A 57,359-nucleotide genomic window follows, 5' to 3' on the forward strand; every position below is an offset into this window, starting at 1 on the left:
ACCCCAACCATTGAAACTCATTACTGACTTTCTTTGGGTGGGACGCTTGCATTGCTTGGACAGGTCAGCAACCCGCCAGCGCAAGGCGTCCACACAATTCACCTGTGCACACTGTCAAAGATCTCTTCACCGCGGATCTTTCCGCCAGGGGACATTTCGTCCCGGTGAGCCGCCCATTCTACATCGTCTTTCCGGTCCGTCAACAGTCGCAGAGGAAAATTTTCTGCGTCGCCTGGCTCGAAACCTTCGAAGCGGGGTGGCTCGTCGAAGGGGCGAGAATCATAGCGCCGCGCCGCGCGACTGGGAAGGGGCAGCACGCAGTTTTTTTGACGAAGCCACCCGCATGCGGCGCTCTACACTGCCCCGACCACAGCTCATTCGAGGCATCGCGTCATGCTGAGATTCCTGCTCACCGCCAGCTTGCTGGCATTCTGCGGCAACGTCTGCGCGCATCCGGCCGACGGCGCCCCCGTCACCGTGACCCTGCGCGGGCACCACTATTCGGTGGAACTCGCCACCAATGAAGCCGCACGCGAACGTGGCCTGATGATGCGAAGCTCGCTGGCGCCAGACCATGGCATGCTCTTCGTGTTTCCCGACTTGGCTCCGCGCGGCTTCTGGATGAAGAACACGCTGATCCCGCTCGACATCCTGTACTTCGATTCCGGGCGCAGGCTGGTATCGGCGCAGGTGGACGTGCCTCCGTGCAAGGCCGATCCTTGCCCGATCTACCCCAGCGCAGGGCCTGCGCGTTACGTGCTCGAGCTGTCGGCAGGCATGGTCAGACGGATCGGCGTGCGCGACGGTGACGTGCTTGCCATCGACGGCAAGCTGGGCTCCGTCGACTGAGCTTCGCCGGCCGGCGAAGCGAGCGCCAGGCCGACGCGGTAGGGGATCAACGCTTCCGGATGGATCGCGTCGAGCATGTCCCAGTCGTCCTCGAAGGGAATGAACTGCTGCATGGTGATGCTTCCACGTGACGCGCATGGCTCGCGCGTGGAAGCATCACACCGGATCGGCGGGCCCGTTCGCAGGCGGAAACATGGCGAAAACGGACCGGGCGCGGGCAGGTATCGGCGGTCAGTCGACCTCGATCATCTCGAAGTCGCTCTTGGTGGCGCCGCAATCCGGGCAGGTCCAGGTCTCCGGCACGTCGTCCCAGCGCGTGCCCGGGTCGATACCCTCCTCCGGCACGCCCAGCGCCTCGTCATAAATGTAACCGCAGACCACGCACATCCATTTGCGCAGCGCGGTGGTTTCGGTGGAACTCTGGCTCATCGTCGGGCTTCTTCGTGCGAGGGCGAATAGTGCATTCTCGCAACTCGCCTGCCGTTGCGAAAGCACGCGGCGCCGACCATCGCCCCCTGCGCGCGCACCGAGACCACGCACCATGACCCATACCCGATTCCCGGCACGCGGCCTGTACGCGATCACCGACGGCCCGCGTGACGATCTTTCGGCGGTTGTCGCACAGGCGCTGGCCGGCGGCGCGCGGGTAATGCAGTACCGCGACAAGACCACCGATGCCGGGCGGCGACGTGCCGACGCCGCCGCGCTCAGGCAACTGTGCGACCTGCACGCCGTGCCGCTGATCATCAACGACGACGTCGCGCTGGCCGTCGCGGTGGGCGCCGCCGGCGTGCATCTGGGTCGCGACGATGACGACGTGGCTGCCGCCCGCGCCGCGCTGGGGGCCGGCGCGATCGTGGGGGTGTCGTGTTACGACTCGCTCCAGCGCGCCCGCGACGCAGCGGCGGCCGGCGCCGACTACGTGGCGTTCGGCGCATTCTTCCCCTCGCCGACCAAGCCACATGCGGCGCGGGCATCGCTCGACCTGCTGCGGCAGAGCGCCACGCTTGGCCCGCCGCGGGTGGCGATCGGCGGCATCACGCCGGACAATGCCCTTTCCCTGGTCGAAGCCGGGGCGGATTTCCTCGCCGTGATCTCCGCGGTGTTCGGCGCGCCCGACGTGCGCGCCGCCGCGCAGCGCTTCGCCCGCCTCTACCCCGCCGATTGAGAAAGCATCGATGAGCACCAACCACGAATTGTTCCAGCGCGCCAGGCGACTCCTTCCCGGCGGTGTGAACTCGCCAGTGCGCGCCTTCAAGTCGGTGGGCGGCGAACCGTTCTTCACCGCACGCGCGGATGGCGCCTGCCTGTGGGACGTGGAAGGCAGGCGCTACATCGACTACGTGGGTTCGTGGGGGCCGATGATCGTGGGTCACAACCATCCCGCCGTGCGCGAAGCGGTGGTGCGCGCGGTGCAGGACGGCCTCTCCTTCGGCACACCCTGCCCGGCCGAAGTGACCATGGCCGAGACCATCGCGAAACTGGTGCCGTCGGTGGAGATGGTGCGCATGGTGAACTCCGGCACCGAGGCCACCATGTCGGCAATCCGCCTCGCCCGCGGCGCCACCGGCCGCGCGAAGATCGTGAAGTTCGAAGGCTGCTACCACGGCCACGGCGACAGCTTCCTGGTGAAGGCCGGCTCCGGCGCGCTCACCTTCGGCGTACCCACCTCGCCGGGCGTACCCAAGGCGAGCGCCGACCTCACCCTCACCCTCCCCTACAACGACCTCGATGCCGCCAAGGCGCTGTTCGCCGAACAAGGCGGCGAGATCGCCTGCCTGATCATCGAGCCGGTCGCCGGCAACATGAACTGCATCCCGCCGGTGGACGGTTATCTGCAGGGTCTGCGCGAACTGTGCACGCGGCACGGCGCGCTGCTGGTCTTCGACGAGGTGATGACCGGCTTCCGCGTGGCACTGGGCGGCGCGCAGGCGTACTACGGGGTGACTCCCGACCTCAGCACCTTCGGCAAGATCATCGGCGGCGGCATGCCGGTGGGCGCGTATGGCGGCCGCCGCGACCTGATGGAGCAGGTCGCCCCGGCCGGCCCGATCTACCAGGCCGGCACGCTCAGCGGCAATCCGGTGGCGATGGCGGCGGGCCTGGCGATGCTGGAGCTGATCCAGGCGCCGGGTTTCCACGAGACGCTCGCCGCACGCACGCGCCTGCTCTGCGACGGCCTGCAATCGGTGGCTGACGGGGCCGGCGTACCGTTCAGCACCAACCGGGTGGGCGGCATGTTCGGCCTGTTCTTCACCGCCGAAAAGGTGGAGCGCCACGCACAGGCCACAGCGGCGGATACCGCGCTGTTCAACCGCTTCTTCCACGGCATGCTGAAGCGCGGCGTGTACCTCGCACCCAGTGCGTTCGAGGCAGGCTTCCTGTCCAGTGCGCATTCGGACCAGGACATCGCCGATACCTTGCAGGCCGCGCGCGAGGCACTGCAGGCGGCGAAGGCCTGAGACAAGCGCCGCCCACCCATGGGCGGCGCAGCACGATTCACCACACGCCAGTGTTCGGCATCGAGACCCACGGCTCGGCCGGCGGCAGGTGGCCGTCCTGCAGCAGTTCCACCGAGACCAGGTCGGGCGAACGCACGAAGGCCATGTGGCCGTCGCGTGGCGGACGGTTGATGGTGTAGCCCATGTCCATGAGGCGCTGGCAGGTGGCGTAGATGTCCTCCACGCGGAACGCGAGGTGGCCGAAGTTGCGCGCGCTGCCGTAGTCTTCGGTCGAGCCCCAGTTGTACGTCAGCTCGACCTCGGCTTCGGGGCTGTCCGGCGCGGCAAGGAAGACCAGGGTGAACTTGCCCTGTTCATTCTCCATGCGGCGCATTTCCTTCAGGCCCAGGCCTTCGCAATAGAAGCGCAGCGAGGCGTCGATGTCGCGCACGCGCACCATGGTGTGCAGGTATTTCATGGGGTTCACCCGAAGTTGGTCGATGGGGAACGACCGATGATAACAACCGTGGCGCAACCCGGCCGCGCCGATGCGCCCACTCAGGGTGGGCGACCGGCGCCGCTCACGTCGCGACGAAGGCGAGCAAGGCGGCGCGCAGCCGCTCGAGGCCTGCGGCCAGCTCCTCGGCGGTGATCGTCAACGGCGGCAGGAAGCGCAGCACGTCGGGGCCGGCCTGCAGCAGCAGCAAGCCGTGGGCGGCAGCATGGTCGAGGATCGCGCCGGCCTTGCCCCGATGCGCCTCGGCCAGCACTGCGCCGATCATCAGGCCGCGACCGCGCACCTCGTCGAACAGGTGCAGCTCCGCATCGATCGCCGCCAGCCCTTCGCGCAACGCCTGCGCCTGCGCCGCCACGTTCGCCAGCAGTTCGGGCGAGCCCAGCTTGCGCAATGCCGTACGCGCCACCGCGGCGGCCATCGGGTTGCCGCCGAAGGTGGTGCCGTGGGCTCCGTATTGCATCACCTCGGCGACTTCAGGTCCGGCCAGCATCGCGCCAATCGGGAAACCGCAGCCCAGCGCCTTGGCGAGCGTCACGATGTCGGGCCGCACGCCATCCTGCACATGGGCGAACAAGGTGCCGGTACGGCCCATGCCGCACTGGATCTCGTCCAGCACCAGCAAGGCGCCATGCGCGTCGCACAGCTCGCGTACGCGCTTGAGGAATCCTGGCGCGGCCGGCAGCACGCCGCCCTCGCCCTGCACCGGCTCCAGCATGACCGCGGCAATGTCGCCGGCGCCCAACGCCACTTCCAGAGCCGCGGCATCGTTGAATTCGAGGTACCGAAAGCCTTCCGGCAGCGGCTCGTAGCCGGCCTGGTATTTCGGCTGCGCGGTGGCGGTGACGGTGGCGAGGGTACGGCCGTGGAACGAGCCCTTGAAGGTGGCGATGACGCGCCGTTCCGGCGGGCGCCCCTGCGCGGCGGCCCACTTGCGCACCAGCTTGATCGCCGCCTCGTTCGCCTCGGCGCCGGAGTTGCACAGGAACACGCGCTCGGCGAAGCCGCTGGCGTTCACCAACTCCTCGGCGAGGCGCAGCGGTGGCTCGGTGTAGAACACGTTGCTGGCGTGCCACAGCTTGTGCGCCTGCGCGGTGAGCGCGGCGAGCAGGTCGGGATCCTGGTGGCCCAGCGCGTTCACTGCGATGCCGGCGCCGAAATCCACGTAGTCGCGTCCCTCGGTGTCCCACACCCGCGCGCCCTTGCCACGGTCCAGCACCAGGTCGCGCGGCTTGTAGACCGGCAACCAGTAGCGCTGGCCGAGACCGAGCAGGGTTGAAGACAGGTTCGCGTCGTGTTGCGGCATGGGGCACTCCAGGTTGCGCCCCGGCCCTGTTCCCTTGTCCGCCCGGAGCGTCGCGAAACGTCCGCGATCGCAGGATCCGGCCCGATGATGCGCGTGAGGCCACGATTATCCCACGGACAGTCGCCGAATCCGTAGCCGACCGCGCACCGGATTTGCCGGAGACACACGGCAGCGCCCTATGGCGTGCGCAGTTCCAGCCGGTGCTTCTTGCACAGGCGGTATACGGTGACCCGGGATATCTGCAGGCGCCGTGCGCACTCGCTGATGTTGAACCGGCATTCTCGCAGGCAGGCGGCGATGGTCTCGCGCTCGGCCGAGGCGCGGGAGACACCGAGGCTGGCGGCAGCCGGCTCGCCCAGTTCAGTCGCACCGGCCGGCAGGGCAAGGTCGGCGGCGCTGATCAGCGCGCCTTCCGCCAGCACCGCGGCGCGCTGCACCCGGTTGCGCAGTTCGCGCACGTTGCCCGGCCATGCATACTGGTGCATCGCCTTCAAGGCCGCGCCGTCGAAATCGCGGGCGGCGCAGGCCTGCCTCTCGCGGAAGCGTTCGAGGTAATGCCGCGCCAGCAGGTCCACGTCGTCGCCGCGCTCGCGCAGCGGCGGTACCTGCAGCCGCAGCACGTTGAGCCGGTAGTACAAGTCCTCGCGAAAGCGCCCCGCCGCCACGGCGTGCTCCAGATCCAGATGAGTGGCGGCCATCACGCGCACGTCGACTTTGATCGGCCGGCTGCTGCCCAGGCGCTGCAGCACGCCTTCCTGCAGGAAGCGCAGCAGGTTGGTCTGCGCATCCAGCGGCAGGTCGCCGACCTCGTCCAGCAGGATGGTGCCACCCGCCGCACTCTCGATGTGTCCGATCCGCCGCGTGGTGGCGTCGGTGAACGCGCCGCGCTCATGGCCGAACAGTTCGGATTGCACCAAGTTGAGTGGCAGCGCGCCGCAATTGATTGCTACGAACGGCTGCATGGCACGGGGAGAGAGCCGATGCAGCACGCGGGCGGCCACTTCCTTGCCGACGCCGGTCTCGCCGGTGATCAGCACCGGCAAGTCGATCGGCGCGTATTTGCGCAGGCTGGCCGTGACCGTCGCCAGCGCGGTGCTGCGCCCCACCAGCTCGGGGATTTCCCCTGCCGCCTCGGTCGTATGCGGCGGCTCCGCGCCGGCACGCGCCAACGCCACGAGCAGGCGCGGCAGATCAAGCGGCGCGCTGAAGAAATCGCGGCAACCCTGCAGGATGCGTTTGACCTGCGGATGCCGCGCCTGCGTGTCGAACGAGATCAGGGCGATCCATGGTAGCGCGGGGTGCGCCGTCATCAGGCGCCGCATCGCATGCAGGGCGCGCGCGTCGCATTGGCGCAAGTCCGCCAGCGCCACCACGTTGCCGCCTTCGCGCACTCCGGCGCCAGCGTCCACCCCGGCCACCCGAAGATGCCATCCGGCCCCGGCCAGTCCCTTGCGCTCGCGGTCATCCGGCTGGCCGAACCAGATCACGCACCCCTGCGGCTTCGCGCCCGTGGCGTCCATACTCCCTCCCCCGGATCTGGTCGCCACGTGCCGCTCCCCCTGTGGCGACACCCGTGTAGCGGATCCATGCCGGCATGTGATTCGGCGCGAATTGTAATCCCGCCCGGACGGCGCGGATATGACAGCGACGCGCGTATCCGTCCTCGTTGTCGACGGGCATGGGTCTTCCGCGCGGCGCATCGAAAGATCTTTCGATAACGCCCATCGGCATGCGCCCGTCCCCGCCCGGCTGCGCGCGCGGAAGGCGTCAGGCCTTCTGGAAACGCGGCAGGATGTCGCGCAACTCGGCCAGGCGCTGCAGCGGATCGGTCAGCTCCAGCAGGCGCTGGCGTTCGTCGCCGCCCAGCGGCAGCAGTTCGGCGAGACGAAAGCCCAGCCAGCGCGCGTCGTCGTAGCGCTCGCGCGGCGCCTGCCTCCACTGCGGCGCCATCACTTCGACCAGGCGCTCGGCGATCGTCTGCAACAAGGCAAGCTCGACCGGCACCGGTGCATACGCCTCCTCCGGCCACCACTCCACCTCGCCGCGCAACTGGCCGTCCGCACGCACCCGCGTGCGCCGCACCCGGAAACGTTGGCCGCCCTCGGCCACGATGCCGAGAAGTCCGTCGGCGCCGTAGTGGAAATCCACGATGCGCGCCAGCGTGCCCACCGCCGCCGGCAGGGCCGGCTCGCCGGTCTCGCGTCCCTCCAGGATCAGGCAGACGCCGAAGCCGCGGCCGTCACGCGTGCACTCGCGCACCAGATCCAGGTAGCGCGGCTCGAAAATGCGAAGTTCCAGCCGCCCGCCCGGGTACAGCACGGTGGACAGCGGAAACAGCGGCAGCTCGGCGCGGGAAGAACGTCCAGCCATGCGGGCAGTGTAACGGTCGGTTGCCGCAGCCCATCGGATACTGCTCGGCCTCGGCCAGCACTTCCCTAGATCCCGCTTCGCCGGGGGCGGCATGCCGGGGTCAACCGGAGCCCCCGCGCAGCCTGGTGCTGTTCGGCGCGGGGCTGGCGCGCGCCTGCGGTGGCCGCTTGGTGCCGCGGCATGGCTGGGCAATGCGGACGGCAAGCACCCGGTGCGCGGCACCCCGCGCCACTGCGCACTACGCGGATGACCGACGACCCGCGCCGCGGGGTGGCCGACCGCGACTGCCGCGTGCACGACATGACCGACCTCCACATCGCCGGAGGCCCGGCGCCCCAACCTATGGCAGGGCTTTCCCCACCTTCACCATCGTGTCGCCGGGCCTGTGCCAAGTCGACCAGCTGCGGGCGCTCTGCGCACGTTGACGCCGGACCAGTCGAGGAGGATCAGCCGAGGAGGGTCAGTCGAGGAACAGGTCGGGCAGCAGCGGCTGGCCCGGCTGCACCGCGTAGCGGTCGAAATCGTGCTCGCCGGCCTCGCGCAGCACATCCTCGTCGATCGCGAAACGGCCGCTGCATTCCCGCGCCGGGCGCAGCAGCATGGCGTGCGCCGCATCGGCCACGATCTCCGGCCGGCGACACTGCTCGGCACGCACGCCGGCGATCATGCCAATCGCCGCGGTGGCGATCACCGTGCGCGGCCACAGCGCGTTCACCGCGATGCCCAGCGGCGCGAACTCCGCGCTCATGCCCAGCACGCACAGGCTCATGCCCATCTTCGCGATGGTGTAGGCGGTGTGCGGCGCAAACCATTTCGGATCGAGGCTGGGTGGCGGCGCCAGCATGAGCACGTGCGGATTCGCCGCCTGCTTCAGGTACGGCATGCAGCTCTGGGTCACGAGAAAGGTGCCGCGCGTGTTGACCTGGTGCATCAGGTCGTAGCGCTTCATCGGCGTGCCCTCCACCCCGGCCAGCCAGATCGCGCTGGCGTTGTTGACCACGACGTCGATGCCACCGAAATGTCCGGCGGCCTCAGCCGCGGCAGCGCGCACCTGCTCCTCGTCGCGGATGTCGCACTGCAACGCCAGCGCCTTGCCACCGGCCTGCTCGACCGCGGCGGCGGCCGTGTGGATGGTGCCGGGCAGCTTCGGATTCGGCACGCCGCTCTTCGCGACGATGGCGACGTTGGCACCGTCGCGCGCGGCACGCAGCGCAATCGCGAGGCCGATGCCGCGCGAGGCGCCGGTGATGAACAAGGTCTTGCCGCGGAGGGTGGTCATGGGCTGGCGCCGGGAAGCGGGGGGAGCCAGAGTCAGTTTTCCGCGGCGGATGGTCAAGCCGGAAGATCAGGAAAGCCGCCCGTGGCCACCGCTGCGGGGGGCACGTGGCCGAAGGCGGAGCCGTGCCCCGTGCCGGCCACGCCACGCTCCGCCCTGCGTGTGGGGCACGGCGTGGCGCGAATACCTGCACCGGCCGCGCGGCCTCCACGCGGTGCTCCGATGCCCTTGGGGACCCGATGGCGTGAAAGCCCTGCATGGCGCGACGTGGGCCTTGCCGTGGCCCGTCACCGATCCGAGGCGGCGTGGGTAGGAGCCCGGCAGGCCCGGCCGCTACACTCCACCTGCACCCACACCCGGCCCTTCCCTCCCTCTTCATTTCCGATGGGACAAGGGCACCGAGACCCCGCATGTCCCTGATGAGCTACCTCGCCCTCGGCGATTCCTACACCATCGGCGAAGACGTGCCGGCGGAGGGCCGCTGGCCCGTGCAACTGGCCACCATGCTGCGTCGCGAAGGCATGCCGCTGGCTGCACCGACCATCCTGGCCACCACCGGCTGGACCACCGACGAACTGTCCGCCGCGATGGATGCGGCCGGCTTCGTGCCGCCCTGGGACCTGGTCAGTCTGCTGATCGGCGTCAACAACCAGTACCGCGGTCGCGACGTGACGGAATACCGCGGCGAATTCCGCCGCCTGCTGCAGCGCGCGATCGCGCTGGCCGGCGCGCGCGCGGAACGCGTGCTGGTGCTGTCGATCCCGGACTGGGGCGTCACCCCGTTCGCGCGCGGCAGCGGCCGCGACGTCGCGCACATTGCCGGCGCGCTGGACGCCTACAACGCCACCGCCCGCGAGGAAACCCGGGAGCTGGGTGCGCGCTGGGTGGACATCACGCCGATCTCGCGCCGCCACCCCGAACTGCTCGCCGACGACGGCCTGCACCCCTCGGCCGCGCAGTACGCACTGTGGACCGAAGCCGCGCTGCCCACCGTCCGCGCCATGCTCGCCGCACCGCCCGCGGCTTGAAGCCGGCCGGCGGTGCCGGCATATCGGCAGTATCATTGCGTGTCCCCTCCGGAGTTCTCCATGTCCCTCGACGCCACCACCCGCGAACGCATCGAATCCCTACTCAAGAGCCATCGCGTGGTGCTGTTCATGAAGGGCCACCGCTTCCAGCCCGCCTGCGGCTTCTCCGCCGCCGCCACCAACACGCTCAACGAACTGCTGCCGGACTACCACACGGTGAACGTGCTGGAGGACCCGGAAATCCGCGAAGGCATCAAGGCCTATGGCGACTGGCCCACCATCCCGCAGCTCTACGTAGAAGGCGAGCTGGTCGGCGGCGCCGACATCATCCGGCAGATGTACGGCAGCGGCGAACTGCACGCGCTGTTCGGCCTGGCCGCACCGGACCGCACCCCGCCGGAGATCACCATCACCGACGCCGCCGCCAAGGCCATCCGTGAGGGCACCGCGAACGCGCAGGGCCTGGCGCTGCACCTGGAGATCGGCCCCGACCACAGCGCCGGCTTCCAGCTCGCCCCGGCCGGCGAGCACGACATCGTCGCCCGCGCCAACGGCCTCGACGTGCACTTCGACCCGGCCAGCGCGCAGCGCGCCAAGGGCATCGTGATCGACTGGGTCTCCACCGTGCAGGGCGAGGGCCTGAGCCTGAAATTCCCAGGCGCGCAGGAAGTGAAGTCGATGGACGTGCAGGAGCTGCAGCAGCGCCTTGCCGCCGGCAGCATCACCCTGGTCGACGTGCGTCCCGCCGCCGCCCGCGCCCAGCTGCCCGCACTGCCGCAGGCGCGCATCCTCGAGGACGAAGGCTACGAGGCGCTCGCCGCCCTGCCCAGGGACACCGAACTCGCCTTCATCTGCCAGCGCGGCATCTCCAGCCAGGGCGTCGCCGAACGCTTCGCCGCGCACGGCTTCACCAACGTGCACAACGTCGAAGGCGGCATGCAGGCGTGGACCGCCGCTGGCGTTGCCTGACCGCATCCCGCCAGCAGAGATCCCTGCACCATGTCCAGCAACCGACCTTCGCCGACCCCAGGCAACGTGGCCGCCCTGTCGCCGACCGCCACGCGCCTGCTGGCCGAAGCCAGTCGTGCCTTGGGGGAGAACCGGCCCGACGATGCCGAGCGGGCACTGACCAGCGTACTGGCACTGGCTCCCGGCCACGCCGAGGCCTACCGCATGCTGGGCATCGCCTCCCAGATGAGCGGGGAGCCCGCCAAGGCGGTCGACTACCTACGCGAAGCGCTCGCGCGCGAGCCCGACAGCGCCGTGCTGCACACCAACCTGGGCACCGCCTTGTACGAATGCGGCCAGTTTGACGCCGCGCTGGCGGCGCTGCAGCGGGCCTGCGAGCTGGCGCCGCGAATGGCGACCTCCTGGTACAACCTGGGCAAGGCGCTGAAGCTGCAATTCCGCGCTGCGGACGCTTGCCAGGTGTTGCAACTGGCACTGCGCCTCGACCCCGCGCACACCCGGTCGCGCATTACCCTGGCAGACGCTCAGGCGATCCTGGGCGACATCCCCGCCGCCGTGGCGAATTACCGCGAAGTGCTGCGCCGCGAACCGGCGGAGCCCAATGTATGGTTCGCCCTTGCCAATCTGAAGACGCTGTCGTTCGACGATCGGGATCTCGCCCAGTTGCAACGGGCGTTCCACCAGCCGGGGGCGACGGCGGACGCACGGGTGCGGATCGGCTTCGCCCTGGCCAAGGCCTGCGAAGACCATCGCGATTACGCAGCGGCCTATGCGGTCCTGGTCGAAGCCAATGCGCTGAAGCGCCGTGAGGTGGACTGGAATGCCCAGGCTGAGCGCAACCGGGTCGAACAGATCATGCAGGCGTTCACCGGCCCCACGACCGCTCCACTCGACGCGAGCCTGGGCCAGGAGGCGATCTTCATCGTCAGCCTGCCGCGCACCGGCTCCACCCTGGTCGAGCAGATCCTCGCCTCGCATCCGCAAGTGGAAGGCGCCAACGAAATCACCGATCTGCCCCAGGTCATCGAAGGCGAGTCGAAGCGGCGCGGCAAGCCGTTTCCGTACTGGGTCGCCGAGGCCACCGCCGCGGACTGGGCACGGCTGGGGCGCGACTACCTGGCCCGCACCGCCCGCTGGCGACAGACACGTCCACGCTTCACCGACAAGAACCTGGTCAGCTGGCAGTACCTCGGCGCGATCCGCGCCATGCTGCCTGGCGCACGCATCGTCCACTGCCATCGCGATCCGCTCGAAACCTGCTTCGCCTGCTACCGCCAGCTGTTCGGTAACGGCGCCCACTTCAGCTATGACCTCGACGACATGGTGATGCACCATCAGGACTACCAGCGCCTGATGAACCACTGGCAGGCCCGCTACCCGCAACACCTGCTGGACTTCCCGCACGAGGCCTTGCTGGCCGATCCGGAGGCGCGCATCCGCCGCCTGCTGGACTTCTGTGGCCTCGACTTCGACCCTGACTGCCTGCATCCGCACCAGACCGCCCGTGCCGTGCACAGCACCGCCAGTGCGGCCCAGGTGCGTCAGCCGCTCAAGGCCGGCCCCGGCTACCGCGAACGCTACGGCGAACTGCTGCGTCCGCTGCACGAGCGCCTGGCAAGCGGCCCCGGCGGCTGAAGCAACCTCCGAGCATCCAGCCTATGCAAAAGGCCGCCGGTTTCCCGGCGGCCTTTCTTGTTGCTGTTGCCTTGTTCGTTCGCCCGCCTGCGCCGGGATGTGCTCCGGCGCAGGCAGCGATCAAGCCTTACCAGTCGTAGGTGACGCCCAGGGTCATGTAGCGCGGCGTCTCCGAGGCGTAGATCGTGTTGTAGGTCGAACGCGGGTTGGTCGTGCTGCCGTAGTTCGCCCGGTACTGCGTGGCCTTCTGCTCGTTGAACACGTTGTGCACCTGCAGCTGGAAGGCCAGCTTCTTGTCCGCCCATTCCGGACGGTACTCGACGCTGAGGTCCAGCGGGTGGATCCACGGCGTGTAGCCCGTGCTGCCGCCCGGTGCCGGCTGACCGCCGCACCAGTGGGTGTAGTCGCCGTAGCCCAGACCCGGGTTGGTCTGGTTCGGGCCGAAGAAGCCCAGGCAGTCCTTTGGCGTACCCGAGGCCACGGTGAGGATGCCGCTGGCGGTCCATTCCGGTGCGATCTGGTAGGTGCCGTAGGCCTTCAGCACGTGCTTGCGCGAGTTCGCCTGCACGCCGTTGGCGTACTGCATCAGCTGGCCGTAGTCCCACTGCGTGGTGGCCGACACCGAGTTGCCGCCCTGGCCGATGTTCGACTGCACCGGGCCATCCGTCGAGCCGTAGCTCTTGGAGAACACGTAGTCGATCTTGCCCTGCCACTTGCCGTCCCACGGATGCTCGAGGTAAGCCTCCAGTGCGTAGTACTTGCGCTTGGCCGCCGGGAAGCCGAACTGCGCCGGCGATACCGTGTAGTAGTTGTAGCCGCCGTTGTCGTTCTTCACCTGGAAACGGTTGGTGGAACCCGGGTTGATCAGCACGCTGGCCTGGATGTTGCCGCAATCCACGCCCGGCACGCCCGGGTTCTGCGCCAGCAGCTGCTCGCACTGGGTGGTGGTGTCGCCCACGTCGTCGACGATGCGGCCCAGCTTGCGTACGGTGCCCTGCACGCCGTACACCCACGCCGGGGTGATCTGCTGCTGCATGCCCAGCACGAACTCGTCCTGGTACTCGGCCTTGAGGTTGGTCGAGCGCACGGTGTTCGGGTCGAGCGGCTGGCCGTACTCGTTGTTGGCCGACACCGGCTGACCTGCGCTGGTGACATTGCCCTGGCCGGTACCGACGATCGGGGTCAGGTTCTGCGGGATGCCGTTCGCATCGATTCCGGAGTAGGTGTAGTAGGTGCGCGTGTACAGGGAGCCGGAGGCCTCACGAATCGCCACGCCGGAGGGCAGCGCCAGGTAGTAGCGGCCGGCGTTGCCGTAGACCTTGAGCGTGGAGTCGCCGAAGACGTCCCAGCTGAAGCCCAGGCGCGGCGCCCACTGCGGCTTGGTCAGGCGCACGTAGGGGACGCCGTCGGGGTTGTAGTTGGTGAACTGGTCATTGCGCAGGCCAAGGTTCAGCAGCAGGTTGGGCAGCACCTGCCAGTTGTCCTGGACGTACTGCGCACGCTGGCTCACCTTCACCGTGCTGTTGGTGACGAAGCGGTACTGGTCGACGTAGTAGCCCGACGCGCCATTCGGGTAGTTGGCGGTGGCGTCCACGAACGGCGCCGTGCCGACGACCGTGCCTGCGATCGGGGCGGTCGGGCTGGGAGCCTGGCCGTATTCCCACGCATAGCCCGGGCCGCTCATCGCACTGCCGGCGCCGATGTCCATGGTGGTCATGTTGTCGATACCGAACTTGACATCGTGCTGGCCCAGCTTCCAGTCCAGGTCGAGCCGCAGGTTGGTGGTGCTCGATTTGTGGCCGGGGTTGGGGATGTTGGTGTTGGTGTTGCTGTTGGTGATGCCGCCCGGGCTGCCGGCGGTGTAGGCAGGGTTCTGCGAGGACGCACCGAGGATGTTCGGCAGGCTAGGATCGAAGCCGGGGTAGGGAATGACCTCGGTGTAGTAGGTGCCCGTCATCTTGCCGTACATCGCCTCGAGCGTGAGGTTGTCGGTGATGTACGAGGTGTACTTGGCGATCCAGATGCCGAAGGCGTTCTTGGTGTGCTGGTCGTAGCTGCTGAAGCTACCCACCGAGTTGTGGGCGTAGTCGTTGCCCGGCGCGTTGTTGTAGTTGTAGATGGAGGCGGAGTAGGACTCCTGGTTCCTCACGCCGGTCAGCGACAAGGTGTTGTTGTCGTTGATGTTCCAATCCAGCTTGGCGTAGAACTTCGGCATGCTGTACTGGCGGTAGTACACATTGCTTGCGCCGACCGACTGGACCGAGGTGGTCTGCTGCTTGTCGGACTCCGCCGAAATGAAGAAGAACAACTTGTCCTTGATCAGCGGGCCGCTGACGTAGGCGTCGTAGATGTTTTCCCAGCTGGTGTTGCGATTGCGGAAGTCGTAGATGCTGCCCGGCGTGCGACCCGGCGTGGTCACCAGCGGGTTGTTGTAGTGGTAATTGATGTAGTTGCTGCGCAGAGCCATCGGCGCAAACTGCGCCTGGGCGCCGAAGTGCCAGTCGTTGGTGCCGCTCTTGCCGATCTGGCTGATCACGCCGCCGGCCGAACGGCCGTATTCCGCGCCGTAGCCGCTGGTCAGGGTTTCCTGCTGGGCGATCGAGCCGTACGGCAAGGTGATGCCGCCCGAGTTGCCCAGCGGGTCGGAGGTATTGAAGCCGTTGATGTAGTAGGCGTTCTCGGCCACCGAGGAGCCACCGAAGGACACCAGCGGTTCACCCGTGGGGCCACCGCCCAGTTCGGACGCGCCCGACACCGTACCCGGGGCCAGCAAGGCGATCGCCTCGCCGCTGCGCGCCAGCGGCAGGTGCTTGAGCTGCTCGGCAGTGATCACCGAGGCTTCGCGGGTCGAGGTCACGTCGATCGCCGGCAGGGCATTGCCCGTGACGGTCACGGTGGACAGGTTCTGCGCGTTCTTCGCGCTGGCACCGGCCTCGGTGAAGTTGACCGCCTGCGCACCCGACACCTTCGGCGTGATGTTGGCCTGCGACTGCACCACGTTGCCGTTCTGCAGCAGGTTCACGGTATAGGTGCCCACCGGCACCGTCACCGAGTAGTGGCCCGAGCTATCCACCGGCACCGTGCGGTTGAAACCGGCGCCGCCGATGACCTGCACGGTCTCGCCGGCCGCAACCGGCGCGGTGCCGAAGATCGTGCTGGTAGTGGCCTGCGCCAGTACCTGCCCGGACAGGCCGACACCGGCTGCAATGGCTACCGCCAGCGCGGTGCGACGCACCGTGGAACGACGCGCCTCATTGTTGACTTTGATGGCATTCATGAGATTGGAGAGCTCCCCAGCGAAAAAAGAGTTTTCAAATACAACCAGGCATGGCGATGACACGGCGCTTGTCTGACGACCACCATGCCGTAGGGCGCGGTAGTTGGAACAAGGAAACATGGAAAGTCAGGCAATGAGCCGAGCACATCTTCGGGAATTACCACCCCGCAACATCGCGGGGCAGTCCCTAGATTTGCCCTCGAGCAATTGGGCGAACACCGACATTAAACATCTCGCTAACGCAAAGTCAACAATTAGGAATTTGCGAGACAGTCTTTAGCATTCAATAGTTTGCGCAAGAAAAAACGATTATTGAGTAATCGCAATTCCTTGCATGCGCGCGGTCGGGCTGATTCACCCTTTTCCATGGGCGTGCACGTTATTGAGGGGTATGGAGGCCAGGCATGTTCATCCGCCATCCGGCGGATCGCGACATGCGCCGCAGCAATATTTTGCGAATCAGCGCTTCGCGATCCGGATGACCGTTTCGCTGAGGGTTTTGCCGGCCACGCCCCAGGCGCGCAAGCGGTACTCGCCCGGACGCAGGAACAGCTCGCTGGGCGCCGCTGACGAAGAGAGGAAGGTGTAGCGATCGGCGGGGATCGCATCGTCCGGTTCGTTGCGGTAGTGCGCCTCTACCACGCATGGCGTGACGCCACGGCAGAGCCCTGTATCGACCGGCCATGGCTGGCGCTCTCCGCCGAGTGACAGCCAGTCGGGTCGCGGCAGCCCGCTCATGGGCGGGAGTACCACACTGACGTCATAACGCCCCGGGTCTGAGCTCCAGATGCGACTGCCCCCTGGGAGCTGCAGTACGGAAGGCCCGCCGATGTCCAGCACATCGATGATCTGGTGATACGGACCCGTCCCCCGCGATGGCTCGACCTCGCGAAACTGAGTCTGGTCGACCGACAACGGATCGAGGCCGGTCAGCTTTCGCAGGCGCATGGCCATCGGCTCGATGCCCCCGAGGTGACCCTTGGCCTTGTCGATGTGCGCATAGCCGGCCGTGACGAATAGTCGGGCGTGCGGATCGCGGGCAAACACTTCGCGATCAAGGTTCTCGGCCTGCGCATCGTCGCGATCCGGCACCTGGCTGGCTGGATCGTAGGCCACGATGGTGTAACCGAGCCGGATGGCTTCCCGCAGAATGTCTCCATAGAGCGGTTCCCGGAGGTATTCAGTGCCGCTGCCCTCGACGGGGTAGCCCCGTCGCATGAGCTCATTCCCGTTTTCGGTCAGGGCTTCCGCGGCGAAATAGTTGTAACCGAGTGCCCGCAGACGAGGCAGCAAGGCAAGTATCAGCACGCGCGTGTGCGGATCGTCGTGCGCCTCGTTGACCAGAACGATGCGCCGTTTGACAGCCAGCTTGGCAACCGCATCCGCCGCATTGACCGCGATGACATTGCCGGCGCCATGCACCTCGGAAATGATGCCGTAGGCGGAGTTGTCGAGCGCTTGGCTGACCCACGGCAGGGGGCGACGCAACGCGATCCGGTCATCGAAAGGGAAATCGCGTATCGCCAGGTTGTACAACCCCAGGTCACAGTCCACGGTGGACAGCAGCTGGCGGGCAAAGGACTGGCTGGACGCAGACAGATCTGGCATGCGGGCGAGCAGGTACTGGCGTCGTGCCAAGTCATTGGCTTGCGCGCGGAACCGACTGAGCAGCTCATCCTCCGTCTGTGCATGGGCACAGGGGAGGTACCCCAGGGACATGATGCAGAAAAGAGCAAAAGCGACGATACGCGCTGCCATGGAGGGACTCACCTCTACTGCGTGGCTGGCAGCTTGACAGCCGGCGACTCGTCGGCACAAGCGCCAATTGTCTCGATTTGCCATCTTCCAAATACTCCCCATCGGCTTGCTTTCGACCACCGCGGCGACGCGCTTCCCGCCTTCGCCGGATCGGAGTTCCGGCAATCCGTGATCAGTACTGCGCGTGAACCTCTCCATCGATGACGACCCGCATCCATCGGCCGCGCTGCCTACCGTCCGCGCCATGCTCGCCGCACCGCCCGCAGCTTGAAGCCGGCCGGCGGTGCCGGCATATCGGCAGTATCATTGCGTGTCCCCTCCGGAGTTCTCCATGTCCCTCGACGCCACCACCCGCGAACGCATCGAATCCCTGCTCAAGAGCCATCGCGTGGTGCTGTTCATGAAGGGCCACCGCTTCCAGCCCGCCTGCGGCTTCTCCGCCGCCGCCACCAACACGCTCAACGAACTGCTGCCGGACTACCACACGGTGAACGTGCTGGAGGACCCGGAAATCCGCGAAGGCATCAAGGCCTATGGCGACTGGCCCACCATCCCGCAGCTCTACGTAGAAGGCGAGCTGGTCGGCGGCGCCGACATCATCCGGCAGATGTACGGCAGCGGCGAACTGCACGCGCTGTTCGGCCTGGCCGCACCGGACCGCACCCCGCCGGAGATCACCATCACCGACGCCGCCGCCAAGGCCATCCGTGAGGGCACCGCGAACGCGCAGGGCCTGGCGCTGCACCTGGAGATCGGCCCCGACCACAGCGCCGGCTTCCAGCTCGCCCCGGCCGGCGAGCACGACATCGTCGCCCGCGCCAACGGCCTCGACGTGCACTTCGACCCGGCCAGCGCGCAGCGCGCCAAGGGCATCGTGATCGACTGGGTCTCCACCGTGCAGGGCGAGGGCCTGAGCCTGAAATTCCCAGGCGCGCAGGAAGTGAAGTCGATGGACGTGCAGGAGCTGCAGCAGCGCCTTGCCGCCGGCAGCATCACCCTGGTCGACGTGCGTCCCGCCGCCGCCCGCGCCCAGCTGCCCGCACTGCCGCAGGCGCGCATCCTCGAGGACGAAGGCTACGAGGCGCTCGCCGCCCTGCCCAGGGACACCGAACTCGCCTTCATCTGCCAGCGCGGCATCTCCAGCCAGGGCGTCGCCGAACGCTTCGCCGCGCACGGCTTCACCAACGTGCACAACGTCGAAGGCGGCATGCAGGCGTGGCACTCAGCCTGACCCATGTCTCCGCCTCCCACATCCGCCCCTATCGGCCAGTTGATGGCTGAAGCTGGCAGGGCGCTCGGCCAGGGCAGGCTTGATCATGCCGAGCGTGCGCTGACGCAGGTGCTGGCTGCACAGCCCGCGTTGGCCGACGCGCAATACCTGTATGGCGTTGCCTGCCTGATGGGTGGCCGCGCCGGCCAGGCTGCCGACTGGCTGCGCAGGGCTGTAGCGCAGCGGCCCGACGACGCCAACATGCGGACTTACCTGGGCTGCGCCCTGCACGATGCCGGCGCCCTGGACGAAGCGCTGGTCCACCTGCGTCGCGCCTGCGAACTGGCGCCGGGGCAGGCGTCGAACTGGTACAACCTCGGCAAGGCGCTGAAGCAGCGGGGCCAATTGCGCGATGCCGACGAGGCCTTTCGCCACACGCTGATGCTGGACCCGCGACACGCGCTGGCACGCATCGGCGTGGCCGACATCGCCACCATGCAAGGCGACATCCCGCGCGCCGTGGCCGAATACAGGCATGTGCTGCGCTTGCAGCCCGAACGCGCCGAGGCGTGGCACGGGCTGGCCAACCTCAAGACCGAGCCATTGAGCCCGACCGATGTCGGACAACTCCGCGACGCCCTGCGCCTGCCGGGCATCCAGCCCGAGGTGCGGGTGATGCTTGGTTTCAGCTTGTACCGGGCACTGGAGGACCAGCACGATCACGCCGGCGCCTTCGAGGCGCTGCACCAGGCAAATGCGGACAAGCGCCGCCTGGTGGAATGGGATGCCGCTGCGGAACACACGAAGATCGACCGCATCATGGACGCGTTCCGCGGGCCTTTGCCGGCACCGATGGATCCGGCGCTGGGCCACGAAGTCATCTTCATCGCCAGCATGCCGCGCTCGGGTTCCACGCTGGTCGAGCACATCCTCGCCACGCACCCCGACGTCGAGGGCGCCAACGAAATCCCCGACCTGCCCCAGGTCATCGAGGACGAGTCGCGCCGCCGTGGCCAGCCCTTCCCGCAGTGGGTGGCCGCAGCCACCGCCGCCGACTGGCACCGGCTGGGTAAGGACTACCTCGCCCGCACCGAACGCTGGCGCAAGCAGCGCCCCCGCTTCACCGACAAGAACGTCGCCAACTGGCCGCTGCTGGGTGCCGTGCGCCTCATGCTGCCCGGTGCGAAGATCATCCATTGCCACCGCGACCCGGTGGAAACCTGCTTCTCCTGCTATCGCCACCTGTTCCGGCATGGCGTGCACTACAGCTACGACCTAGCCGAGATGGCCAGGCACTATCGCGACTACGCGCGACTCAGCGCATTCTGGCTGGTACGCCATCCACGGCACGTGCTCGATTTACCGTACGAAACCCTGGTGCAGGAACCCGAGGCGCAGATCCGCCGTCTGCTCGCCTTCTGCGAACTGCCTTTCGATGCAGCCTGCCTCACTCCCCACCGGACCCCGCGGGAAGTGCTCAGCACGGCCAGCGCAGCGCAGGTGCGCAAACCCATCCGCGCCGATACGGCGCACAGCGCACCGTATCGGCAGTGGTTGCAGCCGCTCCGCGATGGATTGACGCATTGAAACGGACAAGGCCGCCGGTTGCCCGGCGGCCTTGTTGGTATCTCTGCATCTCGGCAAGCAATGCCACCGACTTGCGGTGGCATTGCGTGGAGGTTGTTGCTTACCAGTCGTACTTGACGCTGAACTCCGCGTAGCGCGGGGGTTCCACGGCGTAGCCGGCCACCCCGCCGAATGGCAGCTTGTAGGCGGTGTCTGGCGCACCACCCACGCCGTCGTGGGTAACGACGTAGGCCGTGTCGTTCTGCTCGTTGAACACGTTCTGGACCTGCACCTGCAGCGTCAGGTGCTTGCCGGCCCACTCCGGGATGTAGCTGACCGAAAGGTCGAGCTTGTGGGTCCAGGGCGTACGGCCTGCGTCACCCGGCCGCGACGGCATGCCGTTGCACCAGTGGTAGGCCTCGCCGTAACCGTCTACATCGTTCTGGCCCGGTCCCCAGGCGCCAAGGCAGGTGATGGGCGCGCCCGACTGGACGATGTACAAGGCGCTGACCAGCCACTCGGGGGTGATCGCGTAGGTGCCATAAGCCTTCAGCGTGTGGCGATGCGAATTCGGCAGCTCGCCGTTCGAATACTGCATCAGCGCGGGGAAGTCCCAGGCCTCGCTGATCGAGCCGGACTGGCCACCACCCGCGGCGGCAGACGCGTTGCTGGTCTGGCCGAGCGGCGAGTAGGTCGGGCCTTCCGTGGTGCCGTAGCTCTTGGCGAACACGTAGTCGATCTTGCCCATCCACTTGCCGTCCCACGGATGCTCGAGGGCTTCTTCCAGGCTGTAGTACTTGCGGAACGCCTTGGGGAAGCCGGTGACAAACCCGTCGGACGCCGTGTGCGGGTTCCAGATGTAGGTCTTGTAGGTGCCGTCGTTCGCCAGGTAGCGAATGGTGTTGCTGCGCCCGGGGTTGACCAGGATGTCCGTCTGGTACGCGGTCGGATTCGCGTCGGCAGGCGCATTGGGGACCGTGCCGGTGTCGTCGATGATGTTGTTCATCTTCGAGTAAGTGGCCTGCGAGGTCCACACCAGCGACTGGCCAAACGCGTTGAGCGTCTTCTGGAAGCCCAGCACGTACTCGTCCTGGTACATCGGCTTCAGGTCCGCGGCGGCGATCGTCTTCGGGTCCTTCGGCGTGCCGTACTCACCGTCGGGCGAGAACGGCGTCGCGCTTGTGGCAACCTGGGTCAGACCCTGCGGAATGCCGTTCGCATCGACGGACGAGTAGGTGTAGTACTGGTTGATGTACGCATTGGCGCCGGCCATGCGCACGCCGAGGCCCGTGGGCAAGGCAAGGTAGTAACGCCCCACGTTGCCGTACAGCTTGGCGCTGCTGTCGCCGAAGATGTCCCAGCTGAAGCCCAGGCGCGGCTGCCACTGCGGCTTGGTTTCCCGGATATAAGGCTGATTGCCGGCGCTGTAGTTGGTGAACTGGTCGTTGCGCAGGCCGAGGTTCAGCAGCAGGTTCGGCGTGACCTGCCAGTTGTCTTCGACGTATTGCGCCTTCTGCTCCACCGTGAACGATGCCACACCGCCATACGTCCGCTTGACGACGTAGTAGCTGTTGCCGCCCACCGGGGCGCCATTGGGGTAGTTGACTGGGTTGCTGACGCACTGGTTCAGTGCGTTGCACAGCAGGGTAGGCGAAGAGAAGTTCGCCGAGCCTTCCTTGCTGTAGATCCAGAAATACCCCGGACCAGCGCTCTTGCTGCCGTCGCTGATGTCCGTGCTGCGCATGTTGTCGATGCCGAACTTCACGTCATGATCGCCCAGCTTCCAGTCCAGGTCCAGACGGAAGTTGTTTTCGCTGGACTTGTGGCCCGGGGAAGGGATGGTGGTCGAATTGTTGTTGAAGTTACCGGTGCCCGGAACGGTCGGGTTCTCGTTTGAAACGCCCCTCACGCCCGCCAGCGCCGGGTCGAAACCCGGGTAGGCCAACTGCTGGCTGAAGTACGTGCTCTTCATCTTGCCGGCCAGCACGCTCAGCGTGAGGTTGTCGGTGATGTACGAGGTGTACTTGAGGATGCCGATGTCGAACTTGCTCGAGTACAGCGGGTTGTTGATGCCGTGGAAGCCACCCACGGTGTTCGTGCTGTAGTCGTAGTTGTAGGCGTTGTTCGAGAGGTCTTCGAGCTTGCTCGAGGCGTAGGTGCCTTCAAGGACGTTGCTGTCGTTGATGTTCCAGTCCAGCTTGCCGTAGAACTTTGGCAAGGTGGTGCTGCGCGAGTTGTACAGCGGCGAATCGACCGAGCCGGTGGTCTTGCGGCTGTCGTGCTGGGCCTCGGCCGTGATGTAGAAGAACAGCTTGTCCTTGATCAGCGGGCCCGAAACGTAGGCGTCGTAGACCGTGCTCCAGTCCTCGTTCCGGTGGCGATTGACGAATATGTCGCCGGGCATCTGCCCCGCCGTGGTCGACGCCGGATTCACATAGTAGATATTGTCGTAGGTGCTCTGCGCCCAAGACGGCGCCCAGGTGACATAGGCGCCGGCGTGGAACTCGTTGCCGCCGCGGTGGCCGATCTGGCTGATCACGCCGCCGGTGGAGCGGCCGTATTCGGCGCCGTAGCCCGAGGTGATGGTCTGCTGTTCGGCGATGGCGAAGTACGGCAGGGCGATACCGCCCGCGTTGCCCACCGGATCGGTGGTGTTGAAGCCGTTGATGTAGTAGGCGTTCTCCGCCGTCGAGTCACCGCCGAAGGAGATCAGCGGGGTACCGGCCGGGCCGGTGCCCAGGCTGGCGTTGCCGCCAGCGACGCCAGGTGCCAGCACGGCGATGGACTCGGCGTTGCGCGCCAGCGGCAGCTGTTTCAGCTGCTCGGCGGTGATCACCGAGGTCTGGCGGGTGGAGGACACGTCGATCGCCGGCAGCGAGTTGGCCGTGACCGTGACGCTGGAGAGATTCTGTACGTTCTTGCCGCCTTCAGCCGCGGCGAACGGCACCTGCGTACCGCCGCTGACGCTCACCGTCACATGGCTCTTCGTTGCAATGGTGTTGCCGCCCTGCATCAGCGACACGGTGTAATCGCCTACCGGCAACTGGTTGGCGCCATAGCGACCGTCGCTGCCGACCGCCACTTCGCGGGTCAGGCCGGTCTGGTTGTTGACGATGCGAACCGTCTCGCCCGCCGCTACCGGGGCGGTGCCGTAGACCGAACCGGTGGTGGCCTGCGCCAGCACCTGCCCAGACAAACCGATGCCCGCGGCGATGGCCAGAGCCAGCGCGGTGCGACGCGCGGTGGAGCGACGCGCCCCGTTGTTGAACTTCATGGAATTCATGAGATTGAAAACTCCCCAGTGGAAATGACGACAATCCTTCCGATTGCGGGCAGACACGGTGTCTGTCTGCCTCTGTCCGGCCCCCCGCGCAAGGACTCAATGCGCACACCCATTTGGAACCATACGCATGTCTAGCTGCAGCAACCGCATTGCACCCAGCGTATCGCCGGCAGCGCACCGACAGTAGACATTTGTCTAACGCAAAGTCAACAAACAAGAAATCACGATTTACTCTTTATAAACCAGCCGTTTACGCAAATTTTTTCGATATTTCGAAATAAACGATATATGTTGCGTGATTGCGCAAAATTACGCGCCAATGGCCGCACCGCAACATGCCACCCCCGCATCGGCATGAGCTATGTCATTGCATGAAATGACATGCACCGTCTTGCCCAGGCGGCAATCTGATCGGCCATGCTGTTTATGTGAAACGTCGCTTCGTCCGCACATATTTGCGGCAACAACGTTCGCGAAATATCGGGCAACCGCAGTCAGCAGATGGCCCATCGCCTTGACCGGAGGCCGCGCCTCACTCCCCGGGCAACCCGCAACTGCGGTTGAAGTCACCGATGCCGGCGACCAGGGTGGCGACGGCATCGCGCTCCGCCGCGCTCAAGTCGGGGTTCCAGCAGTCCATGATCAGCACCACGCGGGTCTCCTCGCTGCGGTTCCACGCTTCGTGCTCGAAGGTGTCGTCGAAGGTGACGCAGCGGCCTTCCCGCCACTCGTGGATCTCCCCGCCCACGTTGAGCGCGCAATCTTTCGGCACGATTAGCGGCAGGTGGGTGACCAGGCGCGTGTTGGTGACGCCGCGGTGGGGCAGGATGTGGGTTCCGGGCCGCAGCACCGAGAACAGTGTCTCCGGGCCGTGTTCGCGGATCCGTGACAGCGGCATCCGCTCGATCAGCGCAGTGGTTTCCGGGCAGGCTTCGCAGTGCGCGTCGTAGCGTTGCCCGTGGCGATAGAAGAAATAGGCGTCCCAGGCCGCCTGCTGCACGCCCGAGCCGCGCAGCATGGTTTCGAGTTGTTCCCGGGAATCGGTCCTGAGGAAGGCTTCCAGGTCCCGCGGCCGCTCCAGTACCGCGCGCAGCTCCGCGCGGACCGCGGCCGTGCCTGCCTCCAGCGCCTCGAACTCGGGGAAGCGCCCGCGCGGGTAATAGGTCCGGCTGGGGATGCCGGGAAAGTACAGGAATTTCGGCTGCTGCCGCGGATCGGGCAGGTCCGCCGGGCGCTCGTGCAGGTAGATCGCAAGACATTGCTCGACTCGGCGCAGTTCCGAGCGGCCGTAGCGTTCGCGCAGCGGCTCCAGCATGCCGTCGAACAGTGCGCGCCGCCCGGCGTCCACGTAGCGCATCGCGTGCTGCACCGCCGAGCGGATGCCGGGCGCGGTGGTCGCGTCGCCGCGCCAGCGACCCTGCGCCTGGGCCGCGGTGATCGCCGCGAAGTAGGCCACCAAGGCGTCGTGCGACCGCCCGAGCTGCTCCAGCGCCACGCCCAGCCGCAGGCGGGCCACGAACATCCGTGGCGCCAGCACCAGCGCCTCGCCCAGGTCGACGACTGCGCCCGCGTGGTCCGCCAGCGCCATCCGCACCGTGCCCAGCTGGTGCAGCACCCCTGGCTCCCCCGGATGGGCACGATGCGCCTGCTGCAGGAGTTCGATCGCCCTGGCGGCTTCGCCGCGATCGAAATGGCGCGCTGCCAGGAACTGCAGCGCCTCCAGATCGGCGGGCGCGCTGTCCAGCACGCGGGCGAAGGATTGTTCCGCCAGCGCCGCGTCACCGCGGTCCAGCGCGGATCGCGCCCGCTCCCGCAAGTCCGCCACCGGGTCCGTCTGCCGCTCTGTCATCACGAACTCCAGCCTTCGCGCGCTGCTCCCGGCCTCCCGGGCAAAGCGCAGGTGATCGGCAGGGAACGACCGCCCGACGCAAGCGGGTCACCTCGCGCGGACGGGCCCGCCTCACTCGCCCTCGCCATCCTCCTCGAAGCGCAGGTGCTTCACGCTGCGACCGTTGCGGCGGACCAGCTTGAGCGCCTCGATGCCGATGCGGATATGCGCCTCGACGTATTTCTCGGTGACCTTGCGGTCGCTGGCCTCGGTCTTCACGCCTTCGGGGATCATCGGCTGGTCGGAGACCAGCAGCAAGGCGCCGCAGGGGATCTGGTTGGCGAAGCCGGCAGCGAAGATGGTGGCGGTCTCCATGTCCACCGCCATGCAACGGGTGCGCCGCAGGTAGGCCTTGAACTGCTCGTCGTGCTCCCAGACCCGGCGGTTGGTGGTGTAGACGGTGCCGGTCCAGTAGTCGTGGCCGAGGTCGCGGATCATGGTGGAAACGCCGCGTTGCAGCTGGAACGCGGGCAGCGCCGGCACCTCGGGCGGCAGGTAGTCGTTGCTTGTGCCCTCGCCGCGAATCGCGGCGATCGGCAGCACCAGGTCGCCGATCTGGTTCTTCTTCTTGAGCCCGCCGCACTTGCCCAGGAACAACGCGGCCTTCGGGCCGATCGCGCCGAGCAGGTCCATCACGGTGGCCGCGTTGGGGCTGCCCATGCCGAAATTGATCAGGGTGATGCCGTCGGCGGTGGCGTTCGGCATCGGGCGGTCGCGGCCTTGCACCTCCACGCCGTGCCAGTCGGCGAACAGGTCCACGTAGTGGCCGAAGTTGGTGAGCAGGACATGCTGGCCGAACTGCTCCAGCGGGGTGCCGGTGTAGCGCGGCAGCCAGTTGGCGACGATCTCTTGCTTCTCTTTCATGCGGTCTTGCCTTGTGCGATGGAACCTCCGCTCCGGCGGAGGGTGCCGGCGACGCCGCGCCGGCGGGGGCCTCGTGGTTTCCCCCTCATTATGTATGCAGGTGCCGGCCGGAATCCGGCGCCTTCGCGTGTTATGTTGCGATCGCCATTCTGAGGGGGATGACACATGCGCATGGGGTTGACCATGGACGCCGCCTGCGACCTGCCGCAGGCCTTTCTTGAAGAGCACCACATCACGGTGCTGCCGATCACCGTGAAGGTGGACGGCGAGACCTTCATGGACGACCGTGACCCGGCGGAGATCCAGCGCTTCATCAACCGCCGCCTCGGCGGCCGCAGCCACTCGGCGGAAACCGAGCCGACCACGGCGGAAGAGGTGCAGCAGCTGTTCCTGGGGCGCCTGGTGCTGGAGCAGGACTGCGTGTTCTGCCTCACCATCACCGCCACCCGCAGCCCGATCCACGACAACGTGGTGCGCGCCAGCTTCGCGGTGCTGCGCGGCTATCGCGAGGTGCGCGAACCGGCCGGCATCCCCGGCCCGTTCCTGTTGCGGGTGATCGACACCCGCAACATCTTTGCTGGCGCCGCGCCGGCGATCTGGGAAGCGGCGCGGCTGATCGCCGCCGACGAGGCGCCGGCCACGATCCGCGAGCGGCTCAACCACGTCGCCAACCACAGCTACGGCTACATGCTGCCGCGCGACCTGTACTACCTGCGCGCCCGCGCCAAGAAGAAGAACGACCGCAGCGTGGGCCTGTTCAGCGCGATGCTCGGCTCGGCGCTGGACATCAAGCCGATCCTGCGCTGCTTCCGCGGCGAGACCGGCCCGGTGGGCAAGGCGCGCGGCTTCGAGCAGGGCGCGCAGCAGCTGTTCGACTACGCCGCCGCCCGCGTGCGCGCCGGGCTGCTGGTGCCGATGGTCTGCGCCAGCTACGGCGGCGACCTCGCCGTGCTGTCGCACCTGCCCGGCTATGCCGGCCTGCGCGCGGCCTGCGAGGAATGCGGCGTCGCGCTGCTGGAGGCGCCGATGAGCATCACGGGCATGGTCAACGTGGGCGAAGGCGCCGTGACGCTGGGCTTTGCCGCCGAGGATCACGAAGCCGTGTTCTGAGCCTCGGTTCGCCGGAAGGAACGATGCCGCGTCTGCCTGCCCTGCCCGCCTGCCTCGCGCTGCTTTGCGCCGGCCTGCCGGCGCGCTGCCCCGCGCAGACGGTCTACAAATGCAGGGGAACGCACGGAGAAGCGAGCTACCAGTCCGCGCCTTGCCCCGGCAAGCAGCTCCAGCGGCAGATCACCCTCGACGCGCCGCCGGCACCCGAACCTGCGCCGACACCACCTGCGCCGGCCGCCAGCGCACCACCCAGTGTCGCAATGGCGCCGGAGCCGCCGCCGCCCACCGCACCAATACCCGTCCTGTACCAGTGCGTGCGCGCCACCGACGGCAAGCGCTACATCAGCACCACCGGCACCCCGCCGGGCTACTACGCGCCACTGGGCATCGTCGGCGTGCCCACGTCCCTGGCGCAGCAGTACAACGCGGCCAACCGCATGGGCCGCGACCAGCCCAATGCCGCGATGGTTTCCGGCTATTACACCTTCGTGCAGGATCGATGCCGCGAGATGAGCGCGGAAGAAACCTGCGCGGCGCTGCGCAAGGACTGGAGCGATAACGAACACAAGCTCGGCCGTGCCTTCAAGAGCGACCAGCCGCCGCTGCTGAAGCGCGAGGCCGAACTGCGCGTGCAGCTGCAGGGTTGCGGCGGTCCCTGAGGGGAAAACTCAGAAGCCGTAATTGAGGAAACCGCCGTCCACGCCCAACACCTGGCCGGTGATGTAGCTGGCCGCAGGCAGGCACAGGAAGGCGATCGCCGCGGCTACTTCCTCCGGCTCGCCGATGCGGCGCAGTGGCGTGCGGTCCAGCACTTCCTCCAGGTAATCCTCGTCGGCCAGCGCGGTGTCGGTGCGCTGCGTACGGATGTACCACGGCGCCACCGCGTTGACGCGGATGCCGTCCACCGCCCACTCCGCGGCCAGGTTGCGGGTGAGCTGGTGCAGTGCGGCCTTGCTCATGCCATAGGGCGCGCCGGTGCGCACGTGGGTGATGCCGGATACCGAACCCACGTTGACGATCGCCGCGTTCGCGTGCTGCACCAGCTGCGGATGCGCCAGGCGACACATCTCGAAGGCGGCAAACGTGTTCAGCTCGAAGATCGCGCGATAGTCGTCGTCGCCGTACTCCAGCGCCGGCTTCGGCACATTGCCGCCGGCGTTGTTGACCAGCAGCGACAGCGGCAGGCCGAGGTCGGCCACCCAGTCGAACACTGCGAGCCGATCCTCCGCGTCGGCGAGGTCGGCGCCCAGCGCATAGACCTCGGTGCCTTCGTGTTCGTCGGCCAGCTCCACCCGTACCTGCTCCAGGTAGTCTTCGTCGCGAGCCACCAGCAGCAGGTTCGCGCCCAGTCCGGCCAGCTCGCGCGCGGTGGCGTAGCCGATGCCTTTGCTGGCGCCGGTGATCAGGACGGTGTGGCCATGCAGCTGCCAGGCGTCGATGCGGCTGTTCATGGGGGAAGCTTACACGATGACCTTGCCGCAGCGGCCTTGCAGCGGGACACTCGACGCCTGCCGACCAACGGGGACCGCGCGATGAAATCCATGCTGATGCTGCCGTGCCTGCTCGCCCTGGCCGCCTGTTCCGGCAAGCCGCCGACGCCGCGGGCCGCCGCGCAGCCCGCGGCCGCCGCCAGCAGCCGCGTGGCCACGCCCTGGGATGCGATGAAGGCCGACGAGCAGCGCGCGAAGGACGTGCAGAAGGTCGTCGACAAGCAGGCCGCGGACCAGCGCAAGCAGATCGAGGCGCAGGCGCAGTAACGCCGTTTGGCCGTCTCGACGTCCGGAAGCCTTGCCGGCCAGCGCGTTTGCCGGCATCGTGCCGTGCATGAATGTCGATACCGCCCACGTCCCCGCGCCCGCGCTGCTGGAGGTCGACGCCGCCACCGTGCTGCGCAGCGGCCGCCCTGCGCTGGATCGGTTCAGCCTACGCGTCGAGGCCGGCAGGCACACCGCGATCCTCGGCCCGAACGGCTCGGGCAAGTCCACCCTGGTGCAGCTGATCGCGCGCCAGCTCTACCCGCTGGCACCGGACGAAGGCCGCAGCCCGGTGCGGATATTCGGTCGCGAACGCTGGAACGTGGCTGAGCTGCGCCGCCTGCTCGGCATCGTATCGCCCGCGCTGCAGAACGACTGCAGCAGCGACCTGTCGCTGGAAGTGTTCGAGACGGTGGTCTCCGGCTTCTTTGCCGCGCGCGGCCTCGGCCCGGATCATCGTGTGAGCGACGGCATGCGCGAACGCGCGCGCACGGCCCTGCAACAGCTGGGCGCCAGCCACCTGATCGGCCGCGAAATGGCCAGTCTGTCCACCGGCGAGGCACGCCGCGTGCTGATCGCCCGCGCCCTGGTGCATCGCCCGCGCGCGCTGCTGCTGGACGAACCCTGCGCCGGGCTGGACCTCGCCGGCCGCCGCCGCTTCCTGGAGGATCTGCGTGTGCTGGCGCGCGGCGGCACCACCTTGCTGCTGGTGACCCATCACGTGGAGGAAATCCTCCCGGAGATCGGCCAGGTACTGCTGCTGAAGGACGGTCGTGTGCTGTGCCAGGGCGGCAAGACGGCCATGCTCAGCGACGAGGCGTTGGGCGAGACCTTCGGCATGCCGGTGCGCGTGACGCGGCACGGCGACTGGTACGCGGCGGCGGTGATGTGAGAGCGTCCCCGCGCCCGAATGCTCCCGGCTTCGATCAAACGCCCGGGCATTCGCGCGCAGGGTACGCTCCCGCAAGGGTCAATGCGGCGAGCAGAAACAGTACGCGTAGATGTTCGGCGCACCGGCCTTCGCGTCGCGCAGCAGCGACAGCTCCGGTGCCAGCGCGTGGATCTGCGCGAACCACGGCGGCAACCGCACGCCCCAGGACCGCAACAGTTCGACGCCGGCGTTCTGGCTGAAGCCGACCATGAAGCGCTCGAACGCGCCCAGCGGCGCCTGCTGGTAGCGCACCGGGTAATCCTTGCCCAGCTTGGCGAGGCTGGCGGCCTCGGCCACCGCGTCGCCCTGCCCGCCCAACTGGTCGACCAGGCCGCGCTCCAGCGCCTGGCTGCCGGTCCACACGCGGCCCTGGGCGATCGCGTCGACGGCGTCGAAGCTCTTGCCGCGCGCCTTGGCCACGCCGCCCACGAAATCGCGGTAGCCCTTGTCGATGATCGCCTGGATCACCGTGCCCACCTTGGGATCCAGCGGGCGCGTGATGTCGAAGGCGCCGGCCATCGGCCCGGTGGCCACGCCGTCGCTCTGGATGCCGAACTTGGCCAGCGTGTTCGGCACCGTGTAGTACATGCCGAAGATGCCGATCGAACCGGTGATGGTATTCGGCTCGGCGAGGATGCGATCGGCATTCATCGAGATCCAGTAGCCACCGCTGGCGGCCACGTCGCCCATCGACACCACCACCGGGATGCCGGCTTCGCGGGTGAGCTCGACCTCGCGACGGATCTGCTCGGCGGCGTAGACCTCGCCGCCGGGCGAGTCCACGCGCAACACCAGCGCCTTGGTGCGTTTGTCTTCGCGCGCGGCGCGGATCAGCGCGGCGGTGGATTCGCCGCCGATCGAACCCGGCGGACGCTTGCCGCCGGCGATCTCGCCCTCGGCGACAACCACGGTCACGCCCGGCGCGAACGGGTGGTCGTCCCCGGGCAGGTCGGCGACGTACTGAGCCAGGCCCACGGCGCGGAAACCGTGGCCGTTCTTCGCAGCGGGCACGCCTTGCGCGTGCAGCATCGCGATCAGCTGGGCGCGGGTGGCGGTGCCGTCGATCAGGTGCTCATCCAGCGCCAGCCTGGCGAGGTCGCCCCGGGTGCTGGCGATGGTCTGCGGCAGGTCGTCGATGTCGGCGCGCAACGCCGCAGGGTCGAGCTTGCGCAGCTTCGCCACCTCGGCGAGGTATTCGTCCCACAGCCCGCCCATCCAGTAGCCGTCGGCCTGCTTCGCCGCGGGCGACGCGTGGTCGAGGATGAAGGGTTCGGCCGCGCTCTTGAACTGGCCCACGCGGAACAGGTGCACGTCCACGCCGAGCTTGTCGAGCAGGTCCTTGTAGAACAGCCGGTAGTTGGCGAGTCCGGTGAGCAGCAGGCTGCCCTGCGGATCGAGCAGCACGCGGTCGGCATGCGCGGCAAGGTAGTACTGGCCCTGGTCAAGGTTCACCGCCCAGGCGATCACCGGCTTGCCGGTGGCGCGGAAGCGGTCCAGTGCCGCGCCCACCTCGCGCAGTGCGGCAAAGCCACCCGCGTGCAGCTCGTCCGGCAGCAACAGGATGCGGCTGATGCGCTTGTCGCGGGCGGCGGCGTCGATCGCGCCCACCAGGTCACGCAGTTGCACCTGCTGCGGCTTGTTGCCGGACAGCCCCGCCAGAGCACGCTGCAGCGGCTCGATGCTGTACTGCTCGACCAGTTGCCCCTCGGGCTTGAGCACCAGCACGCTGTGGTCCGCCACGGTGTGCGACGCGCGGTCGCCGGCAATGCCGCCGGCGACCAGCAGGAGCACGACCAGCAGCAGCAAGAAGAACACCGCGTTGACGATCAGCAGCCGCACCACGTTGATGCCGCGACCGATGCCGCACAACACCGCCCAGAAACCATGCCGGTTCGGCGGCGGGGTGGCGGGTGACGGTGCGGGGCGGGACGGCATCGGCGGCGGTGGCATCGGCGCGGGTTTCCTCGTGGGTTCGCGCTAGCCTAGAAGTTCGGGCGTCAGAAAGCATCCGGGTGGCAGTGCCCGCCGTGCGGCGAATGTTTCCGCCATCCCGGCTCCCGGCCGCCCGCACGGCATCACGTCATGCCGGGAGCGACCGGTATCGGCACCTCCGCCGCACCCGGTGCGTGCCGGCGCCAGCGTTCACGCCAGGCGCTGCGCCAGAAGCGCGTGAACAGCATGGCGGCCGCCACGCTCAGGCCTGCGATCAGGCCCATCCACATGCCGCGCGCGCCGAGACCATGGTGGAACGCCAGCCACCAGCCGACGGGCATGCCCACGCCCCAGTAGGCGAAAAGCGTGATCGCCATCGGCGCGCGGGTGTCCTTGAGTCCGCGCAGCGCGCCGTTCGCCGCCACCTGGATGCCGTCGGAGAACTGGAAGACACCTGCCAGCACGATCAGCTGCGCCGCCAGCGCGATGACCTTGTCGTCGTGCGTGTAGAGCGAGGCGATGAAGTGCGGCAGCGCCAGCATCAACGAGGCCGAGACCAGTTGCGTGAGCAGGGTCAGGCCGATGCCGCAGAAACCGGCGTAGCGCACACCGCGCGCGTCGCCGCGGCCCACCGCATTGCCCACCCGCACGGTGATCGCCATCGCCAGGCCCAGCGGGATCATGAAGAACAGGGCGGCGACATTGAGTGCCACCTGGTGGCTGGCGATCACGTCCTCGCCCAGCGTGCTGAGCAGCAGCGCCGCGGCCACGAACAAGCCACCCTCGGCCAGCAGGGTCACCGCCATCGGCGCGCCGATGTGCAGCAGCGAGCCGATGCGCCGCCAGTGTGGCCACTCGAAACGTTCCAGCAGGTTCAGTCCGCGGTAGTTGCGATGCTTCAGCACGTAGGTGCCGAAGCCCAGCATCTCCAGCCACAGCACGGTGGCGGTGGCGATGCCGCAACCGTGTGCGCCCTGCGGCGGGATGCCCAGCTTGCCGAACATCAGCACATAGCCCAGCGGCACCAGCAGCACGAGGCCGCCGAAGCCGAAGAACATCGACGGCCGGGTCAGCGACAGGCCCTCGGACAGGCCGCGCAGCGCGAAATAGCAGGTCAGCGCAGGGGCACCCCAGCTGATCGCGGACAGGAAGCGCTCCACGTCGTGGCGCAGCCTGGGCGTCACCCCGATCAGGTCGATCAGCGGCCCGGCATGGCGCACCGCGAACCACAGCAGCGCGCCCATCCCCAGCGCCAGCCACAGCGCCTGGCGGAACACGCCGCCCACCTCGCTGCGCCGCCCGGCACCGTCCAGCTGCGCCACCGAGGGCGGCACCGCCATCATCACGCCGATGCCGCTGACGATCGCCAGCGACCACAGGTTGGCGCCCACCGCCACCGCGCCCAGCACATGGGCACTGACGTGGCCGGACAGCACCGCGTCGATCACGTTGCTGCCGACCGCGGCGAGCTGCGCCAGGATCAGCGGGAGGGCGAGGCGCACGGTGGCGCCGATCTCGTGCCGCACGCGGGCACGCTCGGGGCGTAGCGGTTTCATGGGGTGGGACTCCGACGGGCGGTCATTCTACCCGAGCCTTCCGGCAGGGCTGTCGCGCGCGGCGGGCTGTGCCAAGATCGCGCGCTGCGGCGGAATCGAGGGGTACGCAATGAAGTCACTGGTCAGCCACGAAGGTCTGCACTGCGCCAACTGCGGCACGCCACTGGTGGGCGAGTACTGCCACGAATGCGGCCAGTCCGTGCACAGCGTGCTCAAGCCGATGCACCACATGGTCGAGGAGACGGTGGAGACGGTGCTGCACATCGACAGCCGCATCCTGGATACCCTGCCGCCGCTGTTCCTGAAACCCGGCTTCCTCACCCTGGAATACTTCGCCGGCCGCCGCGTGCGCTATATCGCGCCGTTCCGGTTGATGTTCGTGCTGTGCCTGCTCAGCTTCTTCGTGCTGCACCTGGCTACCTCGGAGGCGATCAGCCACAGCATCGAGCAGCGCCAGCACCACGTGCTGCTCGACCGCGGCGCCGATTTCGCGCAGGCCGGCAGCGCGGCCGAGGTACGCGAACTGCTCGACGAGAAGGACAACGCGCTGAATGCCGTGCAGACGTTCGGCGATGATGCAATGGCCGAGCAGGCAAGCGCCGCGAAACAGCGGCTGCGCACGGCCGCCAACCAACGGCTGGCCGAGCTGCACGCCCAGCCTCTGCCCCCGGGGTACGCCACCGCTGCGCCGATCACCCGGACCGAGAGCAGCAAGCCGGTGCAGATCGCCTGGCTGCCCGATTTCGCCAACCAGCGGTTGAATGCGGTCCGCCAGCACATGCTCGACAACTGGCACGCCTTCCGGCACGGCGACGCGGTGAGCCGCGAGGCCGCCAAGGACCGCATGGTCAACGGCGTCTTCGGCAACCTGCCGGGCGCGATGCTGGTGCTGGTGCCGGCGTTCGCGCTGCTGCTGAAGCTGTTCTACGTGTTCAAGCGGCGGCTCTACATGGAGCACCTGATCGTGGTGCTGCACAGCCAGGCTTTCCTGTTCCTGTGGCTGCTGCTATGCATGCTGCTGAGCATGTTCACCAACTGGCTGAAACCGCATGCGCTGTGGGCCACCTCTCCGCTGAACTGGCTGGAGTGGGCCCTCGTGTTGTGGGCGCCGATCTACCTGCTGCTGACGCAGAAGCGGATCTACCGGCAGGGCTGGCCGATGACCCTGCTGAAGTACTGGTGCATCGGCTGGTGCTACTTCTGGCTGGTTTTCCTCGTACTGATCTGCGCCTTCGTACTGGGCCTGGCGCACTGAGCGGCCCGCTCCGCGGCAACCGGTGCCGCAGCGATCCGGCCGCGGTTTTGCACAGCGTCACCCCCCTGTCAAGGCGTGTCATGCAGCCCGGGCGCTGGATGAACGGCCACCGACCGCGAACCGCAAGTTGCTGATATGGAAAACGTTTTTTACGTGACCAAAACGTGTCCAGACTGTCGCGAAGGGCGCCGCCATGCGCTTCGGCGCCCTTCGTCCCCGCGCCATCCACAGACTTGTCCACAGGCTTTGTGGATAAGCGGAAAAATCTGCTCAGCTGAGTGACTTGCGCCTGATTCCTCGATCCATGGGCAGCATGTCTCCGCAAGCCTCGTTCCGTCCGCCGCTTGCGCGGAGAATGCGGTCTCGGCGCGGCCGGGCATCCCGTTAAACTTGGCGCCATGATGCCCGCCATCCTGCGCGTCGCCCTGCCGGTTCCCCTGCCCACCCTGTTCGACTACTTGTCCCCCGTCACCGACAGCGCGGTGCAACCGGGCAGCCGGGTGCTGGTCCCGTTCGGCCGCGGCCAGTCGGTGGGCGTGGTGGTTGCCACCGGCGTGGAAGCCACGGTGGACACCGGCAAGCTGAAGCGTGCGCTGCGCCGGCTCGACGACGAACCGCTGCTCGACGCCGAGCTGATGCAGACCCTGGCCTGGGCCGCCGACTACTGGCTGGGCGCGCCCGGCGAGGCCTATGCCAACGCACTGCCACTGGCGCTGCGTGAAGCGGCGCCGCTGCCGTCGCTGGGCGAGGAATACTGGTCGCTTACCACGGCCGGACGCAGCGCCCTGGATGCCGGCTGCCGCCGCGGCGGCAGCCAGGCCCTGCTCGCCGAACTCGGCGCGGGCCCGCTCGGTGCCGCCGAACTGGACGCCTGCCTGCCCGGCTGGCGTGCCGCTGCGCGCCGGCTGCTCGCGGCCGGCCTCGTCGAACGCGGCGAACGCAGGACCTGCCATGCCGTAGCGACCCGCGCCGCGCCCGCGCTGAGCGGCGAGCAGCAGCGGGCCGTGGCCGCGGTGGCCGGCGATCTCGGCCGCTATCAACCCTTCCTGCTCGACGGCGTTACCGGCAGCGGCAAGACCGAGGTCTACCTCGCCCTGATCGAGCGCGTCCTGGCGCAGGGGCGGCAGGCCCTGTTGCTGGTACCGGAGATCGGTCTGGCCCCGCAGACCTTGCGCCGCCTGCGCGAACGCCTTGGCGTGGCGGTGGAGGTGATCCACTCCAACCTCGCCGAAGGCGAGCGCGCGCGGGCGTGGCTGCGCGCCCGTTCGGGCGAGGCAAAGGTCATCCTGGGCACCCGTTCGGCCGTGTTCACCCCGCTGCCGCAGGCCGGCCTGATCGTCGTCGACGAAGAGCACGACAGCGCCTACAAGCAGCAGGAGGGCTTCCGCTACCACGCCCGCGATCTCGCCGTGGTGCGCGCCCGCGCGCTCGGCGTGCCGGTGCTGCTGGGCTCGGGCACGCCTTCGCTAGAATCGCTGGCCAACGTGGAGGCCGGCCGTTACCGCGCGCTGCACCTGCGCGCCCGCCCTGCCGCCGTGCGGCCGCCGCAGGTGCAGATCATCGACATGCGCGCGCAGCGGCTGGAGCACGGGCTCTCGCCCGCCCTCCTCGCCGCGGTGGCCGAGACGGTGGGACGCGGCGAGCAGGCGCTGGTATTCAAGAATCGCCGCGGCTACGCACCGGTGCTGCTTTGCCACGCCTGCGGCTGGCACGCCGACTGCCCGCGCTGCGATCGCCCGCTGACCCTGCACGCCGGCCGCCGCATGCTGGCATGCCACCACTGCAGCCACCATGCCCGCCCGCCCGCCGCCTGCCCCGCCTGCGGCGCCACCGGACTGAAGCCGCAGGGCCAGGGGACCGAACGGCTGGAGGAGGCGCTGGCCGCCCGCTTCCCCGAGGTGCCGGTACTGCGCATCGACCGCGAGACCACGCGCCGCCGCGATGCCTTCGAGCACCTGCTCGACGGCCTGCGCGACGAAGCGAAGCCGGCGATCCTCGTCGGCACCCAGATGCTGGCCAAGGGCCACGACCTGCCCCATCTCACCCTGGTCGCCATCGCGGGCGTGGACGAAGGCCTGCTCAGCGTGGACTTCCGCGCCAGCGAACGGCTGGCGCAGCAGCTGGTGCAGGTGGCCGGACGCGCCGGGCGCGCCACCCGCCCGGGCCGCGTGCTGCTGCAGACCCACCATCCCGACCATCCGCTGCTGCGCCAGTTGCTGGCGCAGGGCTATGCCGCCGCCGCACAGAGCCTGCTCGCCGAACGCCGGCAGAGCATGCTGCCGCCGTATGCGCACCAGGTGCTGCTGCGCGCCGAGGCGATGCAGCGCGCCGCGGTCGACGCCTTCCTCGCCGAAGCCTGCAATGCACTGCCGCCGGGGCACGGCCTGCAGGTCGCCGGCCCGATGCCCGCGCCGATGCCGCTGCGCGCCGGACGCCAGCGCGGCCAGCTGCTGCTGGAGGCCGCGAACCGCCGCGAGCTGCACGCCGCGCTGCGGCCCTGGGCCGCGCAGCTTGCGCGGCTGCCCGCCGCGCGCAAGGTGCGCTGGTCGCTGGACGTGGATCCGATCGATCTCTATTGAGAACTCACGCACAGGGTGCGCTCCCGCACAACCATGGAAACCGCCATGCCCGACGCACTCCCCCACATCGTGATCCTCGGCGGCGGCTTCGCAGGGCTCTCCGCCGCCCGTGCACTGGCCCGTGCGCCGGTGCGCATCACCCTGGTCGACCGGCACAACCATCACCTGTTCCAGCCGTTGCTGTACCAGGTCGCCACCGCGGGCCTGTCGGCGCCGTCCATCGCGGCGCCCCTGCGGCAGATCCTGCGTCACCAGCGCAACGTCACCGTGCTGATGGACGAGGTCACCGACATCGACCTCGCGCAACGCCGCGTGCAGCTCACCCGCGAACGGCTGGACTACGACCGGTTGCTGGTCGCCACCGGCGCCGCGCACGCCTACTTCGGCCACGACGACTGGGCTGCCGATGCGCCCGGACTGAAATCGCTGGACGATGCGCTGGCGATACGGCGCCGGGTGCTCACCGCGTTCGAACGCGCCGAACAGGAAGACGATCCCGCCCGCCGCCAGGCCTGGCTCAACTTCGTGGTGGTGGGCGGCGGCGCCACCGGCGTGGAGCTGGCCGGCACCCTGGCTGAAATCGCGCGCCACACGCTCCACGGCGAGTTCCGCCGCGCGCAACCGCGGGCGGCCAAGATCCTGCTCGTGGAGGCGGGGCCGCGCGTGCTGGCCGCGTTCGATCCCGCACTGTCGGCCAAGGCGCAGCGGCAGCTGGAGCGCCTGGGCGTGCAGGTACGCCTAGGCCAGGCAGTGACAGCGGTGGATGGCGAGGGTGTCACACTAGGCAACGAGCGCATCGCTGCGCGCACCGCGCTGTGGGCCGCCGGCGTGGCCGCCTCGCCGTTGGGCCGCATGCTCGGCACGCCGCTGGACCGCGCCGGCCGCGTGCAGGTGCAGAACGACCTCTCCCTGCCCGGCCATCCCGAAGTATTCGTGCTGGGCGACCTCGCCGCCGTGCAGCAGGACGGACACTCGGTGCCGGGCGTGGCACCCGCCGCCAAGCAGATGGGCCAGCACGCGGGCCGGCTCATCGCAGCCCGTCTGCGTGGCGACAACCGCGCGGTGTCCTTCCGCTACCGCGATGCGGGCGCGCTGGCGACCATCGGCCGCATGGCGGCGGTAGCCCAGTTCGGCCGGTTGCGGCTTTCCGGTCTGCTCGCCTGGTGGGTGTGGCTGGGCGCGCACATCTGGTTTCTGATCGGCTTCCGCAACCGGCTGGTGGTGATGCTGGACTGGGCGATGGCGTACTGGACCCAGGCGCGTCACGCGCGGATCATCACTGGCGGGGAAGAAGACCAGAGCAAAAAGATACCCAGGTAAACCTGCCTATCCCTCTCCAGTTCTCCGCTGCATGCCTGGGAGCGCGCAAACGAAACGGCCCGCCAGGGCGGGCCGTTTGCAATCACAGGTTTTGCCGGGACGTGCGGCCATGGATCGCCGCTATTGGGTCTTCGCGCTCAAGGGCGAACGCACACATCAAGCCTCGAACAGCCCGCGCATCTTCTTCATCGCGTTCGCCTCGACCTGGCGGATGCGCTCGGCGGAGACACCGTATTCGTCGGCCAGCTCCTGCAGCGTGGCCTTGTCCTCGTCCAGCCAGCGGCGCTGGATGATGTGGCGCGAACGCTCGTCCAGCTTCTGCAGCGCGCTGGACAGCGTGCTCAGCTGGTTGTCGCTCTGGTCGGCCTCGGCCACGTTGTCGTACGGGTCGGCGCCTTCGTCGACCAGGAAGGCCTCCGGTGCGGGCTTGGCGTCGTCGTCGGCATCCGCCGGCGCCTCGAAGCCGATGTCGCGGCCGGACAGGCGCGACTCCATCTCGCGCACGGTCGCCTCCGGCACACCCAGATCCTGCGCCACGGCGCTCACCTCGGCCGCATTCATCCAGCCCAGGCGCTTCTTGCTCTTGCGCAGGTTGAAGAACAGCTTGCGCTGCGCCTTGGTGGTGGCGACTTTCACGATGCGCCAGTTCTTCAGGATGAACTCGTGCATCTCGGCGCGGATCCAGTGCACCGCGAAGCTCACCAGGCGCACGCCCTGGTCGGGATCAAAACGCTTCACCGCCTTCATCAGGCCGATGTTGCCCTCCTGGATCAGGTCGGCCAGCTGCAGGCCATAGCCGCTGTAGCCGCGCGCCACGTGCACCACGAAGCGCAGGTGCGACATCACCAGCTTCTTGGCCGCGGAGAGGTCCTCTTCCTCGTTGTAGCTGCGCGACAGCGCCTGCTCCTCTTCCTGGCTCAGCACCGGGATGCGGTGCACGGCCGAGATGTAGGCATCCAGGCTGCCGACCACGCTGGGCAGCGACAGATTGGTGGTCGCCAAGACTTGGGACATGTGAAACCTCCGGTACAAGGGCTTCAGGTTAGCACTCCGGTGGTTGGAGTGCTAAAGCCGCAAATGGTTCACGGCTTTTAATGGACTGTATCGTACAGAAATACTGATCGCTTGTCCATCCTGCGCGCGGCACCGGTACCGGGCATGGGCCGTTCGACAGGGGTTGAAAACAAGCGCACGGCGGGGTGCACGCGCGTGTCCAGTCGTGGCCCCTTCACTACAATGCCGGGACAAGCCATCTGAAAGGGGGAGTTCACTTGATCGTCTGTGTACCCGATGTATTGACGGCCCAGGAGCTCGCTGCGATCCGCACCGAACTGCAATCCGCCCCCTTCGTCGACGGCTCCGTCACGGCCGGCTGGTCGGCACGCACCGTCAAGAAAAACCAGCAGATCGACACCGGCAGCGCGAGCTATGCGCGGATGGCCGACATCGTGCGCGCCGCCTTCCAGCGGAACGCGCTGCTGCAGGCAGCGCTGCTCCCGGCGGCCAACACCCAGCCGCTGTTCAACCGCTATGCCGGCGGCATGGAGTACGGCGCGCACGTCGATGCCCCGGTGATGGGCAGCCCGGGCAGCGCGATACGCACCGACATCGCAATCACCGTGTTCATCTCGGATCCGCTCAGCTACGACGGCGGCGAGCTGGTGACGCATGCCAACGGCGGCATGGAATACAACTTCAAGCTGGACGCCGGCGCCGCCATCGCCTACCCGGCCAACACCTTGCATCACGTCAACCCGGTGACCCGCGGCGTGCGCGACGCGGCCATCATCTGGGTGCAGAGCATGGTGCGCGACTCGGCTCGCCGCGAACTGCTCTGGGATCTGGAAAGCGCCAAGCGCGACATCTTCGGCCGGGAAGGCAAGAGCCAGGCCTTCGACGCCGTAAGCCGCTCGCACGCCAACCTGCTGCGGATGTGGGCCGAGGTGACGGGCTGAGCGGTCAGCCGGGCAAGGCGGCGCGCGGCGGCAGCGACCAGTCAATGGCCGCCTGTCCGTGGCTTTCCAGATAGCGGTTGGCCGCGGAGAAATGCCCGCAGCCGAGGAAGCCGCGGTGGGCGGACAGCGGCGACGGATGCACGCTCTTCAGCACGCAGTGCCTGCGCGTGTCGATCAACTGGCCCTTGCGTTGGGCGTAGCTGCCCCAGAGCATGAACACGATGCCCTCGCGCTCGCGGTTGAGCGCGTCGATCGCCGCGTCGGTGAAGCCCTCCCAGCCCTTGCCCTGGTGTGATGCGGCCTGTCCGCGCTCGACGGTGAGCACCGCGTTGAGCAGCAGCACGCCGCGATCGGCCCAGGGCGTGAGGCAGCCGTGGTCTGGCGGCACGATGCCGAGGTCGCGCTGGATCTCCTTGAAGATGTTGACCAGCGAGGGCGGCACAGGCACGCCGGGACGTACCGAGAAGCACAGGCCATGTGCCTGGCCTGGGCCGTGGTAGGGGTCCTGGCCCAGGATCACCACGCGCACCGCCTCGAACGGCGTGTGTGCGAAGGCATTGAATATCTCCGGCCCCGGCGGGTAGATCGTCTTGCCGGCGCGCTTCTCCGCACGCAGGAACTCGGCCAGCGCCCGCATCTCGGGGCGCTCGAGGTACGCGCCGATGCGCGCCTTCCACGAGGGCTCCAGCCGCACCTCGCTCATGCGGCGGCACCACGCTGGCGCAGGTGCCGCGCGACGCGCAGCTGGAACAGCAACTTGGTGACCAGCAGCTTTTCCTCGACCGGCTTCTCTACCAGGTCGTTCGCGCCGGCCTTGATCAGCGCGGCCTGGTTCGCCGGATTCTCGTCGCCGGTCATCACCAGCACCGGCAGCCGGCCCTTGCCGTAGCCGAAGTCCTTGCGGATGCGTTCGAGCAGGTCGCCGCCGGTGAGCTCGCCCTTCAGGCTGACGTCGGTGAGCACCACGTCGGCGCCCACCTCGCCACGCACTTGCGCGGTCTCCAGCAGCGCCAGCGCATCCTCCACGCTGATCACGTGGTGCACGGTGAGACCGTACTTCTCCAGCATGCGGCGGGTGGCCAGCGCCACCACTCGGCTGTCCTCCACGTACAGCACCTCGCCCTCGGTGCTGCCCTCTGGACGCACGTAGCCGCGGATGAACTCGGCCAGCGCCTGGAAACCCAGCGACTTGTCAAAGTAGTCGGTGACGTCCTCGCCCAGGGTACGGCGATGCAAGCGGTCGTCCACGTCGCCGGAAACCACCACGATCGGCACGTAGGTCTGCGGCGCGGATTCGCGCACGAAGCGCGCGAGCTCGAGCCCGTCGATGTCGGGCAGGCGCAACGCGACGGTGATGAAGTCGAACACCCCCTCGGCCAGCAGTTGCTGGGCCTCGCCGCCGCTGCCGCAGCCCACCACCTCCACGCCCGGCAGCTCGGTCTGCAGTACGCGACCGATGAGCTGCCGCACCATCTTGGAACCATCGACCACCAGCACGCGTGGCGCCGTGCTGACCAGCCGGTTGCTGATGCTCGTACTCATGCCCCGCCCGTATGCCCCCGCCCGCGCCCGCTCAGGCCATCTTTCGCAACTGCCAGGCGCTCACCAGCCGCGCCCCCAGCCAGCCCAGCGCCGCGGCCGCCGGCGGCACCGCCAGCAGCAGCCACGCCGGCAGCCCCCCGATGTGCAGCTTGCCATCATAAGCCTGGCTCAACCGTGCCACCGGTCCGCTCAGCGCGAATTCGATCGCCAGCGCCAGCAGCGCCGCGAGGATGCCGCTGAACAGGCCGTACCAGATGCCGGCATACAGGTAGGGCCGGCGCACGAAGGCGCCGCTGGCGCCCACCAGCAGCAACACGCCGATCTCCTCGCTGCGGCTGGCGATGTCCACCCGCACCGTGTTGCCCACCACCAGCAGGGCGGCCAGCGCCAGCATCAGCGCCAGCGCGATCACCACGCGGTCACCCACGCCGAGCAGCGCATCCAGCCGCTGCCGCCAGGTGCCGCTGTCCTGCACCTGGGCCACGCTGCGCAATTCGCGCATGTCGCCCACCAGCCGCTCCACCGCTGCGGCATCGAGGCCCTGCTTCGGCTGCACCATCAGCACCCAGGGCAAGGGATTCTGGTCCAGCGCGTCCAGCGCGCCGGAGAAACCCTGCAGCTTGGCCAGCTCGTCCAGTCCCTGCTGGGGGGTCTTGACCGACACCGACGCCACGTCGGAGCGGTCACCGAGCTGCTTCACCAGCAACTGAGCCTGCGACTCGCCCTGGTCCGGCTGCAGGAACACGTTGATCGCCTGGTCCTGGCCCAGCGCGTGGCCGAGCTGCTGCACGTTGCCCAGCAGCAGGTAGAACGCCAGCGGCAGGGCCAGCGCCAGGCCCATCACCGCGATGGTGAGCAGGCTGCCCAGCGGGCGGCCCGCGAGCCGGCGCAGGCTGGCCGCAGCGCTCCAGCCGTGGTGCTCGCGCCAGCTGGCCACGCGACGGGCGTGGCTGGCTTCGTTGCGCGGCGACGCCTCTGCATCGCGGCGGACATCGGCGGCTGCCATCACAGCACCTCCTCGGCGGCAAGGTCCGCCACCAGCCGGCCATGGTCGAGCACCACCACGCGCTTGCGCATGCGTTTGATCAGCGGCAGGTCATGGCTGGCGATCAGCACCGTGGTCCCCACCTGTTGGAACTCGGCGAACAGGCCCATGATCTCCACCGCCAATTGCGGGTCGAGGTTGCCGGTAGGCTCGTCGGCGATCAGCAGCGACGGCCGCCCCACGATCGCCCGCGCGATGCCCACCCGCTGCTGCTCGCCGGTGGACAGCGTGGCCGGCAGTTGGCGCTCGTAGGACAGCAGGCCCACCTTCTCCAGCGCGGCGCGCACGCGTCGGCCGCGCTCCTGGCGCGCAATCCCGGCAATGGTCAGCGGCAGCTCGACGTTGGCGAACACCGTGCGGTCCATCAGCAGGCGATGATCCTGGAACACCATGCCGATGCGCTGGCGCAGTCTGGGAACGCCGCGACCGCGCACCTTGGCCAGGCTCTGGCCGTCCACCGTGATGATGCCGTGGCTGGGCCGCTCGATCACGCCGAGCAGCTTGAGCAGGGTGCTCTTGCCGGCGCCGGAGTGGCCGGTGATGAAGGCCATTTCGCCCGTGGGTATGGTGAAAGAAAGCTGCGAGAGCGCCTCGTGGCCGCCCTCGTAGTGCTTGCTCACCTGCTCGAACTGGATCACCGCGCGTCCCCGCCGCTGCCTGCCGTATTCCGGCAAGGATACGGGATGCAGGCGCGCAGGTCGCCTCGCCGAGTGGATCGGCGGGGCGACCGTTCAGTCGCTCCGCTCAGCGTCCCGTGAACAGCCGGGTCAGGCGACGGAACAGGCTGGGCTTGTTCGCGTGGGGGTGGTCGCCGGCGGTGGCGGCCACCTGGCGCGAGGGGCGTGCGCCAGCGGCCGCGACTGCCTCGTCCGGCGCAGTCGCGCGCGCGGGGCGACGCTCGCCGCGCGGCGGACGGCCGGCTTCCGCCGGCTTCGCCTGCGGCTGTCCCTGCACGGCGTTGGCTGCCACGTCGCCGCCCTCGCGGCGGCGGTTGCGGCCACCGCGCCGGCGGCGACGCTTGCGCTCGCCCTCGGCGACGGTTGCGGCGCCGTGGTTCTCTGCCACGGCGACCGGCGCGGCGGCTTCGGCCGCCGCCGGTTCGGGACGGGGCGCGCGCGGCGGCCGCGGCTCGTGCGTGCGGCTTTCGCGCGGCGCGCGTTCGCCGCTACGCTCGCCGCGGCGCGGGCGCCCGCCCTTCTTGTCGTCATGGCGCGGCTCGACGCGGTCGCCGAACGCGGCGCTGTCGGCGGCGGCGGCGGCGGCGAACTCGGCATCCACCTCGCGCGGCTTGGGCATCACCAGCAGTTCCGGTTCGATCGCCGCCACCGGGATGCTCTGGCCGATGTAGGCCTCGATGTCGGGCAGGCTCATCGCGTACAGGTCGCAGGCGAAGCTGACCGCGTCACCCTCCGCACCCAGACGGGCCGTGCGGCCGATGCGGTGCACGTAGTCCTCGGCGTCCTGCGGCAGGTCGTAGTTGAACACGTGGCTGACCGCCGGGATGTGCAGGCCGCGCGCCGCCACGTCGGTGGCGACGAGGATGTCGAGCTGGCCATCCTGGAAACGCTGCAGCAACTTCTGGCGCTTCAGCTGGGGCACGTCGCCGGAGATCGCGCCCACGCGGCAGCCGTGCCGTTTCACGCGCTCGGTGACGCGCTCGGCAGCGGCCTTGGTGTTGACGAAGATGATGCTGCGCGACGGCTGGTGCTTGTCGATCAGGTTCAGCAGCAGCGGCAGCTTCTCCTCCTTGGCCGGGAAATAGACCACCTGACGCACCTTGTCGGCGGTGACGTTGTCGCTCTCCACCACCAGCTTCTCGGCCTCGTGCATGTGTTCGTAGGCCAGCTCCAGCACGCGGTGGCTCAGCGTGGCGGAGAACAGCAGCACCTGGCGCTGCTCGCGCGCCGGCAGGCGGCGGAAGATGTAGCGCACGTCCTTGATGAAGCCGAGGTCGAACATGCGGTCGGCCTCGTCGATCACCATCACCTCGACGCCGTTGAAGCCGAACACCTGCTGCTTGTAGTAGTCGAGCAGGCGGCCGGGCGTGGCGATGATGATGTCGCAGCCGTCGTGCAACTGCTGGCGCTGCTTGTCGTAGTCCACACCGCCGTAGATCAGCGCGGTCCTCAGCCCGGTATGGCGGCCGATGTTGCGCGCGTCCTTGTCGATCTGGATCGCCAGCTCGCGGGTGGGCGCGATCACCAGCGCGCGCGGATCGCTGTCCTTGCGCTCGGCCACGGCGGGCTGGGTCAGCAGGCGGTTCATCAGCGCGACCAGGAAGGCGCAGGTCTTGCCGGTACCGGTCTGCGCCTGGCCGGCGACGTCGCGGCCGGCCAGCGCCACCGGCAGGGTCAGTTCCTGGATCGGCGTGCAGCGGGTGAAGCCGGCGTCGGCCAGGCCTTGCTGCAGCAGCGGATGGAGTTCGAAGTTGGTGAAGAAGGTATCGGTAAGTACGGTTTGCGACATGGAATGGAAAAGCCGGTGGGATGCGGGCATCGGCGTCATGGCCGGCCCGGCTCCGCCGCCGGGGGCGGCACGGAGCGAGTGGATGAGCGGCGCGTGGCGGCGTGCGGTGCACGGCAGGCGGGTCGGGCTTGCCTGCCGGTGCTCCGGGGTCGCACAGGGCGCCGAAACGGTGGCGGCGCAACCGGCAGCCCCGCTGGCATAGGCGAAACGACTCGACAGGCCCGTATGGCGCGTTTGTTTCGCAAACGCCTGAGCCGCCTCGCCTATGTCAACGGAACCGTCCGTTGCCGCCCTTGAATCGCTTGAATCGCGCCCCGAGTTACGTTGCAATGAGGCCCCGGGCCGCAATGACCAAAGCCCCTCTTTCCCGGTTCGACCCGCGCTTCATGGGCGCCCCAGTGTAGCTGATGCTGGCCGCGTGGTCGTCAATCCTTCCTTCCGCCCGTCTTTCGGAGATCCCGGTGAGCGACCTGATTACCCATGTGAGCGACGACGCCTTCGAGCAGGAAGTGCTGCAGTCCGACACCCCCGTGCTGCTGGACTTCTGGGCCGAATGGTGCGGTCCGTGCAAGGCCATCGCGCCGATCCTCGACGAGCTGGCCGGCCAGTACCAGGGCAAGCTGCGCATCGTGAAGCTCAACATCGACCACAACCAGAAGACTCCCCGCACCTACGGGGTGCGGGGCATCCCCACCCTGATGGTGTTCAAGAACGGCAAGGTCGAGGCCACCCAGATCGGCGCCGTCAGCAAGGGCCAGCTGGCCCAGATGATCGACAAGGCGCTCTGAGCGCCCCTGCACCCGCCGCCGCGCGCTTTACGGCCATGCGCGGCGGGTGCTAGATTGCTTGCGCGTCTGCCGGGATCATCCCGATCCCCCTGCTCCTTCCTTGGCGCGACGCACACCTTCCCTCCTGTTTCCCAACGGCGCCCCGCGAGGTTTGCCCGTGTCCGATACCGATAACACCACCCCGAACGACGCCGGCGGCGCCGAGAATCCGTCCGAGTCGCGTCCGCGCGCGCCGCGCCGCCAGTCGCGCGGCGCCAAGCCGGCCGCCAGCGAGGCGCCGGCAGCGACGACCGCGCCGCTGTTCGAGCAGCCCGCACCGGTGCCGCCGCCCGCCAACGCACCAGCCACGCCCGCCGGCGAAGCTGCCGCTCCGTCGGAGGCGCGCGCGCCGGGTCAGCCGCAGAACCCGCAGGGGCAAGGCCAGAACAACGGCAACAACCGCAACGCCGAGCAGCGCGAGGGCCGCGGCCGTCGCCGCCGCCACGAGCGCAACCAGCAACAGCGCCCGCAGGGCGGCGGCGGCAACAATCCGCGCTACAACAACCCGCACGGCCTGCCGATGGACGACGACAACGCCGATCCGGGTGCGGACGACCGCCTGATCAACCTCACCGAGCTGAAGCGCATGAAGGCGCCGCAGCTGCTGGCCTTCGCCGAATCGCTGGGCATCCAGGAAGGCGTGGCGCGCGCCCGCCGCCAGGACGTGATCTTCTCCATCCTCAAGGCGCACGCGCGCTCCGGCGGCGGCATCTGGGCCGAGGGCGTGCTGGAGATCCTGCAGGACGGCTTCGGCTTCATGCGCTCGGCCGACGAGTCTTACCTGGCCGGCCCCGACGACATCTACGTCAGCCCCAGCCAGATCCGCCGCTTCAACCTGCGCACCGGCGACTACATCACCGGTCGCGTGCGCCACCCCAAGGAAGGCGAGCGCTACTTCGCGATGCTGCGCGTGGACGACATCAACGGCGACCCGCCGGAGGCGTCCAAGAACAAGATGCTGTTCGAGAACCTCACCCCGCTGTTCCCGCGCAAGGCCTTCCGGCTGGAGCGCGGCAACGGTTCGAGCGAGGACATCACCGGCCGCATCCTCGACCTGGTCGCGCCGATCGGCCGCGGCCAGCGCGGCCTGATCGTGTCGCAGCCGAAGTCCGGCAAGACCATGATGCTGCAGAACATCGCCCAGGCGCTGCAGTACAACCACCCCGACGCGCACCTGATCATCCTGCTGGTGGACGAGCGCCCGGAGGAAGTGACGGAGATCGCCCGCACCGTGCGCGCCGAGGTGATCAGCTCCACCTTCGACGAACCCGCCGTGCGCCACGTGCAGGTGGCCGAGATGGTGATCGAGCGGGCCAAGCGCCTGGTCGAGCACAAGCGCGACGTGGTGATCCTGCTCGATTCGATCACCCGCCTGGCCCGCGCCTACAACACCGTGGTCCCAAGCTCCGGCAAGGTGCTCACCGGCGGCGTGGACGCGAACGCGCTGCAGCGCCCGAAGCGCTTCTTCGGCGCCGCGCGCAACGTCGAGGAAGGCGGCAGCCTCACCATCGTCGCCACTGCGCTGATCGACACCGGCAGCAAGATGGACGAGGTGATCTACGAGGAGTTCAAGGGCACCGGCAACATGGAAGTGCACCTCTCCCGCCGCATCGCCGAGAAGCGCGTCTACCCCGCCATCGACATCAACCGCTCGGGTACCCGTCGCGAAGACCTGCTGATCGAACCGGACATGCTGGCCAAGATCTGGATCCTGCGGAAGCTGCTGCACCCGATGGACGAGCTGGCCGCGATGGAGTTCATGCTCGACAAGATGAAGAACACCAAGTCCAACGACGAGTTCTTCAATTCGATGAAGCGCTGAGGGTTCGCCCTTCCGCGGGCATCAGCGACAAGGCCGGCCAATGCGCCGGCCTTGTCGTTTCCGGCACCGTGGACGACCCACCGCTTGCCGCCATCCACCGCCAGCCCCAGACTTGCCGCGCAAGACCTGCGGAAGCCACACGAGGAGACACAGAATGCTTGCTCGTTTCGCACTGATCGCCAGTGCGCTTTGTGTGCTGCAACCCGTCATCGCCGCGGAAACCGCACCTGCCGCCAGCAACCTTTGCCGCCAGGCGCTGCCCACGATCCGCGAAGTCTGGCTGCTGGATGCCTACGACGCGCCTCCCGCCGTCGCCGCCGTGATGGTCGACGCCATCGATGGCAGGCTGCCGCAGGTACGGCGGGGCCTGAGCGCGCTGCCCGTGGCCGAACAAATCCACTGGCGCCAGGTCGCCATGCTCACCGCCGCCAATGCCTACCAGCCCGCGGTGGTCGATGGCCTGCTGGACGATGGCGCCACTGTCGACGGCATGGCGCGGCTGCCACCGTTCAAGAGCAGCTTCGAGCATCGAACCGAAAGCGCCATGGCGCAGGATCCGCGCTTCGGTCCCCGCGCGGTGACCGGACTCAAGGCAGCCGGCCTCATGCGCAACGACGGAAATCTGGTCGGCCCCGCCCTGCTCGGTGCCGTCACGTGCGACGACGCAGCCACGCTCGACGTACTGCTGCGCCACCATGCCAACGTCATGGCGCGCGCAGCGCCCAACACCACCGACGCCCTGACCACCGCCGTCGTCGCCGGCCACGCCGGGATCGCGCAACGCCTGCTCGACCACGGCGCCAATGCCTGCGTGGACGATCGCCGCATCCGCAAACCCGGCGCCAGCCTGGCCAGCATCGGCCGCCGCCAGCATCTGTCGGCTGCGCTGGTGCAGCGACTGGCCTGTCCCGCGCCGACCGCCAACACCGCCCCCTGACGGGCTTGCGCGACACGGCGGCAACAACCACCTGTACCGCCGCGTACAAATATTTTCCGTCAACCCCTTTTCGTCGCCGCGCGGCGCCTCCATAGTCGGTGCCTCACCCTGCGAGGCCGTGCCCGTGTCCATACCCAGTGCCGTCAAGAGCACCCCGATCGCCGGCCGCCAGCAGCTCGTCGATTACCTCGCCGCCGGCGAGAAGCCGCGCGAAGCCTGGCGCATCGGCACCGAGCACGAGAAATTCGGCTTCCGCACCGACGATTTGAAGCCGCCCACATTCGAGGGCGAACGCGGCATCCGCAGCCTGCTGGAGGGCATTGCCTCCCGCCACGGCTGGGAGATTGCCCGCGAGGGCGAGACGCCGGTGGCGCTGACCCGCGGCAAGGCCAACATCACGCTGGAGCCCGCCGGCCAGCTGGAGCTCTCCGGCGCGCCGCTGGAAACCATCCACCAGACCTGTTGCGAGGTGAACAGCCACCTGGAGGAAGTGCGCTCGGTGGCCGACGGCATGGGGCTGGGCTTCCTCGGCATGGGCTTCCAGCCGAAGTGGCGGCGCGACGAGATGCCGTGGATGCCCAAGGGCCGCTACAAGATCATGCGCGAGTACATGCCCAAGGTCGGCAACCTGGGCCTGGACATGATGACGCGCACCTGCACGGTGCAAGTGAACCTGGATTTCTCGTCCGAAGCGGACATGATCAAGAAGTTCCGCACCAGCCTCGCGCTGCAGCCGATCGCCACTGCGCTGTTCGCCGACTCGCCGTTCACGGAAGGACGTCCAAACGGTTACTTGTCCTACCGCTCGCACATCTGGACCGACACCGACGCCGACCGCACCGGCATGCTGGACTTCGTGTTCGCGGACGGCTTCGGCTACGAGCGCTACGTCGACTACATCCTCGACGTGCCGATGTACTTCAGCTACCAGGACGGCAAGTACATCGACCTCGCCGGCCAGGACTTCAAGCGTTTCATGGCCGGCGAACTCGCCGCATTGCCCGGCACCAAGGCCACCATGAAGGACTGGGCCGACCACCTCACCACCGCCTTCCCCGAAGTGCGGCTGAAGCAGTACCTGGAAATGCGCGGCGCCGACGGCGGCCCGTGGAACCGCCTGTGCGCACTGCCCGCGTTCTGGGTCGGCCTGCTCTACGACGACGAGGCGTTGGACGCGGCGTGGAACCTGGTCAAAGACTTCACGATGACCGAGCGCCACGCCCTGCGCGACGGCGTGCCGAAGCAGGCGCTGCACCTGCCGTTCCGCCGCGGCACGGTACGCGACCTCGCCAGCGAGACGCTGAAGATCGCCGCCCACGGCCTTGCGCGCCGAGGCCAGCTCAACCGCAATGGCGCCGACGAACGCATCTACCTCGAACCGCTGATCGAAATCGTCGAGGCCGGCCAGACGCCTGCCGAACGCAAGCTGGAGCTTTTCCACGGCGCGTGGGGCGGCAGCGTGGATCCGGTGTTCAGGGAATTCGCGTACTGAACACCCACGAAAAAGGCCGGCGACGCCGGCCTTTTTCGTGACGCACGCATGGCGCCTTATTTCTTCTTCGGTGCGTCCTTCAAGCCGCGATTGATCAGCATCGGCTCGATGCTGGGGTCCTGGCCACGCCAGTCCTTGTAGAGCTTGGACAATTCCTCGGTGTTGCCGCGCGACAGGATCATGTCGCGGAAGCGCTGGCCGTTCTCGGCGGTGAGGCCGCCGTGCTCCTTGAAGTCCTGGAACGCGTCGTCGGCCAGCATCTGCGTCCACAGGTAGGCGTAGTAGCCGGCGGAATAACCGTTGCTCCAGATGTGCAGGAAATAGCTCGAGCGATAGCGCGGCGGCACGTAGCTCAGGTCCACGCCGTCCTTCTTCAGCGACGCGGCCTCGAACTTGTCCGCGTCCTGCTTGGGCGCGTCGGCGCCGAGCATATGCCAGTTCATGTCGAGCATGGCGGCGGCGACCAGCTCGGTCATGTCGTAGCCGCTGTTGAACTTGCCGGCCTTGCGCATCTTGTCCACCAGGGCCTGCGGCATCGGCGCGCCGGTCTGGTAGTTCTTGGCGAAGTTGGCGAACACTTTGGGATCGGTGGCCCAGTGCTCGTTGAACTGCGAGGGGAACTCCACGAAGTCGCGCGCGGTGGCGGTGCCGGACAGGGTGGGGTACTGCTCGTCGGCGAACATGCCGTGCAGGGCATGGCCGAACTCGTGGAACATGGTGATCACGTCATCCCACGACAGCAGCGCCGGCTGGCCCGCCGCAGGCTTGGTGAAGTTGGCGACGTTGTAGATCACCGGCTTGGTGCCGAGCAGCCTGGACTGCTGGACGAAGTTGTCCATCCAGGCGCCGCCCTGCTTGTTGTCGCGCTTGAAGTAGTCGCAGTACCACAACGCCAGCGACTTGCCGTCCTTGTCGAACACCTCGAACACGCGCACGTCCGGGTTGTAAACCGGGATGTCGTGGCGCTCCTTGAAGGTGAGGCCGTAGAGCTGGTTGGCGGCGTAGAACACGCCGTTCTTCAAGACGTTGTCCAGCTCGAAATACGGCTTGATCTGCGACTCGTCGAGGTCGTACCTGGCCTTGCGCACCTGCTCGGCGTAGTACTGCCAGTCCCACGGCTGCAGCTTGAAGGTGGGCTGGTGCAGCGCGGCCTGGTCCTTGTCGATCTGCGCCTGGATCTCGGCGGCTTCCTGCTTCACACGGGCCACCGCGGCGGGCGCCAGCTTGTCCATGAAGCCCATCACTGCTCCCGGCGTCTTCGCCATCTGGTCCTGCAGCGTCCACGCGGCGTAGTTCGGGAAGCCCAGCAGCCTGGCTTCCTGCGCGCGGATCTGCGCGAGCTGCTCGATGATGTCGCGGGTGTCGTCGGCGTTGCCCAGCTCGGCGCGGTTCCACGATGCCTCGTACAGCGCCTTGCGGGTGGCGCGGTCCTTGAGACTCTGCAGCGCCGGCTGCTGGGTGGTGTTCTGCAGCGTGATCACCCACTTGCCGGCAAGCCCGCGATCCTTGGCGGCCTGCGCGGCGGCGGCGATGTCCTCGTCGGACAGTCCGTCCAGCTTGGCCTTGTCGTCGACCACTAGCGCACTGTCCTTGGCGGCGGCGAGCAGCTTGCTGTTGAACTGCGCCTCCAGCGTGGATTCCTGCTGGTTGAGTGCCTTCAGCCTGGCCTTGTCGGCGTCGGACAGCTTGGCGCCGTGCTGCACGAAGCTGCGGTAAGTCACCTCGACCAGGCGCAGCGACTCGGGATCGAGCTTCAGCGTGGCACGCGCGTCGTAGACCTTCTGGATGCGCGCGAACAGCTTGCCGTCGAGGTACTTGGCGTCGTCATGCGCGGCCAGCTTCGGCGCCTCCGCTTCCTGCACCTTCTGCAGCACATCATCGGTGTTGGCCGCGGTGACGCCGTTGAACACCGCCATCACCCGGTTGAACAGCGCCCCGGACTTCTCCAGTGCCACGAAAGTGTTCTCGAACGTGGGCGGCTCGGGGTTGTCGGCGATCTTCTGCCACTCGGCGAGCTGGTCGGCCATACCCTTCTCGATCGCCAGCTGATAGTCGCTGTCCTTGATCTTGTCGAACGGCGGCGCCTGGAACGGCAGCGTGCTGGTGGTGAAGAACGGATTGGCGGCATTGGCATCGGCCACTGGCACGGCGGCACTGGCCGCCCTGGCCGGCGCGGTGGAAGCCGGTGCCGGCGCGGACTTGCCCGCCTCGTTCGAACCCTGCGAACAGGCAGCGAGGGCGATGCTGGTGGCGACGACGATCATGCGTGGACGGAACATGCTGTATTCCCGGTCGGTGCGCCGTGAGGCGGCGGAGTGAAATGGCGGCCGCCGACTGTAGCGATACCGTGCCGGGTTTTGCCAGCCGCAGCGCGACGAAACTTCGTGCGGGACGGCGCGCGCCGTCCCGGCCACGCAGGGATCTGGACAGGCCCTTAGCCCGGGCGCACGTCGCGCAACTGCCACGCCGCGCCGATCAGCCAGTTCAGGCGCTGGCGCAACAGGCTCATCGGCAGGCTGGTCTGCACGTCCACCTCGACATGCAGATCGGCCACCTTGGCATGCACCTGCGCCTGCGCATCGGTAGCCCCCAGCGCGGGATCGACCTCGTCGGGCTCCGGTTGCCGCGCGCGCCAGCGCTCGAACAGCGCCGGACTGCGCAAGGCCTCCTCCAGCGCGGCGGCGAAATCGGCGGGCCCGGCGCCCTCCCAACGCAACGCGGGATCGCTGCCGCGCGCACGGGTGAGGTCGGCGACGGAAAGGTAGTAGTGGTTGCGGCTGCTCATGGCGCCCCCTTGTGCCTGTTCGCCAGCATGCGCAAGCCGCGGCATGCCGGATGTGAATTCAGGCGAGCAATCCGGTGAGGTCGAGCCCACCGGCGGCCTGCGCCGGCGCCACGCTGTGCGGCAGCACGCCGAGGCAAGGCGCGGGCAGCAGTTCGCGCAAGGTGGCAAGGTTCTCCTCCACCGCGTCCATCGCCGGGTCGATGCGGTTGCCGATCCAGCCGGCGAGGCGGCAACCGTCGGCCAGGATCGCCTCGGCGCTGAGCAGGCTGTGGCTGAGGCAGCCCAGCCTGAGGCCCACCACGAAGATCACCGGCAGCTGCCACGCCTTCGCGATGCCGGAGGCGAACAGCCCCGGCGCCAGCGGCACGCGCCAGCCGCCCACGCCCTCCACGACCACGACGTCATGGTCGGCGCAGAGCGCGTCGAACGCGGCACGCAGGGGCGGCAGGGTGATCGTCACGCCCTCGTGCGCAGCCGCCAGGTGCGGCGACAGGGGCTCACGCAATGCCAGCGGATTGCTCAACGCATAAGGCGGCAACGGCGTGCTGCTGGCGGCGCGCAGCGCCAGCGCATCCTCGTTCTGCAGGCCGTGCAGGGTCTCGATGCAGCCGCTGGCCACCGGCTTCATGCCGGTACTGCGCAAACCGCCGGCACGCAGCGCATGCAGCAGTGCGCAGCTGGCGTGGGTCTTGCCGATGCCGGTATCGGTGCCGGCGACGAACAGCATCATGCTCATCCTGCGGGATGCCTACGCTTGTACCAGTTGATCGCCGGGCCGATCAGCCCGAGCAGGCCATATTCGAAGCCCGCAAGTGGCGCCAGCCCCTCTGGGAGCAGCAGCGCGCTCAGCGCCGAGAGCAAACCGACCGCGGCGGGAACCGCCCACGCCACCATCCGGATGGCGGCCCGCCGCTGCTCCTCGCTGCCCGGGGGCCACAGGCGTGCGGCATGCCGGAACAGCAGGGTCAGGGTGCCGGCCATGGAGGTATAGGCAAGCCCGTAGCAGACGAACATCGTCCGCGCGTCGCTGGACAGCCGCACCGCGATGTCGCCGGAGAGCACGCCCCCGCTCACGCTGTAACAGGCCGAACCGTACACCATGTGCAGCGGATAGACGAAGATCAGCGCAAAGAACACCAGCAACAGCGACAGCAGCAGGCCCGTGCGTGTGGACCGTGTGCACAAGTGGCGCCACTGCACGTGGCCGTGCCACATCCAGGCGATCTGGGCGAAGCACAGCGCCGCCGCCGGCACGCCGGCCAAGATGTGCAGCAGCTTCTCTGCGGTGTTCGGGATGGTTTCGCCGCCGATGGCCAGCAGGGTCAGCGTGAACGCAAACGCGCCGTCCACGAACATGTCCAGCCGCCCCGCCTCGATGCCCTCGCGATGTTCGACCAGGCTCATGCTCCATCCTCATCCGGGCGACCCGCGCATAATACGGGTTCGGCGTTCGAATCGTCGTTCGACCGGACTGCGTTCGGCGAGGTCACGGCGACACCCGATCCATCGGCTCGCGGCAGCCGATCAACTCCAACCCCCGATTACACAGGCGCACCATGTTCGAACTGAAAACGCAGACTTACGCGAACAAGCGCGAGCACTATGCCGACCTCGCTCAGCAGGCGCGCGGCCTGCTTGCCGGCGAGCGCGACCTCATTGCGAATGCCGCGAACTTCTCCGCGCTGGTGTTCCACAGCCTGCCCGGGCTCAACTGGTGTGGCTTCTACCTGTACGACGGCAAGGAACTCGTGGTCGGCCCGTTCCAGGGCAGGCCGGCCTGCATCCGCATCGCGCTGGGGCGGGGAGTGTGCGGCACCGCCGCGCAGACGCGGCAGACCCAGGTGGTGCGCGACGTTAACGCGTTCGACGGCCACATCGCCTGCGACGCCGCCTCGCAGTCGGAAATCGTGGTGCCGCTGGTGAAATCCGACGGCAACTTGCTCGGCGTGTGGGACGTGGACAGCCCGCACGTGGCGCGTTTCGACGAGGAGGACCGCACAGGCATGGAGGCGCTGTGCGCGGTGTTCATGGACGCGCTCGCGGGTTAGATCGCGCTTCTCCTCGGGACTGCGACGATCTGCCGCTGCGGGAAAAGCGTCATTCGCGCGGCGTGCGCAGCAGCTCCACCACCCGCTCGCGGGCCTCGTCCACGCCGGTGCCGGCGGGCGAGGAGAACACTTGCGCGGTGGCATGCAGGCCGTCCGGAAAGCTCTTGCGCATCGCCGCCAGCGCCTGCGCGGCCTGGTTGCGCGAGAGCTTGTCGGCCTTGGTCAGCAGCAGGTGGCAAGGCAGGCCGGTGGCAAAGCAGAAGTCCAGCATCATCCGGTCGAACTCCTTGAGCGGATGGCGGATATCGGCAATCAGCACCACGCCGCGCAGGCTCTGCCGGCGGTGCAGGTAGGCGTCGATTTCCTGCTTCCAGTGCGCGCGCAAGTCCTCCGGCACCTTGGCGTAGCCGTAGCCCGGCAGGTCGATCAGGCGCGCCGCGAGCGGCGGCGCGCCCTCGCCCTGCACCAGCGGCGGCAGTGCGAACGCCACCATCTGCTGGGTGCGCCCGGGCGTCTTCGAGGTGCGTGCCAGGCCCTTGTGGTTGGTGAGCGCGTTGAGCGCACTGGACTTGCCCGCGTTGGAGCGGCCGGCAAACGCCACCTCGGCGCCCAGGTCGGCAGGCAGCTGGCTGATGCGGTGGGCGGCGAGCACGAAATGCGCGCCTTGCAGCGGGTTTGGCATGGTTTGACCGGAGCGCGAAGGCACGTGGATAATCCGATGGTTTCTGCCCGTGGCGCCGATACCGGCAAGCGGTGGCAGCCTTCGACAGTTTCCGAGAGGGGAAGTGTATGGGTTTTCGGTTCGCAGGTTTTCGACCCGTCGTGCTGGGCTCTACCGCAGTCCTGATCTTCGCCATGGCGGCAGGCACGGCGATGGCGCAGGATTCCGCCAAGTCGACGGCTGCTCCGGCCAAGGCCGCCACGGCTGCGCAACCTGCCTCCTCCACGGCCGCGCTGGGCACCGCCCAGGCCGCGGTGAAACCCGGCGACGCCACGGCAGGCCAGGGCAAGGCCGCCGCCTGCGGCGCCTGCCACGGCATGGACGGCAACTCCACCGATCCGCAATACCCGAAGCTGGCCGGACAGAGCGAGCAGTACATCGTCCGCCAACTGGAGAACTTCAAGAGCGGCCGGCGCCAGAACCCGATCATGCTGGGCATGGCCACGCCGCTGTCCGAGCAGGACATGCACGACATCGGTGCCTACTTCGCCAGCAAGACCGCGCTGCCGGGCGTGGCCGACCAGGCGCTGGTCGAGCACGGCCAGCAGCTGTTCCGCGAGGGCGACACCAAGCGCGGCATCCCCGCCTGCATGGCCTGCCACAGCATCGACGGCCGCGGCAATCCCGGCGCGATGTACCCGCAGCTGCAGAGCCAGCACGCGCAATACGTCCAGGCCACGCTGAAGGCCTGGCACGACGGCGCCAGCTGGGGCACGGATGCGCACTCGCAGGTCATGCCCTCCATCGCCAAGAAGCTGGACGCGGACGACATCGCCGCGCTGGCCAGCTACATCGAAGGCTTGCACACGGCCACCGCGGCGGATCTGCAGAAGCCGAAAGCCGCCACGCCCTGATCCTTCACGGATGCGTCGGCGGCACGCCGGTGCGTCCGCATCCCGTGCCCCCGCACCACCGAGGTAACCCATGTTGAAGCGTCTGGCTATCCTGTGCGCCGCCTTGCTGGCGCTGACCGCCTGCGGCCATTCCGGCGACAACGGCACCGCCACGCCGACCACGCCCGCGACCTCCGCCACGACGGCGCCTGCCG

48 protein-coding genes (1 of these 48 running past the window's edge) are annotated in these 57,359 nt (G+C 68.2%); 23 read left to right on the forward strand and 25 right to left on the reverse strand.

The annotated features are described in order from the left end of the window. The first annotated feature begins 393 nt into the window (after positions 1–393). Entirely contained in the window at positions 394–849 is a 456-nt protein-coding gene (locus AC2EWF_RS16375) for a DUF192 domain-containing protein (RefSeq protein ID WP_483640457.1), read from the forward strand. A 231-nt stretch (positions 850–1,080) separates the two neighbouring features. Here the strand turns inward: AC2EWF_RS16375 and AC2EWF_RS16380 are convergent, their stop codons facing one another. Beyond that, positions 1,081–1,278: a rubredoxin gene (locus tag AC2EWF_RS16380; protein ID WP_483640458.1), complete on the reverse strand. Its 198-nt coding sequence runs from the start codon at positions 1,276–1,278 to the stop codon at positions 1,081–1,083. 112 nt (positions 1,279–1,390) lie between these two features. On the opposite strand from AC2EWF_RS16380, the gene thiE reads away from it, so the two are divergent. Both thiE and hemL read left to right on the forward strand, forming a co-directional pair. Then, entirely contained in the window at positions 1,391–2,017 is a 627-nt protein-coding gene (gene thiE, locus AC2EWF_RS16385) for a thiamine phosphate synthase (protein ID WP_483640459.1), read from the forward strand. A 10-nt stretch (positions 2,018–2,027) separates the two neighbouring features. Beyond that, positions 2,028–3,311, forward strand: a complete 1,284-nt coding sequence (hemL, locus tag AC2EWF_RS16390) for a glutamate-1-semialdehyde 2,1-aminomutase (protein WP_483640460.1) — start codon at positions 2,028–2,030, stop codon at positions 3,309–3,311. Positions 3,312–3,348: 37 nt separating this feature from the next. On the opposite strand, the gene AC2EWF_RS16395 is transcribed toward hemL, so the two are convergent. The 5 genes from AC2EWF_RS16395 to AC2EWF_RS16415 form a co-directional block, all read right to left on the reverse strand. Next, on the reverse strand, positions 3,349–3,768 hold the full coding sequence (locus AC2EWF_RS16395; RefSeq protein ID WP_483640461.1) for a VOC family protein: 420 nt from the start codon (positions 3,766–3,768) through the stop codon (positions 3,349–3,351). 103 nt (positions 3,769–3,871) lie between these two features. Further along, on the reverse strand, positions 3,872–5,110 hold the full coding sequence (locus AC2EWF_RS16400; protein WP_483640462.1) for an acetylornithine/succinylornithine family transaminase: 1,239 nt from the start codon (positions 5,108–5,110) through the stop codon (positions 3,872–3,874). Between the two features lie 176 nt (positions 5,111–5,286). Further along, positions 5,287–6,630: a sigma-54 dependent transcriptional regulator gene (locus AC2EWF_RS16405; RefSeq protein WP_483640463.1), complete on the reverse strand. Its 1,344-nt coding sequence runs from the start codon at positions 6,628–6,630 to the stop codon at positions 5,287–5,289. 247 nt (positions 6,631–6,877) lie between these two features. Beyond that, positions 6,878–7,480 (reverse strand): LON peptidase substrate-binding domain-containing protein, encoded by a 603-nt coding sequence (locus AC2EWF_RS16410; RefSeq protein WP_483640464.1) that lies wholly within the window; start codon positions 7,478–7,480, stop codon positions 6,878–6,880. A 460-nt stretch (positions 7,481–7,940) separates the two neighbouring features. Beyond that, positions 7,941–8,759, reverse strand: coding sequence for an SDR family oxidoreductase (locus tag AC2EWF_RS16415; RefSeq protein ID WP_483640465.1), 819 nt, complete (start codon positions 8,757–8,759; stop codon positions 7,941–7,943). Positions 8,760–9,175: 416 nt separating this feature from the next. Between AC2EWF_RS16415 and AC2EWF_RS16420 the strand changes: the two genes are divergently transcribed. From AC2EWF_RS16420 to AC2EWF_RS16430, 3 genes are read left to right on the forward strand one after another with little or no spacing between them, the layout of a single operon-like run. Then, positions 9,176–9,784 carry an SGNH/GDSL hydrolase family protein gene (locus AC2EWF_RS16420; RefSeq protein WP_483640677.1) on the forward strand — a complete coding sequence of 203 codons (609 nt, stop codon included), beginning with the start codon at positions 9,176–9,178 and terminating at the stop codon, positions 9,782–9,784. Between the two features lie 60 nt (positions 9,785–9,844). Continuing rightward, the gene (gene grxD, locus AC2EWF_RS16425) at positions 9,845–10,753 is read left to right on the forward strand and encodes a Grx4 family monothiol glutaredoxin (RefSeq protein WP_483640466.1); all 909 of its coding nucleotides are present in this window, start codon (positions 9,845–9,847) and stop codon (positions 10,751–10,753) included. Between the two features lie 30 nt (positions 10,754–10,783). Continuing rightward, positions 10,784–12,388, forward strand: coding sequence for a sulfotransferase family protein (locus tag AC2EWF_RS16430; protein ID WP_483640467.1), 1,605 nt, complete (start codon positions 10,784–10,786; stop codon positions 12,386–12,388). A gap of 127 nt (positions 12,389–12,515) precedes the next feature. On the opposite strand, the gene AC2EWF_RS16435 is transcribed toward AC2EWF_RS16430, so the two are convergent. Continuing rightward, entirely contained in the window at positions 12,516–15,665 is a 3,150-nt protein-coding gene (locus AC2EWF_RS16435; RefSeq protein ID WP_483640468.1) for a TonB-dependent receptor, read from the reverse strand. Positions 15,666–16,124: 459 nt separating this feature from the next. Further along, positions 16,125–17,423: a hypothetical protein gene (locus AC2EWF_RS16440; RefSeq protein ID WP_483640469.1), complete on the reverse strand. Its 1,299-nt coding sequence runs from the start codon at positions 17,421–17,423 to the stop codon at positions 16,125–16,127. 331 nt (positions 17,424–17,754) lie between these two features. Between AC2EWF_RS16440 and grxD (AC2EWF_RS16445) the strand changes: the two genes are divergently transcribed. Together grxD (AC2EWF_RS16445) and AC2EWF_RS16450 are read left to right on the forward strand one after the other, a co-directional pair. Continuing rightward, a complete protein-coding gene (gene grxD, locus AC2EWF_RS16445) occupies positions 17,755–18,654 on the forward strand; it encodes a Grx4 family monothiol glutaredoxin (protein ID WP_483640470.1) in 900 nt (299 codons plus the stop codon). 42 nt (positions 18,655–18,696) lie between these two features. Beyond that, the gene (locus AC2EWF_RS16450) at positions 18,697–20,220 is read left to right on the forward strand and encodes a tetratricopeptide repeat-containing sulfotransferase family protein (RefSeq protein ID WP_483640471.1); all 1,524 of its coding nucleotides are present in this window, start codon (positions 18,697–18,699) and stop codon (positions 20,218–20,220) included. A gap of 100 nt (positions 20,221–20,320) precedes the next feature. Here AC2EWF_RS16450 and AC2EWF_RS16455 read toward each other — a convergent pair whose 3' ends face one another. From AC2EWF_RS16455 to AC2EWF_RS16465, 3 genes are all read right to left on the reverse strand, one after another. Then, a complete protein-coding gene (locus tag AC2EWF_RS16455) occupies positions 20,321–23,482 on the reverse strand; it encodes a TonB-dependent receptor (RefSeq protein WP_483640472.1) in 3,162 nt (1,053 codons plus the stop codon). A gap of 532 nt (positions 23,483–24,014) precedes the next feature. Then, complete coding sequence (locus AC2EWF_RS16460; protein WP_483640473.1) at positions 24,015–25,331, reverse strand: aspartyl/asparaginyl beta-hydroxylase domain-containing protein; 1,317 nt, start codon at positions 25,329–25,331, stop codon at positions 24,015–24,017. Between the two features lie 111 nt (positions 25,332–25,442). Then, positions 25,443–26,234 (reverse strand): AMP nucleosidase, encoded by a 792-nt coding sequence (locus AC2EWF_RS16465; protein WP_483640474.1) that lies wholly within the window; start codon positions 26,232–26,234, stop codon positions 25,443–25,445. Between the two features lie 165 nt (positions 26,235–26,399). Here AC2EWF_RS16465 and AC2EWF_RS16470 point away from each other — a divergent pair, with 165 nt between their 5' ends. Together AC2EWF_RS16470 and AC2EWF_RS16475 are read left to right on the forward strand one after the other, a co-directional pair. Further along, positions 26,400–27,344: a DegV family protein gene (locus tag AC2EWF_RS16470; protein ID WP_483640475.1), complete on the forward strand. Its 945-nt coding sequence runs from the start codon at positions 26,400–26,402 to the stop codon at positions 27,342–27,344. A gap of 23 nt (positions 27,345–27,367) precedes the next feature. Further along, a complete protein-coding gene (locus AC2EWF_RS16475; RefSeq protein WP_483640476.1) occupies positions 27,368–28,003 on the forward strand; it encodes a DUF4124 domain-containing protein in 636 nt (211 codons plus the stop codon). 9 nt (positions 28,004–28,012) lie between these two features. Here AC2EWF_RS16475 and AC2EWF_RS16480 read toward each other — a convergent pair whose 3' ends face one another. After that, positions 28,013–28,795: an SDR family oxidoreductase gene (locus AC2EWF_RS16480; RefSeq protein ID WP_483640477.1), complete on the reverse strand. Its 783-nt coding sequence runs from the start codon at positions 28,793–28,795 to the stop codon at positions 28,013–28,015. Positions 28,796–28,876: 81 nt separating this feature from the next. On the opposite strand from AC2EWF_RS16480, the gene AC2EWF_RS16485 reads away from it, so the two are divergent. After that, entirely contained in the window at positions 28,877–29,101 is a 225-nt protein-coding gene (locus AC2EWF_RS16485) for a hypothetical protein (protein WP_483640478.1), read from the forward strand. A 67-nt stretch (positions 29,102–29,168) separates the two neighbouring features. Next, a complete protein-coding gene (locus AC2EWF_RS16490; protein ID WP_483640479.1) occupies positions 29,169–29,990 on the forward strand; it encodes an ABC transporter ATP-binding protein in 822 nt (273 codons plus the stop codon). Positions 29,991–30,068: 78 nt separating this feature from the next. Here AC2EWF_RS16490 and sppA read toward each other — a convergent pair whose 3' ends face one another. Continuing rightward, the gene (gene sppA, locus AC2EWF_RS16495) at positions 30,069–31,979 is read right to left on the reverse strand and encodes a signal peptide peptidase SppA (protein ID WP_483640480.1); all 1,911 of its coding nucleotides are present in this window, start codon (positions 31,977–31,979) and stop codon (positions 30,069–30,071) included. Positions 31,980–32,104: 125 nt separating this feature from the next. Then, positions 32,105–33,517 (reverse strand): MATE family efflux transporter, encoded by a 1,413-nt coding sequence (locus tag AC2EWF_RS16500; RefSeq protein WP_483640481.1) that lies wholly within the window; start codon positions 33,515–33,517, stop codon positions 32,105–32,107. A 109-nt stretch (positions 33,518–33,626) separates the two neighbouring features. On the opposite strand from AC2EWF_RS16500, the gene AC2EWF_RS16505 reads away from it, so the two are divergent. From AC2EWF_RS16505 to AC2EWF_RS16515, 3 genes are all read left to right on the forward strand, one after another. Next, positions 33,627–34,772: a DUF3667 domain-containing protein gene (locus AC2EWF_RS16505; protein WP_483640482.1), complete on the forward strand. Its 1,146-nt coding sequence runs from the start codon at positions 33,627–33,629 to the stop codon at positions 34,770–34,772. 401 nt (positions 34,773–35,173) lie between these two features. Beyond that, entirely contained in the window at positions 35,174–37,351 is a 2,178-nt protein-coding gene (locus AC2EWF_RS16510) for a primosomal protein N' (RefSeq protein WP_483640678.1), read from the forward strand. Positions 37,352–37,396: 45 nt separating this feature from the next. Continuing rightward, a complete protein-coding gene (locus tag AC2EWF_RS16515) occupies positions 37,397–38,671 on the forward strand; it encodes an NAD(P)/FAD-dependent oxidoreductase (protein WP_483640483.1) in 1,275 nt (424 codons plus the stop codon). Positions 38,672–38,827: 156 nt separating this feature from the next. Here AC2EWF_RS16515 and rpoH read toward each other — a convergent pair whose 3' ends face one another. Then, the gene (gene rpoH / locus AC2EWF_RS16520) at positions 38,828–39,685 is read right to left on the reverse strand and encodes an RNA polymerase sigma factor RpoH (protein ID WP_483640484.1); all 858 of its coding nucleotides are present in this window, start codon (positions 39,683–39,685) and stop codon (positions 38,828–38,830) included. Between the two features lie 257 nt (positions 39,686–39,942). Between rpoH and AC2EWF_RS16525 the strand changes: the two genes are divergently transcribed. Beyond that, complete coding sequence (locus tag AC2EWF_RS16525; RefSeq protein ID WP_483640485.1) at positions 39,943–40,626, forward strand: Fe2+-dependent dioxygenase; 684 nt, start codon at positions 39,943–39,945, stop codon at positions 40,624–40,626. Between the two features lie 4 nt (positions 40,627–40,630). On the opposite strand, the gene ung is transcribed toward AC2EWF_RS16525, so the two are convergent. The 5 genes from ung to AC2EWF_RS16550 all read right to left on the reverse strand — a co-directional run bounded on the left by ung (position 40,631) and on the right by AC2EWF_RS16550 (position 45,679). Then, positions 40,631–41,329: a uracil-DNA glycosylase gene (ung, locus tag AC2EWF_RS16530; RefSeq protein WP_483640486.1), complete on the reverse strand. Its 699-nt coding sequence runs from the start codon at positions 41,327–41,329 to the stop codon at positions 40,631–40,633. After that, positions 41,326–42,168, reverse strand: coding sequence for a response regulator (locus AC2EWF_RS16535; RefSeq protein ID WP_483640487.1), 843 nt, complete (start codon positions 42,166–42,168; stop codon positions 41,326–41,328). Before AC2EWF_RS16535 ends, ung begins: the two co-directional genes overlap by 4 nt. Positions 42,169–42,199: 31 nt before the next feature. Beyond that, entirely contained in the window at positions 42,200–43,174 is a 975-nt protein-coding gene (ftsX, locus tag AC2EWF_RS16540; RefSeq protein WP_483640488.1) for a permease-like cell division protein FtsX, read from the reverse strand. Then, a complete protein-coding gene (gene ftsE, locus AC2EWF_RS16545) occupies positions 43,174–43,851 on the reverse strand; it encodes a cell division ATP-binding protein FtsE (RefSeq protein WP_483640489.1) in 678 nt (225 codons plus the stop codon). The genes ftsX and ftsE overlap by 1 nt, the downstream gene beginning before the upstream one ends. Positions 43,852–43,957: 106 nt before the next feature. Next, positions 43,958–45,679 (reverse strand): DEAD/DEAH box helicase, encoded by a 1,722-nt coding sequence (locus AC2EWF_RS16550; RefSeq protein WP_483640490.1) that lies wholly within the window; start codon positions 45,677–45,679, stop codon positions 43,958–43,960. 461 nt (positions 45,680–46,140) lie between these two features. Between AC2EWF_RS16550 and trxA the strand changes: the two genes are divergently transcribed. The 4 genes from trxA to AC2EWF_RS16570 all read left to right on the forward strand — a co-directional run bounded on the left by trxA (position 46,141) and on the right by AC2EWF_RS16570 (position 50,757). Continuing rightward, a complete protein-coding gene (gene trxA / locus AC2EWF_RS16555) occupies positions 46,141–46,467 on the forward strand; it encodes a thioredoxin TrxA (protein ID WP_483640491.1) in 327 nt (108 codons plus the stop codon). Positions 46,468–46,624: 157 nt separating this feature from the next. Then, positions 46,625–48,328, forward strand: coding sequence for a transcription termination factor Rho (gene rho / locus AC2EWF_RS16560; RefSeq protein ID WP_483640492.1), 1,704 nt, complete (start codon positions 46,625–46,627; stop codon positions 48,326–48,328). A gap of 154 nt (positions 48,329–48,482) precedes the next feature. After that, positions 48,483–49,265: a hypothetical protein gene (locus AC2EWF_RS16565; RefSeq protein WP_483640493.1), complete on the forward strand. Its 783-nt coding sequence runs from the start codon at positions 48,483–48,485 to the stop codon at positions 49,263–49,265. Positions 49,266–49,389: 124 nt separating this feature from the next. Then, on the forward strand, positions 49,390–50,757 hold the full coding sequence (locus tag AC2EWF_RS16570) for a glutamate--cysteine ligase (RefSeq protein WP_483640494.1): 1,368 nt from the start codon (positions 49,390–49,392) through the stop codon (positions 50,755–50,757). A gap of 56 nt (positions 50,758–50,813) precedes the next feature. On the opposite strand, the gene dcp is transcribed toward AC2EWF_RS16570, so the two are convergent. The 4 genes from dcp to AC2EWF_RS16590 form a co-directional block, all read right to left on the reverse strand. After that, positions 50,814–53,036 (reverse strand): peptidyl-dipeptidase Dcp, encoded by a 2,223-nt coding sequence (dcp, locus tag AC2EWF_RS16575; protein ID WP_483640495.1) that lies wholly within the window; start codon positions 53,034–53,036, stop codon positions 50,814–50,816. A 155-nt stretch (positions 53,037–53,191) separates the two neighbouring features. Beyond that, positions 53,192–53,542, reverse strand: a complete 351-nt coding sequence (locus tag AC2EWF_RS16580; protein WP_483640496.1) for a hypothetical protein — start codon at positions 53,540–53,542, stop codon at positions 53,192–53,194. Between the two features lie 58 nt (positions 53,543–53,600). Then, entirely contained in the window at positions 53,601–54,278 is a 678-nt protein-coding gene (gene bioD, locus AC2EWF_RS16585; protein ID WP_483640497.1) for a dethiobiotin synthase, read from the reverse strand. Then, entirely contained in the window at positions 54,275–54,946 is a 672-nt protein-coding gene (locus AC2EWF_RS16590) for a TMEM175 family protein (RefSeq protein ID WP_483640498.1), read from the reverse strand. Before AC2EWF_RS16590 ends, bioD begins: the two co-directional genes overlap by 4 nt. Before the next feature lie 152 nt (positions 54,947–55,098). Between AC2EWF_RS16590 and AC2EWF_RS16595 the strand changes: the two genes are divergently transcribed. Next, on the forward strand, positions 55,099–55,590 hold the full coding sequence (locus tag AC2EWF_RS16595; RefSeq protein WP_483640499.1) for a GAF domain-containing protein: 492 nt from the start codon (positions 55,099–55,101) through the stop codon (positions 55,588–55,590). Positions 55,591–55,639: 49 nt separating this feature from the next. Here AC2EWF_RS16595 and yihA read toward each other — a convergent pair whose 3' ends face one another. After that, entirely contained in the window at positions 55,640–56,272 is a 633-nt protein-coding gene (yihA, locus tag AC2EWF_RS16600; RefSeq protein ID WP_483640500.1) for a ribosome biogenesis GTP-binding protein YihA/YsxC, read from the reverse strand. Positions 56,273–56,445: 173 nt separating this feature from the next. Here yihA and AC2EWF_RS16605 point away from each other — a divergent pair, with 173 nt between their 5' ends. Both AC2EWF_RS16605 and AC2EWF_RS16610 read left to right on the forward strand, forming a co-directional pair. Next, positions 56,446–57,165 carry a c-type cytochrome gene (locus AC2EWF_RS16605; RefSeq protein ID WP_483640501.1) on the forward strand — a complete coding sequence of 240 codons (720 nt, stop codon included), beginning with the start codon at positions 56,446–56,448 and terminating at the stop codon, positions 57,163–57,165. Between the two features lie 70 nt (positions 57,166–57,235). Continuing rightward, on the forward strand, positions 57,236–57,359 hold the beginning of the coding sequence (locus AC2EWF_RS16610; protein ID WP_483640502.1) for a thiol:disulfide interchange protein DsbA/DsbL. The gene runs 773 nt beyond the window's last position; the window shows 124 of its 897 coding nt (coding positions 1–124); it begins with the start codon at positions 57,236–57,238; the stop codon falls past the right edge of the window.

It is taken from the genome of Rhodanobacter sp. sgz306013 (assembly GCF_057031145.1).

Coding starts and splice junctions, on each gene's coding strand:
- AC2EWF_RS16420 (WP_483640677.1), top strand. CDS start 9,176: ATGAGCTACCTCGCCCTCGGCGATTCCTACACCATCGGCGAAGACGTG.
- AC2EWF_RS16535 (WP_483640487.1), bottom strand. CDS start 42,168: ATGAGTACGAGCATCAGCAACCGGCTGGTCAGCACGGCGCCACGCGTG.
- AC2EWF_RS16590 (WP_483640498.1), bottom strand. CDS start 54,946: ATGAGCCTGGTCGAACATCGCGAGGGCATCGAGGCGGGGCGGCTGGAC.
- AC2EWF_RS16395 (WP_483640461.1), bottom strand. CDS start 3,768: ATGAAATACCTGCACACCATGGTGCGCGTGCGCGACATCGACGCCTCG.
- AC2EWF_RS16460 (WP_483640473.1), bottom strand. CDS start 25,331: ATGACAGAGCGGCAGACGGACCCGGTGGCGGACTTGCGGGAGCGGGCG.
- AC2EWF_RS16595 (WP_483640499.1), top strand. CDS start 55,099: ATGTTCGAACTGAAAACGCAGACTTACGCGAACAAGCGCGAGCACTAT.
- AC2EWF_RS16580 (WP_483640496.1), bottom strand. CDS start 53,542: ATGAGCAGCCGCAACCACTACTACCTTTCCGTCGCCGACCTCACCCGT.
- AC2EWF_RS16440 (WP_483640469.1), bottom strand. CDS start 17,423: ATGGCAGCGCGTATCGTCGCTTTTGCTCTTTTCTGCATCATGTCCCTG.
- AC2EWF_RS16415 (WP_483640465.1), bottom strand. CDS start 8,759: ATGACCACCCTCCGCGGCAAGACCTTGTTCATCACCGGCGCCTCGCGC.
- AC2EWF_RS16470 (WP_483640475.1), top strand. CDS start 26,400: ATGCGCATGGGGTTGACCATGGACGCCGCCTGCGACCTGCCGCAGGCC.
- AC2EWF_RS16450 (WP_483640471.1), top strand. CDS start 18,697: ATGGCTGAAGCTGGCAGGGCGCTCGGCCAGGGCAGGCTTGATCATGCC.
- rpoH (WP_483640484.1), bottom strand. CDS start 39,685: ATGTCCCAAGTCTTGGCGACCACCAATCTGTCGCTGCCCAGCGTGGTC.
- ung (WP_483640486.1), bottom strand. CDS start 41,329: ATGAGCGAGGTGCGGCTGGAGCCCTCGTGGAAGGCGCGCATCGGCGCG.
- AC2EWF_RS16490 (WP_483640479.1), top strand. CDS start 29,169: ATGAATGTCGATACCGCCCACGTCCCCGCGCCCGCGCTGCTGGAGGTC.
- AC2EWF_RS16565 (WP_483640493.1), top strand. CDS start 48,483: ATGCTTGCTCGTTTCGCACTGATCGCCAGTGCGCTTTGTGTGCTGCAA.
- sppA (WP_483640480.1), bottom strand. CDS start 31,979: ATGCCACCGCCGCCGATGCCGTCCCGCCCCGCACCGTCACCCGCCACC.
- ftsX (WP_483640488.1), bottom strand. CDS start 43,174: ATGGCAGCCGCCGATGTCCGCCGCGATGCAGAGGCGTCGCCGCGCAAC.
- AC2EWF_RS16605 (WP_483640501.1), top strand. CDS start 56,446: ATGGCGGCAGGCACGGCGATGGCGCAGGATTCCGCCAAGTCGACGGCT.
- AC2EWF_RS16375 (WP_483640457.1), top strand. CDS start 394: ATGCTGAGATTCCTGCTCACCGCCAGCTTGCTGGCATTCTGCGGCAAC.
- AC2EWF_RS16405 (WP_483640463.1), bottom strand. CDS start 6,630: ATGGACGCCACGGGCGCGAAGCCGCAGGGGTGCGTGATCTGGTTCGGC.
- AC2EWF_RS16380 (WP_483640458.1), bottom strand. CDS start 1,278: ATGAGCCAGAGTTCCACCGAAACCACCGCGCTGCGCAAATGGATGTGC.
- AC2EWF_RS16510 (WP_483640678.1), top strand. CDS start 35,174: ATGCCCGCCATCCTGCGCGTCGCCCTGCCGGTTCCCCTGCCCACCCTG.
- dcp (WP_483640495.1), bottom strand. CDS start 53,036: ATGTTCCGTCCACGCATGATCGTCGTCGCCACCAGCATCGCCCTCGCT.
- AC2EWF_RS16550 (WP_483640490.1), bottom strand. CDS start 45,679: ATGTCGCAAACCGTACTTACCGATACCTTCTTCACCAACTTCGAACTC.
- AC2EWF_RS16480 (WP_483640477.1), bottom strand. CDS start 28,795: ATGAACAGCCGCATCGACGCCTGGCAGCTGCATGGCCACACCGTCCTG.
- AC2EWF_RS16430 (WP_483640467.1), top strand. CDS start 10,784: ATGTCCAGCAACCGACCTTCGCCGACCCCAGGCAACGTGGCCGCCCTG.
- AC2EWF_RS16435 (WP_483640468.1), bottom strand. CDS start 15,665: ATGAATGCCATCAAAGTCAACAATGAGGCGCGTCGTTCCACGGTGCGT.
- grxD (WP_483640466.1), top strand. CDS start 9,845: ATGTCCCTCGACGCCACCACCCGCGAACGCATCGAATCCCTACTCAAG.
- yihA (WP_483640500.1), bottom strand. CDS start 56,272: ATGCCAAACCCGCTGCAAGGCGCGCATTTCGTGCTCGCCGCCCACCGC.
- AC2EWF_RS16410 (WP_483640464.1), bottom strand. CDS start 7,480: ATGGCTGGACGTTCTTCCCGCGCCGAGCTGCCGCTGTTTCCGCTGTCC.
- AC2EWF_RS16455 (WP_483640472.1), bottom strand. CDS start 23,482: ATGAATTCCATGAAGTTCAACAACGGGGCGCGTCGCTCCACCGCGCGT.
- AC2EWF_RS16475 (WP_483640476.1), top strand. CDS start 27,368: ATGCCGCGTCTGCCTGCCCTGCCCGCCTGCCTCGCGCTGCTTTGCGCC.
- AC2EWF_RS16465 (WP_483640474.1), bottom strand. CDS start 26,234: ATGAAAGAGAAGCAAGAGATCGTCGCCAACTGGCTGCCGCGCTACACC.
- AC2EWF_RS16500 (WP_483640481.1), bottom strand. CDS start 33,517: ATGAAACCGCTACGCCCCGAGCGTGCCCGCGTGCGGCACGAGATCGGC.
- hemL (WP_483640460.1), top strand. CDS start 2,028: ATGAGCACCAACCACGAATTGTTCCAGCGCGCCAGGCGACTCCTTCCC.
- thiE (WP_483640459.1), top strand. CDS start 1,391: ATGACCCATACCCGATTCCCGGCACGCGGCCTGTACGCGATCACCGAC.
- AC2EWF_RS16485 (WP_483640478.1), top strand. CDS start 28,877: ATGAAATCCATGCTGATGCTGCCGTGCCTGCTCGCCCTGGCCGCCTGT.
- AC2EWF_RS16505 (WP_483640482.1), top strand. CDS start 33,627: ATGAAGTCACTGGTCAGCCACGAAGGTCTGCACTGCGCCAACTGCGGC.
- bioD (WP_483640497.1), bottom strand. CDS start 54,278: ATGAGCATGATGCTGTTCGTCGCCGGCACCGATACCGGCATCGGCAAG.
- AC2EWF_RS16400 (WP_483640462.1), bottom strand. CDS start 5,110: ATGCCGCAACACGACGCGAACCTGTCTTCAACCCTGCTCGGTCTCGGC.
- AC2EWF_RS16515 (WP_483640483.1), top strand. CDS start 37,397: ATGCCCGACGCACTCCCCCACATCGTGATCCTCGGCGGCGGCTTCGCA.
- grxD (WP_483640470.1), top strand. CDS start 17,755: ATGTCCCTCGACGCCACCACCCGCGAACGCATCGAATCCCTGCTCAAG.